The following is a 56,580-nucleotide window of genomic DNA, read 5'->3' on the forward strand; positions in this document are numbered from 1 at the left end:
ACAATTTCAACGTCAATCTCAAGCGGTGAGTCGCTCATACGCGGTACGCGATAGTCATGAAAATTGCTTTGCTGCACGCGGCCTTTATCAAAGGTAATACCGTCACTAATTGCAGTGGTAATACCGTAAATAGAGCCACCTTGGGTTTGATTTTTAACGGTGTCGGTATTTACAACCGTGCCCGCATCAATGGCAACCCACGATTTAATTACTTTTAAATCGCCAGCATCCGACACTTCTACTTCAACTACCGTCGCTACGTAAGTTAAAAAGCTTCTATGCGCTGCTATACCTAAACCTCGCCCTTTAGGAAGCTCTCGCCCCCACTTACTCATGTCAGCAACCTTTTCAATAACATGGCGTAGTCTGCCAATATCTAAAGGATAAACCGCTTTATCGCCGCCATAATTATCATATGTGGCATTTTGCTCAGTTACATCAAGGATTCGGCTTGGACCTATAGTTTCTAATAAATAGTCTTTTTGGTCGCGACCGGCTTTGTGCGCTGCTTCACCAATAAATGACTGAATAGCAAAGGCATGAAAAATATTTGATACAGAACGCATCCAACCAATTCGTGCTTTGGCTTGCGCATCACCGTTTTCTAACTTCATGTTAGGTGTGTTAATTGGGTTGTCGGTAAACCCTAAGCGCAGTTCAAAGCTCCCTGGCGTAGTTGCCCCTTCTGAAAAGGTCGAGGTGATCGGTGAAAACGCGGTGCGGTGTAAATAAGATTCTATTGCGCCATTTTTATCTAACGATGCTTCAATGTGCTGAGCCGAAACCGCATGGTAAAAACCATGCTGTATGTCGTCTTCACGCGTCCATTGCACACGAATGGGTTTGCCTACTTTCATTGAAAGGTAAGCCGCTTCTGCTGAGAAGTCAGGTTTTGACTTACGCCCAAAACCGCCTCCTAACATGGTAACGTGAACATTAATTTTGCTCTCATCCATGCCAAGCATTGCAGCCACTGTTTTCATATCGGCTTGTGGGTTTTGCGTAGCAGCCCATATATCAACACGGTCTTTGTTGTACATCGCTGTGGCACAAGGTGGCTCCATTGGTGCTTGAGCAAGATGCGGCGCGTAATAATCGGCTACAAGTTTATTGCTCGATTTAGCCAACACGCCCATGGCATCGCCTTTATCACGTATATTTGCCTGTGGAGTTTGTACTGTTTTTAATAATGACTTTTTAAATTCTTCTGAATTATAATCGCCATTTTTGCCATCATCCCACACGACTTTTAATGCTTTACGCCCTTGCCATGCAGCCCATGTGTTTTTAGCTATAATCGCAATGCCACCTTTTGGCTGAAACTGCGGTGCGCCTTTTGGTACAGGCATTTCAATTACATCTATAACGCCATTTATCGCTTTTGTAGCACTGGCATCAAACGACTTAACAACACCGCCTACTACCGGCGGGCGTTCAATTATAGCCACCAGCGCTTGTGGTTCGCGTACATCGGCTGCAAATATAGCTTTGCCTGTTACTAAATCTGCTAAATCTATGTGCGCCATGCCGGTATTAATATAACGCCATTCTTTGCGTGTTTTAAGTGTTAGTTTGTCAGCTTCTGGTGGCGTTATTGTAAGTGCTAAGTCGATTAAATCTTTATAAGTAAGCGATTTACCTGAGCTGTGTGTAACAACGTGTTGATTAGCAGTACAGGTTTGTGGATCAACTTTCCAATACTTAGCGGCAGCGTGCTGCATCATGTAACGCACACTTGCGCCCATTTCACGCAGGCGCTGCATATTGTAGCGAATACTGCGCGAGCCATCGGTATTTTGATCGCCGTATTTAGGGTCACCCTTACCCTGAATAACAATAACCTTATCCCACGCAGCTTCCATTTCATCGGCAACAATTTGTGCAATCGCGGTGCGAATTTGCTGACCCATTTCAGAGCGATGGCAGGTTATTTCAACCATGCCATCAGGGCGCAGTGCTATAAATAAGTTTGCGCGCTTTGCTTGCTCAGATGGCTGCTCTAAAACGCCAGCAAATGCCCTTGGCGCACTGCCAACAAAATAAGTACCGAGTACCAACGCACCTAGGGCACTCGTTTTTAAAAACTTACGGCGGGTTAAATCAAAGTATGTATTATTTGCTTCGCTCATACTTCTTCCCCTAGTTCATTTGGGTCAAAATACTGCACGCCCGCAATAGTTTTAGCAGCCGATTTAATCGCTTTATGAATACGCGGATAAGTGCCACAACGGCAAATATTGCCTGACATATTACTTACTATTTCATCGTCGGTTGGGTTTGGATTTGCAGCTAATAAGCTTGCTGCTTGCATCATTTGGCCGCACTGACAAAAACCACACTGCGGTACTTTATGCTCAACCCATGCTTGCTGCACTGGATGGTCGCCCTGCTCACTTAGCCCTTCAATTGTTGTAATTGAACGCCCTGCTGCTGCCGCTACCGGTAATACACACGAGCGTTGAGCTACTCCATCAATATGCACTGTACATGCACCGCACTGAGCCATACCACAGCCAAACTTAGGCCCGGTTAAATTCAATTCGTCTCGGAGATACCATAATACTGGCGTTGACGGATCGCCAGAAAACTCATGTTTATTACCATTAATGGTAAGCGTGATCATACTAAACTCCTTGGCAAAGCGCTTTTAAAGGACGGTTCCTTGTTGCGCGAGAACTATTTTAATTACTTACTACTTTTTAGCCTACCACTTAGATCTATTTTATAAAAATACTAATTATTAGAACGCTTAATTGTTAAAAACAGATCCACATTGTTTAATACACTAAAAATATACATTAATTAGCACTTACCACAGGCTCGTTTAACAACCGCTCATCGTCTTTATAAACTTCAAGCCAACCCGGTGGTGATGTATCGCAGCCAATAATGGTTACTTGTAGCACATAACTGTAACGTCCATTTTTAAACGTATAGTGATGATTCCCGCCGCTACCCTCAAATGTAATATCGCCATTTAGTAAAACCATATCAGGCTTGTCGCTTGGTTTTTTATTAATACCCCACACTGCATACCGATAATTATGACCCCCTAAATCATCAACACGAATATGGTAGTTAGCTGTTTTCCAATCGAGTACTGGTTTTTCAAAATTATTGATACTTGCGTGCAAGGATTGCTTACCTTGTTCGATTAAGCTTTTAGCAAGTGCCTGCTCTTTAGTATTTTGGGTATTTACAGCAATAATTTTACCGTCAGTATCTACCCACATAACGCCGTTATTTAGCATAATGCCGCGCCAACCAACTTTATCCCAATCGGTATTAATGTTTGAGGCGGCAATCGCTGCCACTAGCTCATCATTAAATACTTCATCAAAGCGGTTAATAAACTCAGCTTCATTTTTAATGTCAGGTATGGGGTACTGTCGTTTTAGCGGGTAATAAACAAGCGAAGCAATAGCTGCTTTATCGTTACCTTCAAAGGCAGCAATAACAGGCAAAACGCTCTCGTGATACTTTTGATCAAGCGCAAATGTGTTTGATGTAAAAAGTAAGGATAAGCACAGTAGAATGTGGCTTAGATATTTCATTTATAGTCCTTCAATTTGGGCTTTTATTATATTTCTAATACTTTGACCTAAAATCTTAGAACATACTTTTCTGCGTCGTAAGACAAGCTCGACAACTCATTTTCTAACTCGTTAACCCTTCTAGTTAATAGCATGATTTTTTCACTTTGCTCACTTTGTGCAGTAACTGTTTCGATAGGCTGAGCGTATGCCAATGATGTACTTGTAACCCATATAATAAAGCAAAGAATAAATTTCATTTTATTCCTTTAAGTTGTTTAAACTTCATTTAGTTATTAACCAAATTACGCTAATTGTGGTTGAGATAAAAAACCAGTATTTAGAGCTTCTCTTTGTTTATTAAAGCTCTTTCTTTGACTGCGGCTTGGCGAATAAAGAACATTATTACGCAGCTTGCAATATTTCCACCTATTAATAAGCTGAGTATTGCTAAAATAGTTATTTGATTAACTTTTCTCTTGGATACAGCCCATAAATGCCACAAAGCATAACTACAAAGGCCAAGCACTGCCAAAGCTAGCGCTAAGGGATGTACACTTCCTTTTTTGAGAACAATAAAAACCATCCCACCAGCAGCAACTAGTGAAAAAAGACATAGCCCGACCAGATAAAGCTTTACGAAAAAACCCAGAGTCGAAAAGCTAAATTCATGTTTAATTTTGTTTGATTGATTAATTTCTGCAGTCATAATATCCCTTATTGATAAAGTATAAAAAGCTTATCAAATATCATTTGAGGGAGGCCTCAAAATGATTTCCATTTCTTCACTCAATAATTTCATTTAATAAACTTATTGTAAACAAGTAATTACCTAAATTAAAAAAAGATATTAGATAGTGCTTTGTAATAAAAAAACGAGCCTAATTAGGCTCGTTTTTGTTTTACTGATAGCTGACAGCTAAAAACTGACCGCTTCAACCTTTGACTACTTCGCTATGATTCCGGCTCATACCCCAAGTTAGGTGATAGCCATCTTTCTGCCTCTGCGAGCGTCATATTGGTTCGCTTAGCGTAGTCTTCTACTTGATCGCGTTGTACCGCTGCTACTGCGTAGTACTTAGCCTCAGGGTGTGAAAAGTACCAACCTGAAACAGCAGCACCTGGCCACATGGCGTATGAGCTGGTGAGCTGCATGCCAATGCGTTTTTCGGTATCGAGTAACTGCCAAATTTTCTTTTTCTCGGTGTGCTCAGGGCACGCTGGGTAGCCTGGTGCTGGGCGAATACCTTGGTAGTTTTCGCGTATTAGCTCATCGTTTGCTAGGTTTTCGTCTGGTGCAAAACCCCAATACTCTTTACGTACTTTTTCGTGTAGGTATTCTGCAAACGCTTCTGCGAGTCTGTCGGCAACCGCTTTAATCATTATTTTGTTGTAGTCGTCTTGCTGTGCGTCGAACGCATTTGCCAAGTCGTCTTCTTCTAAACCGCCTGTTACAGCAAACGCGCCAAAATAGTCAGGTGTGCCTTTGGGCGCTATGTAGTCGGCTAGGCAGTAGTTAGCAAAGTCGGTTTTTTCGGTTTGCTGACGTAAATGGCATGAAGTAGTTAACAGCGTTTTGCGTGTTTCGTCTGTGTATATTTCTATGTCGTCCCCAACGCGGTTTGCAGGGAATAAACCAATTACGCCAAGTGGTTGCAAACTACCTGCTTTTTCAAGGTCGTCTAACATGTCGTTAGCGTCTTTAAATAAACTTTGGGCTTGCTCGCCTACGACTTCATCGGTCATTATGCGCGGGTACTTACCGGCAATTGACCACGTCATAAAGTATGGCGTCCAATCTATGTATTTACGCAAAGTGGCGATTGATACGTTTTTAAACTCGATCACGCCAAGCTTTTTAGGCACTGGTGGCGTGTAGTTATCCCAATCAAGTTGTGCTGCGTTATCGCGTGCGCGCTGGATTGTAACAGGCTTAGAACGTGGTTTTTTACGCGCTTGCTGCTCACGTACTTTTACATATTCCGCTTGTGTTTTAGCTAAAAAGGCAGGTTTTAGCTCTTTAGATAACAAGCTTGATACCACACCTACTGCACGGCTGGCGTTACTTACATACACTACGCCCTTGTCGTACTGTGGCTCAATTTTAACGGCAGTGTGCGCTTTAGAGGTAGTTGCCCCGCCAATCATTAATGGGAGTTCAAAGCCACGGCGTTTCATTTCTTTTGCTACATGCACCATTTCGTCAAGCGATGGAGTAATTAAGCCCGATAAACCGATAATATCGGCTTTTTCATCGATTGCGGTTTGCAGTATTTTATCGGCAGGTACCATTACGCCTAAGTCGATTACTTCGTAGTTATTACATTGCAGTACCACGCCTACAATATTTTTACCTATGTCGTGCACGTCACCTTTTACGGTCGCCATCACTATTTTACCGTTGGTTGAGCCTTCTTCTTTTTCAAGCTCAATGTAGGGGTCTAGGTAGGCTACGGCTCGCTTCATTACGCGCGCCGATTTAACCACTTGTGGTAAAAACATTTTACCTGCGCCAAATAAGTCACCTACCACGTTCATGCCGTCCATTAACGGCCCTTCAATTACGTGAATAGGTTTAGCTGCAGCGGCGCGGCATTCTTCAGTATCTTCATCTATAAAGGTAGTAATACCTTTTACTAGTGCATGCTCAAGGCGTTTTGCAACCGGCCATGTGCGCCATTCTAAATCTTCTACTCGCTCGGCTTGCGCCATACCCGAGTACTTTGGTGCAAGCTCAACTAAACGCTCACCTGCGCCGGGATCGGTATTAAGAATTACGTCTGTAACGGCTTTGCGTAACTCATCTGGTATGTCGTCGTAAACGGCAAGTTGGCCTGCGTTTACAATACCCATATCCATACCCGCTTGAATAGCGTGGTATAAAAACACCGAGTGAATAGCCTCACGTACTGGGTTATTACCTCTAAACGAAAACGATACGTTTGATACCCCGCCCGACACTTTACAGTGCGGTAAATTTTGCTTAATACGGCGTGTGCCTTCAATAAATTCTACGGCGTAGTTGTCGTGCTCTTCTATACCGGTGGCTACGGCAAATATATTTGGGTCGAAAATAATATCTTCTGGCGCAAAGCCAATGTCTTCTACCAATATTTTATAACTGCGCGCACATATTGCGAACTTACGGTCGGCAGTATCGGCTTGTCCGTCAGTATCAAACGCCATTACCACGGCGGCTGCACCAAAACGTTTTATTATTTTAGCTTGGCGAATAAACGGCTCTTCGCCCTCTTTTAGCGATATTGAGTTAACAATGGCCTTGCCTTGAATACACTTTAAGCCCGCTTCTATTACTTCCCACTTTGAGGAGTCGACCATAATGGGCACGCGAGAAATATCAGGCTCTGAGGCTATTAAGTTTAAAAACTTAACCATGGCGGCTTTTGAGTCCAACATGGCTTCGTCCATGTTTATATCAATAACCTGTGCGCCGTTTTCAACTTGTTCGCGGGCAACGGTTAGCGCGGCTTCAAAGTCTTCTTCCATGATTAGGCGTTTAAACATGGCCGAACCAGTTACGTTGGTACGCTCGCCAACATTGGTAAATACTGCTATTTGCTGTGTCATGTTGGCTCCTTAATTTAAGTTACAGGCTTCAAGGCCTGATAAACGCATACGTACTTCAAGCTCAGGTAAAGGCCGAGGTTTAACGCCTTCAAGCCCTTTTGCAAACGCGCGAATATGCGCAGGCGTTGTACCGCAGCACCCGCCTACTATATTAATAAAGCCCGATTTACCCCAATCGATAATTTCGGCTGCCATTTCAGGCGCTTCTAAATCGTATTCACCAAACTCATTAGGCAAGCCCGCATTAGGGTGTACCGATGTAAAGGTTTCGCACACGCGCGACAACTCTTCTACATATTGGCGCAGTAAATCAGGACCAAGCGCACAGTTTAGACCAATTGAAATAGGCTTAATATGGCGAATAGAATTATAAAATGCTTCGGTTGTTTGCCCCGAAAGCGTACGGCCAGAGGCGTCGGTAATAGTCCCCGAAATCATAACTGGTAATTTACGCCCTGCTTGCTCAAAGGCTTCTTCTACGCCAAACGAGGCGGCTTTTGCGTTAAGAGTGTCGAATATAGTTTCGATTAGTATTAAATCGGCGCCGCCTTCCATTAATGCAAGTGTTGATTCAATATACGCAGTAACCAGCTTATCAAAGGTGACATTTCGGTAACCCGGATCGTTTACGTCTGGCGAAATTGAACACGTTTTAGATGTCGGCCCTAAAACACCGGCTACGTAACGCGGTTTTTCTGGCGTTTTAGCACTAAATTCGTCGCACATTGCGCGTGCTAATTTAGCCGACTCTAGGTTTATTTCACGACTTAGGCTTGCCATGTCGTAATCTTCCATCGAAATAGTGGTCGAGTTAAACGTATTGGTTTCGATAATATCGGCGCCCGCTGATAAAAAACCACGATGAATATCAGTGATTAAATCGGGCTTGGTTAGGCTTAATAAATCGTTATTGCCTTTAATTAATACATGCCAGTCTTTAAAACGCTCTCCGCGATAGTCTTCTTCTTCTAGCTTATGATCTTGGATCATGGTGCCCATAGCGCCATCTAAAATTAAAATGCGTTCTTTTAATGCGGCGCTTATTTCGGCTTGCTTATTATTTGTAGGAGCGTTATTCGGCATAGTTGTTAGTCCTCACGTCTTGGCTAACTAAATTAATATCATACGGTGTGGTTTGGTACACGTAGTAATTTAACCAGTTCGAAAAAAGTAAAAAAGCATGGCTTTGCCACGTTTTTGAAGGTTGTTTGGTTGCATCATCATCCGGAAAGTAATTTTCGGGTTTTGGTGCATTAGGGCTTTTTTTACAATCGCGCTCGTATTCTGCTTTTAGCGAGTCGGCGTCGTACTCAGGATGACCGGTTATAAACACTTGGCTACCCGATTTATTTTTAAGTAAGTAAGCCCCTACTCGCTCAGAACCAGCCAGTACAACTAGCTCATCACAGGCGTTTATTTTATTTATATCAATGTGGCCGTAGCGTGAGTGCGGTACCAAAAAGGTGTCGTCGAATCCGCGAGTCAGTGCGCCGTGATCAAAGTAACATTGGTGGGTAAATACGCCACACAGTTTGTCGTCTTTTAAATCGCGCTTTAAATTGTAACGGTGATATAACGCTGCATGCGCTGCCCAGCACGAAAATAACGTAGAGGTAACGTGTTGCTCAGCCCAATCAATAATGACCTTTAGCTCATCCCAATACGCTACATCGTCGTATTCTAAATGCGCAAGTGGCGCGCCAGTTACTATTAATGCGTCGTAATTGTTGTCTTTAACCTCAGAAAAATAACGATAAAAGGTATCAAGGTGCTCTTCTGAGTTGCTACTACTGCGGTGAGTGTCGAGGCGCAGCAGCTCTACGTTTACTTGCAAAGGCGAGTTGGCAAGCAAGCGGATAAACTGAACTTCGGTTTCTACTTTATTAGGCATTAAGTTTAAAATAGCCAAACGCATTGGGCGTATTTCTTGCGTTTTTGCACGTGTTTTAGGCATTACAAATACGTTTTCTTGACGTAAACGTGCAATTGCCGGCAACTCGTCTTTTACTGTAATTGGCATACTTTACTCCTGCTCATAAAAACCGAAGCTTAATTATGAACTGAAAGTAAAAAATATCAACCTCTAGATGTATAGATGTCTAAATGAAATTTATTCATGATTTTATACTTTACTTACAAGCATGCTTTAGTGCTTTAAAACCCGCCATTCGTTGACTGTTTCACCTGTCAGCCACTACAATACAACATTGAAATTTTTATTATTATTTGAAGGCTTTCCTCCATGGTTTTACCTGATAAATTTATATTCTCGATGAGTCGAGTATCTAAGGTTGTGCCACCTAAGCGCACTATCTTAAAAGATATTTCGTTACATTTTTTTCCTGGCGCTAAAATTGGTGTGCTTGGTTTAAACGGTTCTGGTAAATCTACGTTACTACGTATTATGGCCGGTGTTGACCAAGATTTTGAAGGTGATGCACATCCTCAGCCTGGTACAAAAATTGGTTATTTACCGCAAGAGCCTGTTTTAGACGAAAGCAAAACAGTTCGTGAAATTGTTGAAGAAGCTGTTGGCGAAGTTAAACACGCACTTAAACGTCTTGACGAAGTGTATAACGAATACGCCATGGAAGACGCTGACTTTGACGCACTTGCAAAAGAGCAAGGCGAGCTTGAAGCTGTTATTCAGGCGCACGATGGTCACAACATTGATAACGTTTTAGAGCGTGCTGCTGATGCACTTCGCCTGCCAGAATGGGATGCTAAAATTGAGCACCTTTCAGGTGGTGAGCGTCGTCGTGTTGCTATATGTCGATTACTGCTTGAAAAACCAGACATGCTTATTCTCGATGAACCTACTAACCACTTGGATGCTGAGTCGGTTGCATGGTTAGAGCGCTTTTTACACGATTACGAAGGCACTGTTGTGGCGGTTACGCATGACCGTTACTTCCTTGATAATGTAGCTGGTTGGATATTAGAGCTTGACCGTGGTGAAGGTATTCCATGGGAAGGTAACTACTCTTCTTGGCTTGAACAAAAAGATGCGCGCTTACAGCAAGAACAAAAATCTGAAAAAGCACGTCAAAAATCAATTGCGCAAGAACTTGAATGGGTTCGTTCAAACCCTAAAGGTCGCCAAGCTAAGTCAAAAGCACGTATGGCTCAGTTTACTGAAATGCAGCAGTCTGATTACCAAAAACGTAACGAAACTAACGAGATGTTTATTCCACCTGGCCCGCGCTTAGGCGATCAAGTGCTTGAAGTAACGAATCTTCGTAAGAGTTTTGGCGATCGCGTTTTAATTGACGATTTAAGCTTTAGCATGCCAAAAGGTGCCATTGTGGGCATTATTGGTGCCAATGGCGCGGGTAAATCAACGCTGTTTAAAATGATCAGTGGTGAGCAAAAGCAAGACAGCGGTAGCATTACCGTTGGCGAAAGCGTACACCTTGCTACTGTTGATCAGTTCCGCGACGGTATGGACGAAAGCAAAACTGTTTTCCAAGAAATATCAGACGGCCAAGACGTACTAAAAATTGGTAACTTTGAGTTCCAAAGTCGTGCGTATGTAAGTCGCTTTAACTTTAAAGGTAACGATCAGCAAAAGTTTGTTAAAGACCTATCAGGTGGTGAGCGTAACCGTTTACACCTTGCTAAGTTATTAAAAGCTGGCGGCAATGTGTTACTACTCGATGAGCCAACCAATGACTTGGACGTTGAAACATTACGTGCGCTAGAGAACGCTATTTTAGAGTTCCCTGGTTGCGTAATGTGTATCTCGCATGACCGTTGGTTCCTTGACCGTATTGCTACGCACATTTTAGATTACCGCGACGAAGGTCAAATTAACTTCTTTGATGGTAACTATACTGAATACGAAGAGTGGCTTAAAAAGACACTAGGTGCAGCAGCAACTGAACCTAAACGTATTAAGTACAAAAAAATTGGTTAATATTTACTGTAGCTAATTTATTACAGTAAAACTAAGCCCTGCATTTATGCGGGGCTTTTTTATGCCACCAGCATTACAGGAGCATATCCTGCTAGCATGTAGAGAATTACCCGCTATGCTTAATTTATTATAAAAATAGTAAGGCTAAATTAGGTTATGCAAAATCGTCGTCAGTTTTCTCGTGTTTTATTTTCAACCGATGCACAAGTGATTTTTAATGATCACCAATACCCATGTAAATTACTTGATGTATCTTTGCATGGCGCATTAATCACTAAATGTGATGCTTTTATTGGCAACCAAAATAGCCAAGCTGTTCTGCGTTTTTCGCTGCCTCAAAGCGAAATAGAAATAAAAATGGAGGTTGTGGTGTGCCATATAGAAGCGGATCATATTGGTTTAAAGTGCCACCATATTGATATAGACAGCATTACTTATTTAAAGCGTTTAATAGAGCTAAACTTAGCTGATGACGAACTATTACATCGCGAACTCGCTATGTTGATTCACGACACACAAGAATAGACTCATTTGGATTAGTTGATTACCATAGTGCAAACTTTTTAACTTGTGCAAACATGACTTTAAATCCACATTTACCTTTGGTGTATCACCCTAACTACTCGTTTAATTTCGATCCAAAGCATCGTTTTGCAATGAGTAAGTTTGCACATTTATATCAGCATGTAGCAAAGCTTGGTTTGATTGGCGATAACCTGGTTGAGCCAATATTAGGCACGCCAGAGCCACTGGAGCTAATACACTGCGAAAATTACATACATGATTTGTGGAATAACCGCTTAGATGAAAAAGCAATGCGTCGCATTGGCCTACCTTGGTCAAAAGAGCTTATGGCACGTACCTTTACAGCACCTCAAGGTACTTTGCAAACAGCTCGTTTAGCACTTAAACATGGTATAGCCTGCCACTTAGCCGGTGGTACACACCATGCGCATACCGATTTTGGCTCAGGCTACTGCATGGTTAACGATTTAGCCTTTACCACGCAAACTTTAATTGAATCGGGTGAAGTAACTAACGTACTTATTTTTGATTTAGACGTGCACCAAGGTGATGGCACAGCCGCAATGTTACAGCATCAAGCATACGCTTATACTTGCTCTATCCATTGTGAAAAAAACTTCCCTTTCAGAAAATCCGCTAGCGATTTAGATATTGGCTTAGCCGATAATATGAAAGACGACGAATACCTTGCCGTAGTTGACGACACCTTGAGTTATTTACTTAAAGAGCTAAACCCAAGCTTGGTACTTTACGATGCTGGCGTTGATATTTGGCAAGGCGATGGCTTGGGTAAATTAGATATAAGCTGGGATGGCATAGTTAAGCGCGACCATTTAGTGCTAAAACGCTGCCTTGAACACAATACACCCGTTGCTACAGTAATAGGTGGTGGCTACGATAAAGACCATCTTCGCCTCGCTAAACGCCATGCTATTGTTGTTGAGCAAGCCGCTCGCTTTTAGTTTGAAATAAAATTGTTAAATTCTCGTTCTTATTTAATATGTAAAATAAGAACGAACATATTATGAAACAATTCTTTATTGCCATTACACTCATTTTATTAAGTTTTACAGCTTACGCACAAGATAAAAATTCAGAAGCAACATACCCTAAATTACCTACATTAAATTTACAAATGGCCGATGGATCTGCACTCAATACTCAAGATTTATTAGGTCAACCTTACGTTTTACACTTTTGGGCAACGTGGTGTCCGTACTGTAAAAAGCTTCAGCCAGCACTTCAAAAAATTGATGATATGGGCTTAAAAGTTATTGCCGTGAGCTTTAAAGAGGATGACGATGCTACTCCCGCTAAAGCGCTTAGCGATAGAGGTTATACTTTTAAAACAGCCGTAAAAGCCGATGCAACAGCACAGCAATTAGGTATACGAGGCACACCTACTACATTGTTTGTAAATAAAGAAGGTAATGTAATTTGGCTGACTAATACGTCAAACCCAGAGGACGCAAACCTACATTTAAAGGCACGAACATTGTTGCACTCCATATCTGAACAATAATATAGGTCTAAATTTAGTTTAAAAATATAAGTAATATAAACTTTATACTACAATTTAAGCTCATAAATTAATTGAGATTATAATGCGCTTACTACTTACTTTATTACTAATTACTTTAAGTGGCTTTGCCGCAGCTGAAGAAGAAAAAGCAGAACTTCCACCGGTAGACCCCGCTTACAATGCTGAGCACCCTATGGCTTTGGTTAATCAAGGCTCGTCTATTATTGCAATGAATTTACCCACCTATAATTTACCCAATGATGTGCAAGTTGTTTATAAAATAGGAAACCCCGATGTTCCATTTTTAGGCTTTGTTAGAAATGCCGAGTTAATCACCGTAAAGCCACAAGCGTTTAATATTCAGCATTTAATGCGTGGTGAAGAAATTACAATTATTGCCGATATTTACGAGGGTGATTATCAACAAGGTGGCAGTTTAATTTATTCAAAAAAAGAGTTGGTCTTGAGTAAGCAGCTGTATGCCAGAGAACTAAAAAAATTAAGTGAATCATCGCAATGGCAAGACTACGACATGATTACACTAAGCGGTACTGAGCGTATTTATATTCATAAAATTCAAAAAGCGCCGAGCTATAACCATCTTATTTTTGTCGATTTAGTTAATGCATGTATGCAAAAGCTTCGTACCTCAAAACGTGTCCCAGCTGAAAATGAGCTTACTTATAAATTTATTAATTGCGGCACCCTTAAACCACTTTATTACAATGCTGATGATTTTAAAAAGTAAAATAGCGAGTATACGAATGCTAAATAATTTCAATATTCAGGCATAAAAAAAGGCTCTTTCGAGCCTTTGGATTAACTTTGGAATGTTAAAGTTTTTAAATTAGGTAAGTGTTAATAGCTGTGGAGCAACGCTATGATAGTCAACAGCCATAGCAATACTTAACGCTGTAATATTAATGATAGAAAACGCGAACACTTTACGTGCCCAACTGGTTACATCAATATTTCGACGATACCCTCTTAGTGCCATTAGCAACCACCAAAAGCTGGTAATACAAGCAACAGCCATAAAAGCAGCACCTGTGTAGCCAGTAATTGGCAGTAACATCACAACTAACGCGTATACAGCAATATAAAGCACAATGTGGCGTTTTGCTTTGTCGATACCTTGCGCTACAGGTAATACTGGAATACCTGCAGCTTGGTAATCTTTAAAGCGAAAAATAGCGATGGCATAAGAGTGCGGCATTTGCCACAAGCTAAACATAACCAGCAGTATTAACGCGCCCATATCGAACTGGCCTGTTACGGCGCAATAACCGACTACTGGTGGTACTGCGCCCGAAAGGCTACCTACAAAAGTGCCATATACTGAGTTACGCTTCATGTAGAGGCTATAAACCCCTACATAAATTACGTAGCCAAAGGCTGCAAAAAATACCGCGGCTTGAGTGGTATAGGCGATAAGTAAACCAAAGCCCACAACACCCAATAAAATACCGTGACTAAGTGCAGCAAAGGCCGACATTTCGCCTGTTACTGTTACTCGCGTACGAGTACGCGCCATGGCTACATCTATGTCTCTATCTATAACATTATTGATAGCACAACCTGATGCAACCACTAGCGACAAACCAATTAATGTAGCAATCATTAACCATGGGTTTATATCACCGCGCGAGGCAAGTAAAAACCCGCCCGCTACGCTGATCAAATTGCCCATAATAATACCCGGCTTTGTCACTGATAAATAACGACGAAACATCTTCAACTCCTAGTACATCATCATTGCGTTAGATTCATAAATGATCCAAACAGATAACCCAACCACCATTACGATGATCAGAGCACTGAATAGGAATGAGAAAGTACTTGCACGGCCATCTTCGGTCGTAAAATTAAGGTGTAAAAAGTACTTTAAATGCACCCAAATTTGTACGATTGCTAAAGTAACAATGCTCCAAAGCGTTGTTGCCTTTGTGAAGTCGCCTTCCATTACCATCCAAAATGGAATGGCTGTCAAAATTACTGATAACACAAAGCCAATTAAGTAAGTTTTAACACTGCCATGAGATTCATCATGATGATCACTGTGCGTTTGCTTTAACGCATGCGTTTCGCTGTGGCTCATTACATTGCTCCCATTAAATAAACAACGGTAAATACACAAATCCAAACAATGTCTAAGAAGTGCCAAAATAGGCTTAAGCAACTTAAACGCGTTACGGTTGCTTTACCTAGACCGCGTTTAGCAACTTCTATCATCATTATGGTCATCCAAATTAAACCGGCTGTTACATGTAAACCATGTAAGCCAACTAATGAGAAAAACGATGTTAAAAAAGCACTATGTTGCGGACCATGCCCGTTCACTATTAGGTGATGAAATTCGTATATTTCCATACCAATAAACACAGCACCTAAACAAAACGTAATAAATAACCAAGTAAGTGTGAGCGCCTTTTTTTGCCCTTGAGCGGCAATCATGGCAAAACCAAAGGTAATACTACTAATAAGTAGTGCAGCTGTTTCTACTGCTACAAAGTCGAGTTCAAAAATATCTTTACCCGATACACCACCGGCTGTGTTCATAAATAACACGGCGTAGGTTGCAAAAAATGAGGCAAATAATAAGCAATCGGTCATTAGGTATAACCAAAAACCGAATACGGTATCGCCCGATGTATCGTGATGATCATGCTCGTGCGCATGATCATCGTGAGATACAGACTCTAAATTTGCAGATTCTAAATTTGCAGAAAGTGTACTCACGCTTTTAGCTCCTTATTCCCACTTGAATTGTATGCTGCTTCAATTCGTGCAATTTCATCAGGTTGTATATAGTAATCAACATCGCTGGCGTAACAACGTTTGATAAATAAAGCAATTGCGCCAATAAAACCAACAGCTGCTAACCACCAAATATGCCAGATCATCGCAAAACAAAATGCGGTTAAACTTGCTGCCATTAGCACGCCTGCTGATGTATTTTTAGGCATATGAATAGGGCTGTAGCTTGCCTTATCTTGGTAAGCTTGACCTTTTTCTTTCATGTCGGTCCATGCATCAATATCATCAATGTGCGGAATGGTAGCAAAGTTATACACTTGTGGAGGTGAGCTTGTTGCCCACTCAAGTGTGTGTCCGTTCCACGGATCGCCTGTTGTATCGTCAAGCGCTTCACGGTCTCTAAAGCTCACATATAATTGAACTGCTTGGCTAATAATACCAAACATAATAATGACAGCACCGCCTGCAGCAATGTATAGCCAAATGTTCCAATCAGGATTATTAGTGTGGTTTAAACGACGTGTCATACCTAAGAAACCAAGTACATACAACGGCATAAATGCAACGAAGAAACCGATAATCCAACACCAAAATGATGCCTTGCCCCATTTTTCGTTAAGCTTGAAGCCCATCGCTTTAGGGAACCAAAATACAAAACCTGCTAGGTAGCCAAATACAGCACCACCGATAATTGTATTATGAAAATGTGCAATTAAGAATAAGCTATTATGCAGTACGTAATCGGCACCAGGAATAGCAAGTAATACGCCAGTCATGCCGCCTACGGTAAAGGTAACCATAAAACCAAGTGTCCAAAGTACCGGAACGGTTATACGTAAACGACCTCGGTAAATAGTAAATAGCCAGTTAAACAACTTAACGCCTGTTGGTACGGCAATAACCATGGTCATTACCCCAAAGAACGCGTTAACGTTAGCACTTGAGCCCATTGTGAAGAAGTGATGTAACCAAACAATAAACCCTAAAATAGAGATTGCACCGCTGGCGTAAACCATCGATTTATAACCAAATAAACGCTTACCTGCAAATGTCGAAATAATCTCAGAAAAAACACCAAACGCCGGTAATACTAAAATATATACCTCAGGATGACCCCATGCCCAAAACAGGTTGATGTACATCATGGCGTTACCGCCCAATTCATTGGTAAAGAAATGGAAATCGAGATAACGGTCAAGCGTTAACATAGTAAGCATTGCGGTTAAAATTGGGAATGATGCTGCAATTAAGATGTTTGCCCACGTACATGTCCATGTGAAAATTGGCATTTTCATTAAGGTCATGCCTGGTGCACGCATTTTGATAACGGTCGCTAAAAAGTTTACTGCAGTTAAGAGTGTTCCAAGACCGGATATTTGCAAAGCCCAAATATAATAGTCGACCCCCACCCCAGGGCTAAAGGTCAGCTCCGAAAGTGGCGGATACGCCACCCAACCTGTTTTAGCAAACTCACCAAAAACCAGCGACATATTAATTAAAATAGCACCACCGGTAGTTAACCAAAAACTTAAATTGTTTAAAAATGGAAAGGCAACATCGCGAGCACCAATTTGCAGTGGTAGTACAATGTTCATTAAACCAATCATAAATGGCATCGCCATAAATATGATCATAATTACGCCGTGAGCTGTAAATATTTGGTCGTAGTGCTCTGGTGGTAAATAACCGGGCGCGCCACTAGTAGCAAGTGCTAACTGAGTACGCATCATTATTGCATCAGAAAACCCACGAAACAGCATTACTAAAGCTAAAATAATATACATTACGCCTAAGCGCTTATGATCCACAGATGTGATCCAGTCGCGCCAAAGCACGCCCCATTTTTTATGCTTTGTAATTAGCGCAGTAATAACAATTGCAGCTATTAAAATAGCTGCCATCGTAAACACAAGAATCGGCTCGTGAAACGGTATTGCATCGAGTGAAAGTTTACCTAAAAACGACATTATTATTCCTCGTCCTGGCTGTGTGATGGTTTCGCTGAATGTTTGTCCATTGCGTGATGTTGCATACCCATCTCGCCATGTTCGCTCATCGCATTGTGCTTTTTATTCATATCGCCATGCGCCTGCATATATTTCATGATAATGGTATGAAATAAGCTGTCTTCAACTTTACCGTAATAAGCAACAGGATTATTTTCGCTCGCTTTTGCAAGCTCAACATAATTTGCATGAGTCAGATTATTAGCGCTTGAATTCGCTTTTACATCACTCACCCACTTATCAAAACCAGCTTGAGTAGGGGTAGCAATGGCATTAAACTTCATACCAGTAAAACCTGCACCACTGTAATTTGCTGAGAAACCTTTAAACGTACCTGGCTCATTTGCAATTAAGTGAAGCTTGGTTTCCATCCCAGCCATTGAGTATATTTGACTACCCAATTGCGGAATAAAAAATGAATTCATTGTGCTCTCTGACGTGATTTTATATTCAACAGGTACATTTGCCGGAAACACTAATTCATTAACCGTAGCAATACCTTGCTCAGGATAAATAAATAGCCACTTCCAATTTAATGACACCACTTCAACAGTAAGATGCTTACCTTTACCTTCAATGGGTTTGTAAGGGTCTAGCTCTTGGGTAGACACCCAGGTAATAACACCTAAAATAATCACAATAACAATAGGAACAGCCCAAACTGCGGCTTCAATTTTATTTGAATGAGCCCATTTTGGAGCGTAAATTTCATGAGTTTGCGTGTCTCTATATTTCCATGCGAAATACAAAGTCATCACAATAACGGGAACGACTACAAGCAACATAAGCACGGTTGCGATGATAATTAAATTTTTCTCATCTATGCCTATCTGCCCTTTTGGATCGAGTATCCCGCCTTTACAGCCTGACAACGCCAGCACGGTACTAGCTAAAGCAATATTACAAAGGTTACGAATTAACAAGGGAGTATCCTACAAACCTAGAGTTTCAGTTTGCTGCTTTGCATAAAAACCAAAGCAACGATTTTTCAATAAAAACCCAAGTTAACTAGAATTAAATTATAAAAATAAGGGGGCTATTCAAAACCTAAAGCTCATGCCATTAATGACCTAGCAACAAACCCAGCTTTCTAAACGCATTTATATAACGTAATAAAAGTTAACTTGGGTGAGTGGTGGTTGGCTGAAGTGTGCTTAAAAAACACAGAGCTACTTTGTTTTAGCTAACCTTAATTATTTACAGCAAGAACAAATAATTAAAACCAGCAACAAGATGCAGCCTTACAGACAACCTGTAAAGCTAGGTGGAGCACGACAACCATGTGCAACATGCACTGGCTGAAGAACTTTAGCCTCGCTAAAAGCAAAGGCTGCTTTACGGAGGATAATTCCAGCACGACGCGCTGGAAAAATATGGAACAATAACCAACAAAGGCCAATAAGTAACTGACTTGAAATGATTGGATGAGCTAAAAATCCGGCAATAGTAAGTAACAGTGGCTCTACAATAAACCCATCACTTAATAGCGCCTCAAGCTTGAAGGCATCCTCTAGTGCACCGCTTAACAACATGACCGTATTAAACACTAATAAAGTTATAGCTACACACACGCCCTTACCCGCTTTATTCAAGCGTTCACACGTAACTGGCTTGCTTGGGGCGAGATCAGTATTGGTATGATGTAAAGAAAGTGTGTTCAAAGACATTAACCTACTTAAATGACTATAACAAAATTAAAGTAATACAAAGCAATGGAAAAATTTGAAAAACATTGCTGCTGTAAGCCCAAAAATCAGGTGCTGAATACGATCAAATCCGGTTAGCACAAATTCACCTTGTGAAAATTGATCCGTATCAATCAAACTTTCAAAACTTACTGAAAGTTCGAACGTGAGTATAACAAAGAGAATTTTCTGTTCAACTAAAAAACAATAAATTTGAGTTAAGCTTTAGAAGCTATTTTGTTAATAAAAAATAACAACTTAAAAAACATAGGGTTAATTTAAATTAAAAACAATTTAAAGAGGTATATTTAATAAAATTATAGGTTTTTTGGAAGGAATAATAATTGTGTCGCACAAATAAAAACAGCCCAAATTCAGTCACCACCGAAATTGAGCCGCTTTTCACACTGACAACATCTTCACACACAATATAAAGATTTTTTGTTTACACTGCGTGGCATTGTAGGGAAATAAAAACAACTCAAATACAGTCACCACCGGATTTGAGTTGCCTTTCACACTGACAACATCTTCACACACAATATAAAGATTTTTTGTTTACACTGCGTGGCATTGTAAGGAAATAAAAACAACTCAAATGCAGTCACCACCGAATTTGAGTTGCCTTTCACACTGACAACATCTTCACACACAATATAAAGATTCTTGGTTTACATTACGTGGCATTGTAGGGAAATAAAAACAACTCAAATGCAGTCACCACCGAATTTGAGTTGCCTTTCACACTGACAACATCTTCACACACAATATAAAGATTCTTGGTTTACATTACGTGGCATTGTAGGGAAATAAAAACAACTCAAATGCAGTCACCACCGAATTTGAGTTGCCTTTCACACTGACAACATCTTCACACACAATATAAAGATTTTTGGTTTACACTGCGTGACATTGTAGGGAAATAAAAACAACTCAAATGTAGTCACCACCGAATTTGAGTTGCCTTTCACACTGACAACATCTTCACACACAATATAAAGATTCTTTTAAGCGAGACCAACTTTGCCTCAAGCTTATGACTAGAGCCTTGCTCTGTGTCTATGATTAAACTTTAGAGTGTTAGCTCCAATTTGACAAACGAGAAAAATAAACCTAATAGGTGAAAAAAACTAAACTATAGACGTTTGTCTAATACATTAAGATTGGATTACTTATGAAATAAAAAAGATAAGAGGTTTTACAGACACAAAAAAAGCGCTATAAAGCGCTTTTTAATATTTAAGAGAACTTAAATAATTTGATTTTCTTTCCAGGCTTGCTCTTTAGCTAAACGGTTTTTGCGTTTATCACATGGATCATCGCAATCACAGGCTTTATCAATACCAACCGAACCTAAACCACCACAGCTACTTGCCATAGATTTTTTTTGCACGATCATACCAACGGCCATTGCCGACACTATTAAAATTAGTAAGCCAAAAGTAAGAAGAAAAAGTGACATTGCTTAGCCCCTATTGATCAGCAATTAATTAAACTCAAACATTTTTGAGCAAGTGTTATTATATACCCAAATAATCTGGAAATAAACAAGGCTGCACCATACTATAAATAAGGTTTAAATGCAGGGCTTGAATAAGTAACTAAACCCTCTTCTGATTTACCTATTAAATACACTGGCAAATCGTGCTGCTGAGCATATGCCTGAGCTTTCTCCATACCCATCACAGTAAGAGCAGTCGCTAAACCATCTGCTGTCATAGCGCTTGGATGAAGCACAGTTACCGACACTAAGTCGTGCTTAATAGGCATGCCGGTTACAGGGTCAATTAAATGAGTATAGATCTCCCCATCCATTTTATAAAAAATACGGTAATCACCTGATGTTGCGATCCCACTTGTACCTGGTGATAAAACACGGTGTACTTTACGCTCTCCAGGTTGTGCATCTGGTTGTTCTATCGCAATTTTCCAATCCTGGTTATTTGGCTTTTCACCCGCTATACGTAGCTCACCACCAATCTCAACCATGTAGTTAGTAATACTGTGGCTTTCTAATAGCTGCGCTACTTTGTCGATACCGTAGCCTTTAGCCGTTGCTGAAAACGAAAGCTCTAACCCATTAACTGTTTTAGCTAAACCCTGTCCATTTAAAATAAGCTTATCAATACCTATTTTTTCAACCATTGAAGCAAGCTCTTCATCTGTTGGGCGATTGGTTGGTTTTTTATCAGGACCAAAGCCCCATAAGTCAATGAGAGGTCCCATGGTTACATCAAGTGTTTTAGTTGATTCACCTAAGCGAATAGATTCGCTTATAACAGCCCTAAAATCTTCGCTAATTGGCATCACTTGATTTGCAGGTAATCTGTTAAATGTATTTATTTCAGAGTCTTCTATATAAGTAGACATAGACTGATTTACATCTTTTAAAACAGCGTCTATTTGCAGCTGTAATTGTGAGGCCGATAGCTGGGTTTGCTCATCATAATATTTAATATGATAAGTGGTTCCCATAGTCTTACCTTCTAAAAAGGTTTCCCTCGACTCTGGTTTTTCACCACACCCAGACAGTAATAAGGTCAGTGTGATTAGTAAAAAGGCCATTATGCCTTGTGAAGTACTTACTCGATTCATAACAGCTCTACTTAATAGATTGATAAAATTAAAGAATAAAAAAAGCCTCGTAACACAAGTGCTACGAGGCTGGTATTTTAACCAAAACTAAACTGTTTTGGTATTAGTGTTAGCCACCAAAATCATCTAATAAGATATTTTCGTCTTCAACACCTAAATCTTTAAGCATAGTAATAACTGCCGCGTTCATCATTGGAGGACCACACATGTAGTACTCACAATCTTCCGGCGCTTCGTGATCTTTAAGATAGTTCTCAAATAACACGTTATGGATAAAGCCAGTATAGCCTTCCCAGTTATCTTCAGGTTGTGGATCTGAAAGCGCTGTATGCCATACGAAGTTAGGATTTTCAGCGGCTAGGCCGTCAAAATCTTCTACGTAGAACATTTCACGTTCAGAACGTGCACCATACCAAAAGCTCATCTTACGTTTAGAGTTCAAACGTTTAAGTTGGTCAAAGATATGTGAACGCATTGGCGCCATACCAGCACCACCACCAACAAAGATCATTTCTGCATCTGTGTCTTTAGCAAAGAACTCACCAAATGGACCTGAAATAGTTACCTTGTCGCCTTTTGTAAGTGACCAAATGTACGAAGACATTTTACCACATGGCAAGCTTAGGTTTCTCGGAGGCGGAGCAGCAATACGCACGTTAAGCATAATGATGCCTTCTTCTTCTGGGTAGTTAGCCATTGAGTATGCACGAATAGTTTCTTCGTCTACTTTTGACTCCAGATCGAAGAAACCAAAATGGTTCCAGTCGCCACGATATTCTTCAGGAACATCAAAATCTGCATATTTAACATGGTGAGGTGGCGCTTCAATTTGGATGTAACCACCCGCACGGAAAGGCACTGACTCATCACCAGGGATTTGCAGTTTAAGTTCTTTAATGAACGTTGCTTTGTTATCGTTAGAGATAACTTCACAATCCCATTTTTTAACACCGAAAATTGACTCTTCAAGTTCAATTTCCATGTCGTTTTTAACATTTACCTGACACGCTAAACGACAGCCTTCACGGGCTTCACCTTTAGATATGTGATCAAGTTCAGTTGGCAAGATATCGCCGCCACCTTCTTTAATGTGAACACGACACTGACCACAAGAGCCACCGCCACCACAAGCAGATGATACGAAAATACCTGACTCAGATAATGCACTTAAAAGCTTATTACCTGCTGATGTAGTAATGGCTTTGTCTTTATCGCCATTAATACCGATGATGATGTCACCGCTTGCAACTAACTGAGATTTAGCACCAATGATCACTAAAACTAGTAGTACAACGATAGCGATGAAAACACCAACGCCTAAGAAAATCTGATAATCCATGATTTATCCTCGCTACCCTTTACAGTGAAATACCAGAGAATGACATAAAGCCAAGTCCCATTAAACCAACAGTGATGAAGGTAATACCTAAACCACGTAAGCCGTCTGGCACGTCTGAATATTTCAGTTTCTCACGGATACCTGCAAGTAATGTAATTGCAAGTGCCCAACCAACACCAGCGCCAATACCATAAACAACAGACTCGCCGAAGTCATAGTTACGCTCAACCATGAAAGATACCGCACCAAATATTGCACAGTTAACTGTGATAAGTGGCAAGAAGATACCTAATGCGTTGTATAGTGCAGGGAAAAACTTATCTAATGCCATTTCAAGAATTTGCACAAGTGCTGCAATAACACCAATGAAAGTTAAGAAACGTAAAAAGCTAAGATCCGCATCCGGGTAACCTAACCAAGTAAGTGAACCTGGTGCAAGTACCGCATGGTAAACCAAGTTGTTAACAGGTACAGAAATACCCAATACAACTATAACCGCTATACCTAGGCCAATTGATGTAGTTACTTTTTTAGATACTGCTAAAAAAGTACACATGCCTAAGAAGAATGACAACGCTAAGTTCTCAATAAAAACGGCTTTTACAAATAAACTAATATAATGTTCCACTATTTGCCCCTTACGCTTTAGCTTCTACTTGGTCTTTCTTATAAGTACGAAGTACCCATATGAATAAACCAATGATGAAGAATGCACTCGGTGGTAAGATCAATAGACCCATAGGCTGATACCAACCGCCATCTTGTACTAATGGGATAATATCAACACCGAATAGTGAACCCTTACCGAATAGCTCACGAATGAAACCAACAGTAAGTAGTACTACAGAATAGCCTAAGCCATTACCAATACCGTCAAGGAAAGACATAATTGGTGGCGACTTCATCGCATATGCTTCAGCACGACCCATTACGATACAGTTAGTAATGATTAGACCAACGAATACAGAAAGCTCTTTTGCCGTAGCGTAAGAGAATGCCTGTAATACTTGGTCAACAACGATTACCAATGATGCAATAATTGTCATTTGTACGATGATACGAACAGATGATGGGATCTGGTTACGAATAAGCGAGATAAAGAAGCTCGAAAACGCTGTTACTAGTGTCAATGCAATTGACATGATTAACGCATTTTTTAAGCTAGACGTTACCGCTAGCGCTGAACAAATACCAAGTACTTGTAGTGCGATTGGGTTGTTAGCTAAAACCGGACCAAATAGGACCGCCTTCATTTCTTTAGTATCAGCCATTATTTCAATGCTCCTTTACGTACTTTCGCAAGGAAAGGGCCAAAGCCATTTTCGCCAGTCCAAAAATCAACTGCATGATCAACACCGTTAGACGTTAATGTAGCACCTGAAAGACCATCGATCTTATGCTCATCATTGCCCGCAGTACCTTTAACAATTTGAATTGGAAGTTCTTTACCTTCCCATGTAGCCGTCCACTGTGGATTCTGAATTTCGCCACCTAGACCAGGGGTTTCATTATGCTTGTAAAAGATAATGCTCTTAACAGTTTCAGCATCGCTTTCAAGCGAGATAAAACCGTACATTAAGCCCCATAAACCGTAGCCTTGGATAGGAAGAATAATTGCATCAACTGAACCATCTTCTTTTTTAGAGATATACACCGGCGACTCTTTAGTCACACGTTGAATACCAGCAATATCTTTAACGCCTTTCTCTTTAAGAGAAACACTTAGCGCTGCATCATATTTGCTTTTTTCAAAGTCAAAGATTGTTGGGTCTGTATCTACAAACTCACCTGTAGTCATGTTTACAACGCGCGCTTCGATTTTTGCATCAAATGTTTCTAAAACATTTTCAACTTTATCGATACCCGCAGCAGCCAAGATATTACTTTGAATATCTTTTTCTTTATTAGCTTGCTGTAAAGGACGAAGCTGTACAGAAGCAAACGATACAATGATTGCACACACTAAACATAGTGCGACAACAACTGATAACGTTTTACCGATTGATTCGTTATTACTAGACATTACGTGCCAACCTCCGCTTAATATTAGCCTGCACTACAAAGTGATCGAACAGTGGAGCGAATAAGTTAGCAAATAAGATTGCTAGCATCATACCTTCTGGGAAAGCAGGATTCACAACACGTATCATAACCACCATAAAGCCAATTAATAGACCATATGCTAATTTACCTTTGTCAGTAAATGCAGCTGATACAGGGTCAGTAGCCATAAAGAACATACCGAACGCAAAGCCACCAAGTACTAAATGCCAATACCAAGGCATTGCAAATACAGGGTTAGTTTCTGAGCCAACAGCATTTAGTAAAAATGCAGTTGCTACCATACCTAGGAATACACCTAGTACGATGCGCCAAGAAGCGATACGAACGTAAATTAAGAACAAACCACCTACTAATAATGCAAGTGTAGATGTTTCACCTACAGAACCTTGAATGAAACCGTAAAACGCATTCCACCATAATTCCATGTTTGCAAAATCAAGTGTGCCAGCAAATGCTTGGCCTAGCATAGTTGCACCAGAGAACGAATCTACTGCTGTCCATACTGTGTCACCTGAGATTTGAGCTGGGTATGCAAAGAACAAAAATGCACGGCCGGCTAAAGCAGGGTTTAAGAAGTTACGGCCAGTACCACCAAAGATTTCTTTAGCGATAACTACACCAAACGTAATACCTAACGCAACTTGCCATAAAGGAATCGTTGCTGGCAAAATAAGTGCAAATAGCACTGAAGTAACGAAGAAACCTTCGTTAATTTCATGCTTACGCACAGAAGCAAATATTACTTCCCAAAAGCCACCAACTGCAAATGTTACCGCGTAGATAGGTAGGAAGAAACATGCTCCATAGAACATCTTAGCGCCCCAGCCTGCATCAGCGGTTAATTCACCACCGAATAACTGGAACAAACCAACTTGCCACGTGTTTGCTAGTTCAAAACCTTGTGCTAAAGCACCTGCGGCCTGATGGCCGATATTGAACATACCAAAAAACATAGCTGGGAACGTCGCCATCCACACTAAAATCATCATGCGTTTTAGGTCGATGTTATCGCGTACGTGTGTCGCGCCTTTATTTACGTAGCCTGGTGTATAAAAAATAGTTGCAGCTGCTTCATACAGAGCATAAAATTTTTCATATTTACCACCGGCTTCAAAATTCGGCTCGATATCTTCTAGATATTTTTTTAAACCCATCTCTCTAGCCTTCCTTCTCGATCGTAGTTAAGCAATCGCGTAGGATAGAACCATACTCGTATTTGCCAGGACAAACGAAGGTACATAACGCTAAATCTTCTTCATCAAGTTCAAGCGCGCCTAATGAAATTGCACTGTCTAAATCACGCGCAATTAAGTCACGTAATAATAGAGTAGGCAAAATATCCAGCGGCATTACGCGCTCGTAGCTACCAATTGGTACCATGGCACGTTTTGAACCACCTGTTGACGTTGTCATTTTAAATAAACGACTCGGCGCAAGGTGAGAAAGGAATGTACGCGTTACAGAGAATTTATCACTACCTGGTGCAATCCAGCCAAACAATTCTTTTTCGCGACCTTCAAGTAAAACAGATACTTGAACGTGGTAACGACCTAAGAATGCATGAACACCGTTTGAAATAGAACCTGATAGAACAGAACCAGAAATAACACGGTTATCTCCGTCTTCTAGCTCACCAGCCACTAAATCATCCAATGAAGCACCTAGTTGTGTTTTCACTAAACGTGGGTTTTTAACGCGAGGACCTGCAAGCGAAATAACACGATTTGTGTAAATTTCACCAGTAAGGAATAAGTGACCATACGCAATAACGTCTTGGTAACCAATATGCCAAACTTGTTTGCTAACAGAAACTGCATCAAGATGATGGATATGAGTGCCAACGAGGCCAGCCGGATGCACACCACCAAACTCATGTACTTCTACTTGAGCTATAGATGAGCTAGGAACTTGGCTACCTGCTTTTTTACACACAAATACTTTGCCATCGGTCAAACGCGAAATAACAGCAAGACCCGCTTCAAATGCTTGCGCATTTTCGGCAATTATTACTGCAGGATCTGCAGCTAATGGGTTTGTGTCAGTTGCGGTCACAAAAATAGAACTAGGATTTGCATCCACAGCCGCTACTTTGCTGAATGGGCGAACACGAAGTGCTGTCCATTGACCAGACTGGATAAGTACTTCTTTGGCTTTTTCACGCTCTAAGCTCGCAAGCTCGTCTGCTTTGAAAGAGTCAAAGGTGATTTGCTCACTGCCGTTAACTTCAATAACAACAGATTGCAGCACACGTTTAGCACCACGATTTATTTCTTTTACTGTGCCAGAAGCTGGAGCAGTAAATAGGACGCCTGGGTTCTTTTTATCTTCAAAAAGTACCTGGCCTTTTTTGACTTGGTCATCCACACGAACATGCATGGTTGGACGCATACCGATAAACTCTTCACCAAGCACAGCTACACGTTTGACAGCAGAACCGTCATGTATAACTTGCTGTGGCGAGCCCTCTAAGGGTAAATCCAGACCTTTTTTTATATTGATCATACGCACTTGCATTACATTAAAGGAAAGAAACTGAAAAATCGTATCAACCACGTCGCCATTTGAGTTATTCCAAGTTATATCAAGGTACAAAAGAGCAGCTTGCTAGAAATATCAAACAAGCAACGTAGTAAAACTCATCACATATTGTCGAGATTTTAACATCATTTTAGATGACTATGCGAGTGTATTTATAAAAATTATACGACAGAAACACTTATTTGGTTTTGTTAAGTGACTTTAATTAAAATCAAGTTAGACCAAAGTGGTAGCCTAAGCAATTATTGTTCCTGATTTCATCGTAAATTAAACAAATCGCATAATATAAAAAAGCCGCTATAGCGGCTTTAATACCTAGGACCTGTTGACCTTTCAGGATTAAAATTTGTTCAATCTAGGGGCTATTTAATCGCGGCGTGAGGTTTGTAACCTAGTGGGCTAAGTAAAAACCGAGCAACAAAGAGTAAATAGCCCCTAGGCAGAACCCTTTGGGCAGCGCATGTTTGGCATTTATTCCACGTTATCGCCCATTTATGGGGAATAACCACACTACGTAGGCTCTGCCTTGCCTAAATACCAAACAGACTGCTGCAAATTTAACCTCGAAAGATAAACAGGCCCTAAGCTCTGTTAGTCAATCATATTAGCAATTGGCTTAACTGAACCTATGTCTTGCTCGTAGTCAACACCGTCTATACCAAAACCAAATAAGCGTAAAAACTCATTATGGTAACCAACATAGTCTGTTAGCTCATCAAGGCTGCTTGTATCAACACTATCCCATACAGCTTGAACGCGTGCTTGCACATCGTCCTCTAGCTCTTTGTAGTTTTGGAATAAATGCCCGCCGTCGTCAAAACGAGGCGATTCACCATACAAGTTTTCACTAAATAATGCGTGAATTTGCTCAATAGTGCCTTCGTATGTGCCATCTGCTTTCATAACTTTAAATAAAGCAGAAATATATAACGGCATTATAGGAATAGCAGAACTTGCTTGGGTTACTACTGCATTAAGTGATGAAACATACGCCTCACCCTTTAAATTTTTTGTTGATTCTTTAATAGCAGCCGTTGCACGGTCTAAGTCTTCTTTAGCCTTACCAATAGTCGCGTGTCCGTATATTGGCCATGTTAACTCTTTACCAATATAAGTGTACGCAGTCGTTTTAAAGTTATCGGCTAATACATCTGCTTCTTTTAATGCGTCTATCCACATTTCCCAATCTTCACCACCCATTACTTTAATGGTATTGTCGATATCGTCTTGATTTGCAGCTTCAACCGTAATTTCATCAATTTCACGCTTTGATGTATTTAAGTTTTTTGTTGTTACGGCATTACCAATTGGCTTAAGTGTAGAAGAAAACACTTCACCGGTATTTGGATCAGTACGACGAGGAGACGCTAAGCTGTAAATAATACAATCTACTTTGCCCAAGTCAGCTTTAATAGTGTCGATTGCTTTTTGCTTGATTTCGTTAGAAAACGCATCGCCATTAATATTTTTAGACCAAAGGCCCGCTTCGTCTGCTGCATCTTGAAAAGCAGCGGTATTGTACCAACCAGCAGAACCTGTTTTACGCTCTGTACCCTCTTTTTCAAAGAAAATACCTAATGTTTTAGCACCACCACCAAACGCAGCAGTAATGCGCGATGCCAAGCCGTAGCCTGTTGATGCGCCAATAACTAGTACATTTTTTGGTGCACTTTTTAATGCGCCTTGTTCTTTTACATAGTTAATTTGTTCTTGAACATGCTCTGCACAACCAGCTGGGTGTGCGTTTGTGCAGATAAATCCACGAATTTTAGGCTTAATGACCATTGATCATCCTATATCTTTTACAATAAAAATTAGCGCTAGTTTAAAGGCTAATACTAAAAACACTGATCTGATCAGTTAAACACCGACCAAATTCCCTATTTATTTTAGTTAAGCTTTGAGCCGCCCATACAATTAGGAGAATCAGGCGCTTCACCGCCCTGCTCTGTATATTCGTCTGGTGTATATGTATGAATAGCGAGTGCATGAATATGATTTGCTAATTCATCTTTTAAAATTTCGTTAATTTCACGATGGCGTTGTAATAAGCGCTTACCCGCGAACTCTTCGCTAACCACTATAACTTTAAAATGCGACTCAGTACCGGCACTGTGCATATGACTTTCATTGATTACGTTTAAATGTTTACACGCAATGGCGCTGCTTATTTTTTCTTGGATCTGTTGCTGCATTGACATAAAAGACCATTTTAATTAGCTAATTAATAGGCTTACTATAACAATTTAACGCAGCGATTGGCTAACTAAATTGCTTTTGCTTAATGTGCTTTATAAATCGGTAAGTTAAACTTATGCGCGGATGCGCAAGCGTGGTTTGCTTAGGTATTGCATGTTGATAATCTCGTTGGCTATGTCCATTCATTATTAAACAGCTGCCACTTTGTAATTTTAAGTCGGTTACTTTATTGCTCGCCTTGTGCTTTAACTTTAAAACCCGATCAGCTCCTAGAGAGACACACACAATTGTTGGTTTATCACCAAGCTCTATTTCATCATCACTGTGCCATCCCATCGTATCATTACCATCTCGGTAATAATTAACGAGCAATGAGTTTAGAGGCTGGTTTAAATGTGCTTCTAAACGCTTTCGCATATTAAGTAACAATTCATCCCATGGTTCTACTATTTGCTTACTACTTGAATAGCCGTATTCAATATTTAAATCACTCATGAAACATTGCAGTCGTGGAATAGGCCCCGTTTTGCCATAAACGGTTACATCGGGTTGCTGCCAACGTAGGTTTTTTTGCAAATAATAAAATAGATCGAGGCTTTTTTGTGCACTAAGTGCCCTACTTTGATAAGAAAAGCCATTTGGTAACTGTTGGGGGTTGGCGTTTTGCCGTTGCATGTTAGAATTTACCTACATTAGATTACTGATCAACGAACCATTATGACGACGCAAGCCCAGCTAGGCGATAAAACCTTTACTCTTGAACGCTTTCCATTGGATCAAAAAAACCGCAGCTTACAAGCGTGGGATTCGGCAGATGAGTACCTTATCAATTATGTTAACGAACATCACCCAGATTGTCGCTCATTGCTTATTTTAAACGATAGCTTTGGTGCACTTGCTTGTTATTTTAATAAGTTAACGGTTTGTTCAGTTAATGATTCTTATATTAGCCACCAAGCTGCGGCTTATAACTTACATGAAAACAAGCTGCCTACAGCAGAGTTTACGCAAGTAGATAGTTTGTCGGCATTACCAGAGGATGTAGATTTAGTACTTATTAAAATCCCTCGTAATGTAGGTTTTTTACAGTTCCAATTAAGTGAACTTAGTGAAGTACTTGCACCTGGTACACCAGTAATTGCCGCAGGTAAAACAAAAGAAATTCATAATTCAACAATAAAATCATTTGAGCAATTTATTGGTGAAACAACAACAAGCCTAGCAGTTAAAAAGTCTCGCCTTATATTAAGCACAGCTAAAGGCGGATATAAAGCAGCAGACTTCCCTATAACATGGGAGCTTGAAGGTACTGAGTTTAATATAACAAATCATGCAAATGTGTTTTCGCGTGATTCGTTAGATATTGGTGCGCGCTTCTTTTTTAACTACTTACCAGAAACACCTAAAGCTAAAAGCATTATTGATTTAGGCTGTGGTAACGGCGTTGTTGGATTAATGACGCTTGCTCGTTGCCCTAATGCATCAATTACCTTTGTTGATGAGTCTTACATGGCAGTAGAGTCAGCCCGGTTAAATGTAGAAATTAACCTAGGCGATAAGTTTGATAACTGTGAGTTCATCGAAAACGATTGTTTAACAGGCTTTGAAAGAGACAGTGTGGATATGGTGCTTTGTAATCCTCCATTTCACCAAGCTCAAGCTGTTACCGATCACATTGCTTGGCAAATGTTTAAACAAGCAAAAGATACTTTAAAAGAAGGCGGCGAGCTGCGTATTATTGGTAATCGTCATTTAGATTATCACGATAAATTAAACCGTATGTTCGGAAACTGTAAGTTGTTAGGCTCAAACAAAAAGTTTGTCGTTCTAAGTGCAACTAAAAATAGTGGAATGCTATAAATGAAATTAACAAACATTATAATTGGGTGTTGTGTATTGCTACTACTTGGTGGCTGCGCTAATCAGCCTAGCCAAGTAATACTCAATCCTGTTTATAAAAGTGGTCAAATAAGCACTATAAATAGTAGCTTAAGCACCAGTGTAATTGATTTACGTGGCGATTCGTCAACACTTAAACTTATTGAATCAGACAAAACTAAAACCTTTGCAAGCCAAGGCCTTACTGAATCAGTTAAAAGTGTTTTAGACAGCGCCCTTAGCCGCAATGGTGCCAGTATTTCTAATTTAGCGTCTGTACGCTTTGAAGTAGATATTCATGCACTACAAGCGGTGGTAACCGAAAAACTAGTGAGCCATACCAGCGAAGCCCATATAAAGCTTGGCGTGCGCGTTATTCGCGCCTCAAGTAATTTTAGTAAAGTGTATAGAGGCAGTGCTAATTTAGAAGGTCCGTTTAGTCACGAGCGAGTAAAAATAGAAGGTCAGCTCAATAAGTTGACTGAGCAAATTATTACCCGCATTGTATCTGACCCTGAATTAATAGAATTTTTAGAAGGTTAACTATGAAACGACTTTTTTTAATCTGCTTAGGCCTATTTTTTAGTGTAAGTAGCTTGGCAGCCCAAGAAGGCCGCTTTGTGCAAAAAGACAATATTTTTCCACGCGTCGAAATCGTAACAACGATGGGCAGTATTGTTGTTGAACTGGACCGTTCAAAAGCCCCCATTACGGTCAATAACTTTTTAACTTACGTGTCAGATAAGAGCTATCAAGGCAGTGTTTTTCATCGTATTGAGCGCGATGTGGAAAATGACCGCGACTTTGTTATTCAAGGTGGTGGCTACGATAAAGATTACGACGGCTTACACGAAAATGACCCTATTTTTAATGAAAGCGGCAATGGTTTAAAAAATGATATGTACAGCATTGCTATGGCGTATCAAGACCGTGAACCGCACTCAGGAACACGCCAATTCTTTTTTAATATGGATAACAACGATCACTTAAATCCAGGGAAAGATTGGGGTTTTGCAGTATTTGGTAATGTAATGGATGGCTACGATACCCTTGATAAGATCATGGCTGTTGAAACAGGGTTTAATGAAAAGATTGGTTACGATTTTGTTCCTAAAAAACCGGTGATCATCTTAAATATTAAAATGCTTGAACAAGTTCCACTGTAATTTATTTAAGAGCAGCTTAGCTGCTCTGCATCAAAGCCAATGAAGGCCCTATGAGCAAATCTCTCTCTATTAGCGAATATTTTTCTTACTTTAAAGACAAACGCTTAATCCATATTTTTATATTTGGTATGAGTAGCGGTTTTCCGTGGGTATTAATTGGCTCTGTTATGTCGGCTTGGCTAAAGGATGAAGGGCTAAGCCGCAGCATGATTGGCCTATTCGGCATTGTATTTGGCGCTTACAGTATAAATTTTTTATGGTCGCCTTTAATCGATCGTACAAAACTCCCTATTTTATATAAATGGCTAGGCCAACGTCGTAGTTGGATACTATTTTGCCAGAGCTTTATTTTTATTGGCACCTTATTATTAGCTGGGCTTGATTTAAAAGCTAATTTAGCAATTGTTGCTGCAATTTGTTTGTTAATCGCCATTGCTTCTGCAACGCAAGACATTGCTATTGATGCATTCAGAATAGACACACTTAAAGCAAACGAATCTCACAAAGCAACAGCGGCAGCCGCTATGGCAACGTCTGGTTGGTGGACAGGTTATGCGCTTTTAGGTGCAATTCCATTTTATATGGCTGATATCCCCTCGCTCGACTGGCCACAAATTTATTACTTTTTAGCTGCTGTAATGCTGCTGCTAATGAGTGGAGCATTGTTTGCAAAAGAACCTGAATCAAATAGAGAAGCGGTACATGCAGAGCTTGAACGTGTGTACCTTGAAAAACTGTCCTCTACAAAACAAACCCCTCTTACAAAAACTGTTGCGTGGCTCGCGGTAACCGTTATTGATCCCTTTAGAGCTTTTTTTACTAAAAATGGCGTTAAAACGGCACTGGCATTACTTGCGTTTATTTTCTTATTTAAAATAGGCGAAGCGTTTTTAGGGCGAATGTCGATTGTTTTTTATAAAGAAATTGGTTTTAGCAATAGCGATATAGCTACATTTTCAAAGGTAGGTACTGCCGTACTTACAATCATATTTACCTTTGTTGGCAGTTTATTTAATCAAAAATATGGCATTGTTAAGGGTTTATTTGTTAGTGGCATTGCGATGGCGGCCTCAAACTTAGCCTTTTCGTGGATTGCTTTAGTTGGCCCTGATTTAAGACTGTATGCCTTTGCTATTGTTATTGACGGGTTTACGCAAGCATGGTCGCTGGTCGCTATGGTGGCCTTTATATCGATGTTATGCGATAGAGCATTTAGTGCAACACACTATGCATTACTGGCGTCATTAGGGAATTTAGGACGAACATTACTTTCGAGCTACAGTGGTGTAGTAATTGATGATTGGTTAATGGGAAATTGGTCGCTGTTCTTTGTTTTAACAGCCTTGATGGTTATACCTTCGCTGATATTTTTATACCTGATTAGGCATAAATTATATGAGCTTGAGAAAAATTATCATAAAAATATTTAATGCATCCCTGCATTAACATATTACTTAGCACTATCAAGTGCCCCTTAAAGTGTACTAAGCAATGTTTGAGTTAATCTACTTTTAGCAAGCTAAGTGCTTCATGTGGATCAACTTCTAGAGCTGTACAATAACGAACAAACTCAATCACATCTAAACGGCGTTCTTGATTTTCAATCTTGCCGATAAACGAATGAGGCGTTCCCAGCACTTGTGCTAGGCTTCGCATTGTATGACCCTTTTCGTGGCGCTTACTTTTAAGCCACTTTGTTAGCTTTGCATTTTCTTCAGAAGAAACTGTTTTGCCCATCATTTTACATCTCCTACTAGATGATTTGACGTACCTATTAAAGCAGTAGTCTCTATCAATAGCTGTAGGCAAGTAAGCAGTCATACCATATTTTCAATAGCAAGCTATTGCTTAACAAAGCATGTGTTGCTACTCACTCCACCAATATAGCTAAAAAACTACGCTAATAATGTGGTAAAGATTTGTTTTTATTGAGAATGAAATTTTGCCCGTCTCATTCTTGGATACATTATATACTATTAACACTTTGGTTAAATAACTAATTACATACTCGGTACAAATATGAACACGAGTGAATATTTATAAACGCTGAATATTGACCTAAGTACTCAAAAAGTATTAATAAATTAATTTCTAGTTATAAAATATTTAAATGAATTTTTATAACAATTTTGTTCCAATTTATCGTCACATGTTTATGATTAAGCAATAATTAGCACCAAAAAGGCCGAATAATGTTCAGACTTCTTTTTTTATTACCGATTGTGTTGTGCTTGGGTTGGTACTTTTTTTTGCGCCACAACGGCGTACCAATTAAGCAAGGCAAAAAAGGCTTCATATACATTTTAGCGTTTTCTACTTTTGTACTTGGCTTTTTTGTATTGATAATGCAAATAACTGAATACGCCCCAACCGATTTGTAGGCATTAAAAAAGCCGCAAAGCGGCTTCATTCTATTTAGCGTTTGGCTGTTAAACGCTAAAGCTTGCACCACAACCACAGGTTGTTGTTGCATTAGGATTAGATACAAAAAAGCGTGCGCCTTCTAATCCTTCAGTGTAATCAACTTCACCGTCAACCAAATATTGAATGCTCATTGGATCGATCACGAGTGTTACACCATTTTTTACAATTTCTAAATCGCCAGGATTCGCTTTTTCATCAAAAGTAAAACCATATTGAAAACCAGAACAACCACCACCTGTTACATAAACACGCAGTTTTAAATCTGGATTTTCTTCTTCGTCGATTAACTGTTTAACGCGAACAGCAGCTGCATCGCTGAACTTAATTGGTAATTCTTCAGACATTTTAAAACCCTCAATATCGCAATGGCGTGATTATCTAATACCCGAGTGTTTTAATCAAGTATAGTAAAACAACTCTTTACTCTAAGTTATACCTATAAATTAGTAAAAAAGTGGCTAAACATTAGCTCACTAAAATAATACTTAAGCAAACTAAAAGCGACCCTTGTAAACTATAAATTCATTAAAAATTTTAGTTATAAAAAATAGGTCTTAATCTTTACTGCAAATTGTTAATATAAGTTACGAAAAATTCAAAATCACAAGGACTTAACTAAACTCTTTTGCTAAAATGCTGCTGAAAAATGCGGCGAGGAAATAATGCATGTGGCTTGAGCAACTCAGGCGTCGACTGGCAAAACCTAAAACATCTGTACAATTATGCTTATTAGGCGTAGTTGCCGGATTAATTGCTGCATTTTTTATTATTTTATTTCGCTTAACTATTTTGTTTTTTCAAAGCTTATTTTTGGAAACACCTGACGACTTTACTACCCTACCCACTCTTGAACGCGTTTTAATGCCATTAATAGCCGCATTTTTAATTGCGTGCTTTGCTGCATTTACTGGCTTTAAACATTACCGTTTAGGCATTCCTTTTGTTATTCATCGTATTAAACGCCATTACGGGCAAATGCCTTTATACAATACGGTTAATCAATTTGTTGGTGGCGCACTTGCACTCATTAGCGGTTTTTCGGTTGGCCGAGAAGGGCCTTCCGTACATATGGGCGCAACAGGTGCGAGTATTTTAGCGGATAAACTACATTTACCGCATAACGCCATGCGTACTTTAAGTGGTTGCGGCGTTGCAGCAGGTATAGCCGCTTCGTTTAATACCCCACTTGCAGCCGTTATTTTTGTAATGGAAGTGGTACTTCGAGAATATAAAGTACACATATTTGTGCCAATCATGCTTGCTGCTGTTACTGGTGCACTCGCTACGCAGTTTGTTTTTGGTGAAGGCTCTGAACTTGCACTCATTACAATAGCGCCATTAAGTGGTTGGCATTACCCTTATTTAATATTATGCGGTATGGCGCTGGGCGCTATAGCATTTAGCTTTAATCAAAACTTAATGCTAATTATTAAAACATTTAAACCTTTAAGTATGTTTCCTCGTTTACTAATCGCAGGCTGTATTGCCAGCTTGATAGCTTACGCGGTGCCTCATGCTATGGGTTCTGGTATGAGTGCGATTACTATCGCGGTTGAATCGCCTGATAACGTAAAGCTGCTTACTACCATTTTAATAGCTAAACTACTTGCCACATTGTTTGCTATTGGTTTGGGTATTCCTGGTGGTTTAATTGGTCCGGTAATTGGGCTTGGTGTATTAATTGGGACATTAATGGCCTTTTTTGCTCAATATATTAGCCCGGGTACTGATATTGCGGGTACGTATGGGGTTTTAGGTATGGCTGGATTATTAGCGGCTACACTGCATGCACCACTTGCTGCATTAACAACAGTAATGGAGCTTACATCATCACCTGAAATAATCGTTCCTGCGATGATAGTTATAACCACTGCATATGTAACTGCATTACAATTTTTTGGAAATCGCTCCATATTTTTGCAACAATTAGATTTTCAGGGATTGCCGTACCATGTATCTCCCGCTACCGAAGCATTACAAAAAGTGGGAATAATGGATGATATGGATGAAGACTTTAAATTGCTTTACTCAGACGATAAAGAGCAAATAAAAAATACGCTTGATGCCATGGATAGCCAAACACCCTTGATTGTTTTTGACGAAGAAAATGGCTATCGCCTCGCTGAATACGATTTAACGCTAATGTCTGATGAAGCAATAAATATAAATTACATTAGCTTGCAGGGCATCAGCAGCCAAGCCACCCTAGCCGATGCATTCGATATACTAAAAGATAAAAGAAGTGGCGCGCTTTACGTTTATAACCTTTTAGATAATCAACAAATTATGGGGCTATTACGCTGGGATCAAATTCATCATATTTTAACCATTCGTAACAGCTTACTTTAAGCAATAAGGACTATTATGAGCGCATTATTGATTTATAAAACACTCCACATATTTTTTATGATTGCGTGGTTTGCCGGTATTTTTTACTTGCCTCGATTATTTGTATATCACGCAATGAGCGAAGAAAGATCATGTAACTCTATGCTTAAAGTTATGGAGCGCAGGTTACTTTATTTCGTAACCCCATTTGCTGTTTTAACGGCTGTATTTGGTGTGTTAACCATTGTTGAATATGGTCGTGATTGGTTTAAATACAGTATGTGGCTACATTACAAACTTGTACTGGTAATTATTTTATACCTATACCACGGCTACTGTTTTAAGTTATTAAGTGACTTTAAACATGACCGAAACACTAAAACAGACCGCTTTTACCGTATTTTTAATGAGCTCCCTGTTATTGCGCTGCTCATCATAGTGGCACTTGCGGTAATAAAACCTAATTTATAAGCGTTTCGGTGCATGTTAAACTGCGCTGCAATTTACAATACTTGCTATAACACGCGCGATTGCGTGCTCCATTTATGGATTATCGCGCCCATTTGATTGATTAGGAATTACCCCATGTTAAGTTTCCAAGGCGAACATATACTGTCTGTAAATCAGCTAGACAGAGACTGCATTGAACGTATTTTTGCAGTAGCTAAAAAAATGGAGCCTTATGCTAAAAAACAAAAGCAAACAACGGTGCTTAAAGGCGCTATTTTAGCTAATTTGTTTTTTGAACCAAGTACTCGCACGCGAGTTAGCTTTGGTACCGCCTTTAACTTACTAGGCGGTGGTGTACGTGAAACTACAGGTATGCAAAGCTCAGCGCTTGCAAAAGGTGAATCACTTTACGATACCGCGCGCGTTATTTCAGCTTACGCCGATGCTGTTGCTATGCGCCACCCCGATGCAGGCTCAGTAAGTGAATTTGCTGATGGCTGTACTGTGCCAGTTATTAATGGCGGCGACGGCCCAAATGAGCACCCGACTCAAGCATTACTTGATTTATTAACCATTGAGCGTGAATTACACCGTTTTGATCAAAATATTGATGGCATGCATATAGCGCTTGTGGGTGATTTAAAATATGGTCGCACAGTGCATTCTCTATCAAAGCTATTGTGCCATTATAAAAACGTAAAGTTTTCGATGGTCGCGCCTGATGGCCTACAAATGCCAACGAGCATTTTAGATGCCGTAGAAAATGCAGGACACAAAATTGAGCTAGTAAACAAGATGGAAGGTAATTTAGCCGCCGATATTGTCTACCAAACACGTATTCAAGAAGAGCGCTTTCCTTCACAAGAAGAAGCAAATAAATACCGTGGCGGTTTTAGAATTAGCCAATCTATTTACAGCGCTCATTGCAAACCTAACTCTGTGTTAATGCATCCGTTACCACGTGATAGTCGCTTAGAAGCCAACGAGCTTGATAACGACTTAAACAGTAACGACAATTTAGCAATATTCCGCCAAGTACAAAATGGCGTATTAATTCGTATGGCACTGTTTGCTTTAACACTCGGCGTAGAAAATAAAGTCGATAAGTATGAAGTGGACGTACCTTGGTTTAGCCGCAAACGCGACAGCTAAACCCTCTTTAAGTGACAATTTATAGGATTTTTCATGACAATTAGCCAAGACTTATTTGAACGCGCTCAAGCCTCTATTCCAGGTGGCGTAAACTCGCCAGTTCGTGCTTTTAACGGTGTAGGCGGTACGCCGCTATTTATTACAAAAGCAGAAGGCGCGTTTACATTTGATGCCGACGGTAATCGTTACATTGATTATGTTGGCTCTTGGGGGCCTATGATCATGGGCCATAACCACCCTGCAATTAAACAAGCCGTGCACGAAGCAGTAGAAAATGGCCTTAGCTATGGCGCGCCAACTGAAGCCGAAATACTAATGGCTGAAAAAGTAAAAGAGCTGGTTCCATCAATCGAAAAAGTACGCATGGTTAGCTCAGGCACTGAAGCAACTATGAGTGCAATTCGTTTAGCGCGTGGCTTTACCGGCCGCGATAAAATATTAAAATTTGAAGGTTGTTACCACGGCCATGCTGACTCGTTATTAGTTAAGGCTGGCTCTGGTGCACTAACAATGGGCGTACCTAATTCTCCTGGTATTCCTGAGGACTTTGCTAAGCATACACTTACTGTGTCGTTTAATAACCTAGATGAAGTAAAAGCTATTTTTGCAAAATACGCTGACGAAATTGCCTGTATTATTGTAGAGCCAGTAGCCGGTAACATGAACTGCATTCCACCAGTACCTGGCTTTTTAGAAGGTTTGCGTGATGTGTGTGACGAATATAAATCAGTACTTATTTTTGATGAAGTAATGACGGGTTTTCGTGTTGCACTTGGCGGCGCTCAAGCGTATTACAACATTAAACCAGACCTTACGTGTTTAGGTAAAGTCATTGGCGGCGGCATGCCCGTTGGCGCGTTTGGTGGTAAAACCGAAATAATGGATTACATTGCGCCTGTGGGCCCTGTTTACCAAGCGGGTACTCTTTCTGGTAACCCTATTGCGATGGCTGCAGGTTTAAAATCACTTGAGCTATTATGTGAGCCAGGTCTACACGATAAGTTAGAAGCAACGTCTAAAGCAATTTGTGAAGGCTTTGAAGCTGGCGCTAAAAAAGCAGACATTGCATTAACAACTAATTATGCTGGCGGCATGTATGGATTCTTTTTTACTGATGCTGAAAAAGTAACGACATACAAACAAGCTACTGAATGCGACCTAGAGCGCTTCAAACGTTTTTTCCACCTTATGCTTGAAGAAGGTGTGTACCTTGCTCCATCAGCATTTGAAGCTGGTTTTGTATGTGCTGCGCATACTGAGCAAGAAGTAAAAGAAACAATAGCGGCAGCAGAACGCTCGTTTGCTAAACTTTAAGTTAAAATTACTTTTTATATTTTATAAGCGCTTGTTTTTACAGTGTGTAATTAAGACTAAAGATTGAAAAAAGCCCGAAAGGGCTTTTTTTATTTGTAAAGTACTATAAATGAATGATAATTAAGCATAACAAGGTCTATTCACCTTTACCCTAATTACAAAAATACAAGAGAGCCTTATGTCAGGATTACGCCAATTTTCTTTTCCCGCTATCCAGCTAATGGCAAATTTAAAATACAAAACTAAAATCAGCTTAATGTTTGGAATTTTACTCGTTCCTCTCGCACTTAGCTTGTTTTTTTTAGTCTCATTATTAAGTGAAAGTATCGCTGTTTCAAAAATGCAGCAACAAGGTTTAAAAGGCTACAGGTCAATACTCTCAAATCAAATGCAGGGGGAAGCAAATCAAAATATAAAAATAGCTCGCTCACTCGGTTTTGATATAAAAGACGATCAAGCAAATGATGTACTTGAACTTGTTTCTATTCAGTCTAACTTAGCATTAGATAGCCAGTTAGCTAGTGCTTACGTAAACCGCTCTTTAGTCACGCCAATTCCTGCACTTATAATGCAAATAAACTCGACAGCGCAAAGCGCAAATACTGTTTTGGCAAGTAATCGTTTTACGCCAGATACGTTTATAGCACTTTCAAATTTTAGTAAGTCACTTCCTTTATACGAAAAACAACTCGATAAAATACTCAATGTAGCCACCAATGCAGACAAATCAGTAAATAAAGCGCTCATGCCCTCGTTAGATAATTTACACAGTGCTGTTGGCGCATTTAAAAAAGCGATAGATGAAAAACTACTTGAGCCAGACGATATTTTATTAACTCAATCAGAATTTACTAAACTAACAAACAATGTTCACAGCAGTATTAATCAACTTGTTAGTAAGAGTATTCCAACGCTTGAGAGCCTTATTGAAGCAAAACTGCAAACTCAACAGTGGACTCGAAATCTTGTTTTAGCCGCTTCATTGATTAGTTTGTTATTTGCATTTTATTTAATGATTGGTTTTTATTTTGCAGTTGTTGATACCATTAATCGCTTTGCTGATGCAGCGAATAGAGCCGCGAATGGCGACTTAAATGCCACTATCGATTCGAGCACTAATGATGAAATGGGAATTATTGCATCGCGCTACAACGCATTACTTAATGCATTTTCACATTTATTAATTGATGTTAAAGCAAGTACAGAAGAGCTATGCGGCGCAACTAAATCGCTATCACATGCGAGTAGCCAAACAAGCAATGATGTTTCAAAACAGCAAATCCGAGTAAATGCCATTTATAATGCACTCAGCGAAATGGCTCAAAACGCACTTGCAGTTGAAGAGTCAGCCCATCAAGCAACGCTTACCGCGCAAGATGCTGCTGCGCATGTAAAACAAGGTTCAGACAATACAATGGAGCTTGCTAAATATATGCAAGATCTACAAATTGAATTTGCAGAGAGCCAACAAGCGCTCGATAAGCTAGCACAAGATAGCCAAGAAATTAGCAAAGTAAGTAAAGGTATTAGTGAGATAGCCGATCAGACAAACTTGCTTGCACTAAATGCCGCTATTGAAGCTGCACGAGCTGGCGAGCATGGTCGAGGCTTTGCCGTTGTAGCTGATGAAGTAAGAACTCTTGCTCAGCGTACACAAACACAAACACAAGAAATTCATCAAATTATTAGCTCCTTACAACAAGCATCTGACGACACTCAGCAAAAAATGCGTTCAAGTGTTGAAAAAATGGAGCAATCGGTAAAAGCAGCCAATCAAACCAATGAAGTATTGCAAAGCGCAGAGCAAAGTATGGGCGACATTAAACATCAAGGTGAAGTTATTGCAGAGCGTGTTAAACAGCAGTCAAATGCGACAACACAAGCATTAAATGATTCGCAAGAGGTGAGTAATTTAGCAGATCAAACGCTAACATCAGCTCAATCAACGCTGCAAGATGCACAGCAGCTAAGTCGCTTATCTAATGATTTAACCAAATCAATGCAGTTTTTTAAATCTTAAGCGTTAACTACAACTCACAAAAAAGCCGCTAAATAAGCGGCTTCGTTGTTTAAAGTAGTCTTAGATTAACGAATACATTGTGGTCTTGGCTCAAACTCACTCGCTCTAAGTGGTAGCTGAATCACCTTGCCACATCCTGGTGGTGCCTGCTTACCCGTTTGCTCATTTACAAATGCCCAGCGTATTGATGGCGGACGCGTATCGGCTATTGCTTGTGGATTAAGTGGCTTTAAGTAACGAATATACGCTTCTAATGCACCTACGCTGCCCGTTAAACCCGTGCTTTTGTTGTCGTCTCGACCAAGCCAAGCTACCGTCACTGTATTTTGATCAAAGCCTGCAAACCAACTATCACGTAAATCGTTACTAGTGCCAGTTTTGCCTGCAAGTTGGATTGATGGGAAGTGTAAATTTAAGCGTTTAGCAGTGCCGTCTTTCGTTACGCGTTTCATCGCGTATTTAGTCATATACATTGCAGATTTATCAAAACGAGGCTCTGCATTTACTTTATGCTTATAAAGTACTTTACCAACCGAGTCGGTTAATGCCGAAATTGCAGTAAGCTTTTTATATTCGCCATCTGCAGCAATTGTCGTATAAAGCTGAGCAACTTCAAAACTCGACATTTCAACAGCCCCTAAAAGCAACGATGGGTATTCGTTTATCGCCCCTTTAGCGCCTAATCCTTTTAGTGTATTCGCGACTTTATCAACACCTACATCGAGGCCTAAATTAACCGCTGGAATATTAATACTGTTACTAAATGCTTTATAAAGAGGTATTGCACCACGGTATTGATGATCAAAATTTTCTGGTTGCCACACTTTTCCCTGCTCATTTGTAACCTGTACTGGCGAGTCATCAAGCAAAGTAGCTAAATTATAATGTGGTAATTGCAGTGCGGTTAAATACACAGCAGGTTTTACCAGCGAGCCAATATTACGTTTTGTATCTAAAACACGGTTAAATCCTGAATAACGAACATCGCGCCCTGCAACAAGTGCAGATACACCGCCCTTTTCTACATTAACAGAGATCATGGCTGCTTCTAGTTTTTCGGTTCTAGGACGATTTTCCAGGTACGGTAAGCTCTTTTCAATAGACTCTTCCATTGCTGTTTGCTTTTGCAAATCAAAATAAGTAAATACTCTTACACCTGCATCAAGTGTTTGCTGATCTGGCAATAATTCATTTAATTCTCTGTTTACTAACTCTAAATAGCCTGGATATGATTTTTGTAAACTCGCTTTCATTGGCGCAATATCAATTGGGCGATTAAGCGATGCACGGTACTCTTTTGTGCTAAGTAGCTTGTTTTCAACCATAAGGCGAAGCACTAAGTCTCGGCGCTCCATTGTGCGCTCTTTATAGCGACGTGGGTTGTAATAAGATGGACCTTTAACCATTGCTACCAGCAAAGCAATTTGATCGTACTCAAGCTCATCTACCGGCTTTGAAAAGTAAAAGTCAGCAGCAAGCCCCATACCGTGCACACCTTGGTTGTATGACTGCCCTAGGTATACTTCATTTAAGTAAGCTTCCAATATTTGATCTTTTGAATAACGATAATCTAAAATAAGGGCAATAAAGGCCTCATTTATTTTTCGTACTAAAGAACGCTCACGTGTTAGGTAAATATTTTTAGCTAACTGTTGAGTAAGCGTACTGCCACCTTGAACGGTGCGCCCCGCTTTAATATTAGAATAAAGCGCGCGTAAAATAGAAAACACTGATACACCATGATGTTCGTAAAAATCACGGTCTTCAACCACCAATAGCGTATCTTTTAGCATTGCTGGAAACTTATCTAGTGGTACAAATTCTCTATCTTGTTTAGAGTCATTACCAATACGCGCTATTTGCACAGGCTCTAGACGAGCTGAATTTAAACGCCTACCAAACTTATCTTTAATGGTCGCAACTTTTTGCCCTGCAAAGCGAAGTTCAATAATATGTGATTCTTCAAGGCCATCATAAAATTCAAAATCACGACGATAAATCTTGATGCTATCTGCTGTTTTAACAAACTGTCCTGTGCGGCTTAATCTATTAACCGATGAATAATTTAAACGCTCTAGCTCAAACACTACTTCCTGGCTTGATAAAAATTGCCCCGGATAAAACTCCATAGAACGAGCATACACTTGCGCTGGAAGTTGCCATTTATTACCTTCAAATATACGCGTTGTTTTTGAATCTAAATAAATGAAGTACATTGCCATTGCAATAAAAACAGCCAAGCTTAGTTTCCAAAACACTGACCATGTTTTTCTCATAAAAGAGCGTTTAACAGTGGTTTCCACTGTTTTTTTACTGCCCTTTGAGGTGCTTTTCTTTGTCTTGCTTGACGATTTACTTGCACGTTTAACTGCAGGTTTACTGGTAGGTGTTTTTTTATTATCGGCCATTTAAGTGTAATTTATTCCAAGGGTTATTCACGAGTGTGAGCTTAGCATATTGGATATATCCTAACATCCGAAAAGTTAACCCCCCCTGAAACAAAAAAAGCCCTACCGAAGTAGGGCTTTGTGTAAACACACTATTATTTAAATAAACTATTAGCTATTTCGAACAGAAACAAACTCTGGGTAGGCTTCAATACCACAATCGTGTTGATCCATACCGTTTAGTTCTTCTTCTTCGGTTACTCGTATACCCATTGTTTTGTTAAGCACAGTCCAAACAATAAATGATGCTACAAATACAAAGGCAAGAATACATACTAGACCCGTTAACTGATTAACAAAGCTTGCGTCACCATTGGTTAGCGGTACTAACATAATACCTAATGCGCCACACGTACCATGAACAGAGATAGCACCCACTGGATCGTCAATCTTAACTTTATCAAGTGCTATGATACTAAATATAACAAGTGCACCACCAAGTAGACCAAGTAGACATGCCATTAATGGTGATGGAGATAGAGGGTCTGCTGTTATAACAACTAAGCCAGCTAATGCACCATTTAAGACCATTGTTAAATCTGATTTACCCCAAAGTACTTTACATACAAACAGTGCTGCAATAGCACCCATTGCAGCTGCTGCATTGGTGTTAAGTAATATTTGGCCTACTGCAGTTGCGTTTTCTTTATCCGAAAGTAGTAATTGAGAACCACCGTTAAAGCCAAACCAACCCATCCATAAAATAAATGTACCTAGTGTAGCAAGTGGTAAGTTTGAACCTGGAATTGGGTATATTTCACCATTCTTACCATATTTACCTTTACGAGCACCTAGGATTAATACACCAGCTAGTGCAGCTGCTGCACCTGCGCCATGCACAATTGCAGAACCTGCAAAATCAACAAAGCCCATTTCAGATAAGAAACCACCACCCCATGTCCAGTAACCTTCAATAGGGTAAATAAAACCAGTTAGTACTACAGCAAAACCTAGGAAAGCCCACAGTTTCATACGCTCAGCAACAGCACCCGATACAATCGACATAGCGGTTGCAACAAATACTACTTGGAAGAAAAAGTCAGATTCTAAAGAATGGTCAGCATCGGCAGCTTGTGTACCAATTAAAGCGCCTATTGAAGGAATAAAACCACCTTCGGCATTGTCTACATACATAATGTTGTAGCCAACTAATAAAAACATCGTACATGCAATTGAATATAGCGCGACATTTTTAGTTAAAATTTCAGCTGTGTTTTTAGAGCGAACTAAGCCCGCCTCTAACATGGCAAAACCTGCTGCCATCCACATTACTAATATACCTGATATTAAAAAATAGAAGGTATCGAGTGAAAACTTTAGTTCTATTATTGTATTTTCCATGAGACCCCCTTAAATTGCTTCTTCGTCAAGTTCGCCAGTACGGATACGAACAATTTGATCCAAGTCGTACACGAAAATTTTACCGTCACCAATTTTACCTGTTGATGCAATTTTAGTGATTGCTTCAACAACGCGTTGACAATTTTCAGTACGCGTTGCAATTTCAAGTTTGATCTTAGGAATAAAATCTACTTGGTATTCTGCACCACGATATAACTCAGTATGACCTCGTTGACGTCCAAAACCTTTAACATCAACTACTGTCATCCCCTCAATTCCTAAATCAGCGAGTGCTTCACGCACGTCGTCTAATTTAAATGGTTTTATGATTGCACTAATCATTTTCATAGCGGCCCCCTCGGACTCTTTATTGTTATCCTATTGGGTTAAACAATCCAACCTTTGTGCCACTATTTTATATCAATTAAAAACAGCCACTTAGTAAAAAACACAAACTCAAGATCAAAAAAAACGCACCAATTAGGTGCGTTAATTTAACAAGTCAGCTACATTGGTGCGTGCTATATCTCTATATATTTATCACGTACCTAGTTTTGTTTAAGAAGGGTTATACCACGCAGTTTCTGCCTTGGTTTTTAGCTTCGTATAATGCTTTGTCAGCAACACGCATAGCCTGCGTTAGACTAGTGTCTTGAAAGTCAGCCAAGCCTATACTAGTGGTAATTTTAATTGATTTATCGCTAATAGAAAAATCGTAACTAGCCATCTTTTTCCTAAATGCTTCAAAGTATTCACGACCGCGTTCTAGCTCTATTTCAGGTAATATTATGGCAAACTCTTCTCCGCCAACCCGTGCAACCGTAAACTTTGAAAACGTAGATCGTATTAATGAACCAACCTGCTTTAAAGCCTGATCGCCGCCTTCATGGCCTAATGTATCGTTAATGTTTTTGAAAAAATCGATATCAAGCAATGCCAAAGTATTTTTCTGGTTTTTACTTTTAAGGAGCTTTTCTGCATATTGATAAAAGTAGCGTCGGTTATGAAGCCCTGTTAAGTGATCCCTATGTGCGCTTTCTTTAATATCTGAAATTAACGACAGTTGCTCCATTGTTTGAAGTACTCGACAATGAAACTCTTCATTCATAAATGGCTTTGTTAAAAAGTCATTGGCGCCGTATTTAATAAATCGTGCTGATAGGCCATGCTTTCCCGCGCCCGATAAGCCAATAATTGCTAAGTCGTCTCGGCCTCTAAAATTACGTACCGCTTTGACAAGTTCAAAGCCATCCATAGAGGGCATAGCGTAGTCGGTCATAAGTAGCTTTATATCAGGATTAGCTTTTAATATTTCGAGTGCTTGTTGTCCATCGTGGGCATCTGTTACATCAAACAATTGCTTTTCTAGCATTTGCTTCATTAACGAGCGACTTAGTAATGAGTCATCTGCTATTAGTGCTTTACAGCCTTGATTTCTGAGTAATTGCGCAACGAGCTTAACGGCATAATGGTAAGAATCGCGATTATCTTTAATAACATAATCAACTACGCCCAATTCAAGCATTTGTTGGCGCTTGTACTCATCTATTTTTGAGGTTAAAACAACCGTAGGAATTTTTTTAGATAAAGTATATTTTGCAACTTCACCGTGCGGAGCATCTGGCAAAGTTAAATCAACTAACGCAAGCGTATAATCGTGCTTTTCTACGAACGTAGCGCATTCTGCTAAAGACCAAGCAAAATCAATTACTACATCAAGGTATTGTGCAGTTAAGTGGCGAAGCACCTGCTGCACTACTTTACTGTCTTCAACCACTAATACTCTTTGCATAAAGCTTCTCTTTACCTTTAATTAATTTTGTAACAAAACGACAAATACAACGCTATTACTGCAATAGCATTAGTCATAAACATCCGGTGTAGAGTGCACTTATGTGCTTGAAAGCGTAATCCATTAGATTTTTTTGGTGATAGCTTGTATATAAAATCAATACAAGTAGGCCCGCAATATACCTGAATTCTGTGATTAACTAAATAAAGAAACCAAATCCTAAATAACTATAAAAGTGGTTAGCACGCGTCTCTAAGCGCATTAATACCTTACTTAACTAGTATTATCGGCCACTAGTCTCAATACTTTTGTTATTTAACTCATTAATGTCTTTAATGGTGTATCAACAATAATAAGGACACCTAATGAAGCTTAGTCGTATTATCAGTTTACCGATAACCGTTATTGCATTAATAATCAGTACAAGCACGCTTGCCGATAACCAACGTCGTATTGATGTAGACAGCAAAGTTGTTACTCAACATAAAGCTAAAATCAACGGTCAACGCTTTAATTACACCGTTGCCACAGGCACACAACCTGTATGGGATGATAAAGGCGACGCGGTTGCGACATTGCAATACACCTACTACACACGCGACAAAGTTGACGACAGGACAACTCGCCCATTACTTATTTCATTTAATGGCGGGCCAGGCTCGGCTTCTGTATGGATGCACCTTGCTTATACTGGTCCTCGCGTATTAAAAATTGATGACGAAGGCTATCCAATTCAACCTTATGGCGTAAAAGACAACCCATATTCTGTACTTGATATTGCCGATATTGTTTACGTAAACCCTGTAAATACAGGCTACTCTCGCGTACTTGAAAACGAAAAAGGCGAACTTCCTTCTAAAGCAAAACAAAAAGAGCTATTTTTTGGTGTTAATGCCGATATTAAGTACCTTGCTGAGTGGTTAAATACTTTTGTAAATAGGGCTGAGCGCTGGCGATCGCCTAAATTTTTAATTGGTGAAAGCTACGGTACAACACGTGTATCGGGCCTAGCTCATGAGCTTCAAAATAGTCAATGGATGTACATAAACGGTGTTGTTCTCGTATCACCTACTGATATTGGTATTAAGCGCGACGGCCCGATTAAAGCAGCTAACCGCCTACCTTACTTTGCAGCAACTGCTTGGTATCACAAAGCACTTAAAGCCGATTTACAAGCTAAAGATCTAGATGAGTTATTACCTGAAGTTGAAGAGTTTACTGTAAACGAATTAATCCCAGCGCTTGCCAAGGGTGGCTTTATTAATGCTGAAGAAAAACGTCGAATTATTACAAAAATGGCACACTACGCTGGCTTATCAGAAAAGTTTGTTGAACAAAATAACTTGGATATTCCAACTCAATTTTTCTGGAAAGAGCTACTACGTGAGCGTGGTCAAACTGTGGGTCGCTTAGATTCTCGTTATTTAGGAATAGATAAACGAGGCGCGGGTGAATCCCCAGACTACTGGGCTGAACTTACCTCTTGGTTACACTCTTTCACTCCTGCAATTAATCACTACTTACGTGAAGAGCTAAACTATAAAACAGATGTAAAATATAATTTATTTGGTAATGTTCACCCATGGGATAGAACCGGTAATAATACGGGCGAAAATCTACGTTTAGCAATGGCGCAAAACCCTTACTTAAACGTGATGATTCAATCAGGATACTTTGATGGTGCAACCAATTACTTTGACGCTAAATATACGTTATGGCAATTAGACCCAAGCGGTAAAATGAAAGACCGTTTGAGCTTTAAAGGCTACAGAAGTGGGCATATGATGTACCTTCGCCACGCTGACTTAGAAAGCTCTAATAACGATTTACGTGACTTTATACAGGACGCTTTACCTAAGAAAGGGGAAGCGGCTAAATACTAAAATATTTTAAACATAAAATGGCTCTTTATGAGCCATTTTTTATGTGCGTTTTTCATATCGTAAACAATAGCTTTTAAGTTTCGTTACTACATCGTTGAAGCAGGTCTCGAGACTTTGCATTTCATTGTTATCAATAGATTCATTTTCTGCATACGTTTCGATCTGCTGGCATATATCAGCCAGTTTAATAGCCCCTACCGATTTTGACGACGACTTTAAGGCATGGGCCTGAAAAGCCAAATCAACATAATTTTTACTCTTAGCATACGCATTAGCTAATTTAATTTGCTCCCCTGCCGTTTGTAAAAACGCATTAAACACCATGCAGTGCACAGTAGGATCATCACCAAGCATTGCTTTTAATAACGTGATATCTAGTTGATCAAAACTATCTGAAGCTATATTTTCACCATCAGATTTTTCTGATCGCGTGTTGACCACTGTTTGAGAGTGCTCCATCAATAACGACTTTAATTTAACAAGCTCAATGGGCTTGGTTAAAAAGCCGTTCATTCCACAATCATAACAATTATCTATATTGTTTTTGGTAATGTTGGCCGTAATTGCAATTATAATAAGTTTATCAAAATGAGTGTTTTCGCGTATTTTTTTGGCTAACCCTAACCCATCGAGTAAAGGCATTTGAATGTCGGTTAGTAAAATATCGAAGTGTTTATTTTGCAGAGTTTCCCAGGCTTGCTCCCCATTACTTACAAAAGTAGAACACACTCCAAGCATGGTTAATTGCTGCCTTAATACTTGCTGATTTGTAACCTGATCCTCTGCTACTAAAACCTCAAGCGTAGGAAGAGTTACTGTATCTAAACTTTGAAGTGTTATTTGAGGAGATTGCACTTGTGCTGGCAAATCAGTTTGATCAAAGCTGTTAAAGTTTAGTGTAAAACAAGAACCTTTGTGCTGCTCACTTTGCGCGCTTAAAGAACCCTGCATACGCTCTACCAGCTGCTTAGTTATCACTAAACCAATACCGGTTCCATTTACTTTACTGGTTTCAGCTCCTAAGCGGTCAAAAGGTTTAAATAAGCGAGAAATGTCATCAGGAGCAAATCCACATCCGGTATCTATTACATCTATTTCGCATTGTTTATTACTTAACACCCGGCAATTTATATTAATGCTGCCATTTGGTTTGTTGTATTTAATCGCATTTGAAAGCAAGTTAAGCATCACTTGTTTAAAGCGGCGCTGATCAATGTAAATACTCAACCCTTCTAAGGAATCGAAACCTTGGGTATACAGTGTTATTGATTGCCCTTTAATAAGCTCAGTGACGAGCTCTACTGACTCCTCTAATATGCTTTTAATAGGCACATAAGAAAAACTAAACTGCATATTACCCGACTCAATAGCCGTTAAATCAAGTACATCGTCTATAAGTAATAGTAAATGTTCTCCAGCTTGATAAATGCTTTTCGCGTTTTCTTTTTGTACTTTATTAGCACTCTCATCATATCCATACAGCTGGGCTAAGCCTAAAATTGCATTTAATGGGGTTCTCAATTCGTGGCTCATACTGGCCATAAAATCTGACTTTGCTTTACTTGCAGACTCGGCTTGAATTCGTAATACATTTAATTTTTGATGGTTATTAGCAACCTCATCAACCATGTTATTAAATGCACTTATTACACTGCCTACTTCATTTTGTTGTTGTTTATCTATATGGCAATCAAAGTCACCTTTGGCTAAACGTGAAAACCCCTGCTTTAAAGTCCTTAAAGGCGACGTAACCCTGTAATCCACCAGCCAAGCTAAACCTATAAAAACGATAACTAAAATAATAAATTGTATATATATTAAGGTGTAATGAAGTTTTGAAGATTCGTTTATTTCATTCGTAAAATTAACAACCAAGCTAATATTAGCCAGCGGTTTATCTAAAAACACCACCTGCTGAGATAACAACATGTCGCCGTTTTCATTTGCTCCAACCCAGTTTTCAAGCGGGTATAATTGGTTATTTGAATCCACATCAACAATTTTAATACTTTTCCAATTAGGGCGAGTTTGGAGTTGGCTGTCTATTTCTTCATACAGCTCTGCATACTGCCTAGTTAACAACGGAGTCGTTATAGAAGTCGATAACTGCGCTAAAGAACGCTGAGCAGCCTTTGAAAGCCCATCGTTTACCCAACGCGCTTGCTCAGGTAAGGCGTAAAACATAAAAAGACAGGCCATAAGCAAGCCACAAAGCAATACAACAATAAAGCTTTGCGCCCTTAGACTACGAAACCCTCTAATTTTCAACATAAAATGAGCGCAAGCCCCACTGAGTTAACTGCTGATACTCTGCTAAAGTTGCAATACTAGGTTTAATAATTGGGATACCTGCAAGTAAATGTTTATGCTCTGGGCTTTGCCCAATATCTAAAATAGCTTGTTGCACTTTTAACTGTATTGCAGGGTCAACCCTTAGGTGGACTACAATTGGATGGCGACTAATTTCACGCGTTTTATAAAGAATTTTAAGCTTATTTTGCAAGCTTTCTGGTTGTTGTTTAAATGTGCCCATTACACCACCGCCCGCCATTGTTGAATGCAGTGCTACATTTAAATATACCGAAGGGTGGGTTTGAACATATACAGGCTTTATTGTTAGCCCATATAACAATGCTAAGTCGGCTCTCATTAATAATGACGCACCTAATGCATTAGGTGCAGGGAATGCTATTTCGGCGCCCTCTAGTTGGCTTAAATTATCAATATTACTGTCTTTGTTTACGAGCAAAATACCTTGCAGCTTTCGCCCTGCATCTTTTATTAGTGGCAAATATCCCTGCTTTTCATATGCTACAACACTGTGCCATGGATTCATGTATGCAAAGTCGTATTCGCCATTAGCAAAGGCTTTTTCAAATACCGGAATAGACTCAACTGTAATTAGCTTTATTGATACCCCTGTTTGCTTACTTACTTGCTTTAACAAAGGTTGCCAAATAGCATTTAGCTTTTGCGGCTCATATTGCGGCACTACACCAAAAGTATATTCTTGAGCCAATAAGAGTGAGCTGTGCATCAAACATAATATAGCCACTAAATACTTCATCAATTCTCCAAATAATAGCGTGTCATTATTGCTTAAGCGTAGTTAAAGACTACTCAACACACCATAAAATTATTATATATTCGATATTTAGCACTGACCTACTTTGATTACAGGTAGTTTTGGAGTGTATTTTTATGTGTGAGCATATGATGTAAATTAATAAAGATGTCGTAAGTACTTTTTAGGCCGGCTTTATTGATTACAGGTAGTTTTGGAGTATATTTTTATGTGTGAGCATATGATGTAAATTAATAAAGATGTCGTAAGTACTTTTTAGGCCGGCTTTATTGATTAGCCAAGTAGGGATTGATCCATGAGGCAAAGCTGGTTGGTATTTCGCTCATCTGCGCTTTTACTTCAAAAATATTATCACTGTGGCTTTGATAATACACACTTACGCCATTTTTGTTTTTATACAAATGCCATGTTGGCTCAGCGTAAGTGTTAAAAATAACGAGTTAAAAAATAACGGATAAGCACTTTTGTAACTGAATTTCATTACAAAAGTGCATCATTTATTTTTGCCAGTAAGGTTCTATGTCAAATGAAGCAAGGCGACTTTGCTCCATCGCACTCACCAAATATTCAGACTTTTGTTCAAGCCATGACTGGATTTTAGCAAGCTGTTCGTCTTCTTGCCCAGCACATAACTGCTTTAAATACTCAAGCGTACTTAACTCATAAATACCATGAGAAATATCAAGCCAAGGCAATCTAAACTCTAGGCGTTCCTCTTTATCAAATAACGATCCTAAGCAGTTACCGCTCAGTAAACTATTTTCAAGTTGAGTGCGCAGGTTTAAATACGAAGCGACATCGAGTGTTTGTTCTTTAGGGAGTAATTCGTGCAGATTTTTCCAGTCTTTATTAAAAAGCCTACTCGCAATGGACGACACGTTTTGCTCAGCCGCTTGAAGCTCTATTTGCCCCCAATCTTTACGCCACTGTTTATCAATTAACCACGTAGTTAACGACAGTAATAAACGATTATAACGCGCGCTATGAAACAGTGCATTTATATCGTCAATGCTTGGCTGTAACTCTTTTAAATCACCAATGACTTGAGTAAGTGCTGGAGCAGCATTAATTTTTTTATAAAAAGCATGGCGTTTAGACGTGTACGTTTTTAATTGAATCGCGTTTTCTACCCACGCTAATTCGCTTAATAACCATTTAAGCTCTGTACGTAAATGTTCTGTACTTTCTTTGGATACTATATCGTCGTACAGCCAAAAAGTATGGCGTATTAGGCTAATGCCGTCAGTTACGCGTTTAAGCGTTTTTAAACTTGGCTTATCGAAATAGCATTGCTCATGCTTTTGCACAAAGCGAATGCCAAAGTTCATGGCTTCAACTAAAGCACGCTCTTGGGTAGTCGACTTTGGTAATTGAACAAAACCAATAGATTTGCTTGGTATTAAAGGTTTTTCATCTGCAAGGCGATAACCACGCGCGGCCTTAGAGTATAATCCTAAACGGATACAGTTCTGGCTAACCAGTACATCTGCAAACGCAAACAACTCATTACGACTGCCCTCAACAAGCTCAATTTCAAGCTCGCTAATAATTTCAATTTTACCCGAAGCCGCAATTTCACCTTTATCGAGTACAACTTCAATTTTAGCGCCACTTTCGGTTTCAATTAACCAAGTACGACGAATAAAGTTAGTACTAAATATTGGATACAAGTTTTTTGAGATTGCGCTTATTTGCATGCCATGAGGCCAAATATCAGCATCAAACGCCATTAAATTAGGGCGACTTGATTCAATTGGTAAATTGTACTCTGGACGTTGGTGTAAACCACCTACAACTTCACCTGCAAGCTTTATAGTTTGCTCGCATTCGCTGTCAGAACAGCGAGTTCTAAAGCCTATGTCAAGCGCTCTAAGCTCTCGGCTTGGCGTGTCGTAGTATGCATTTTGTAAGCTGCGTGACGGTTTATTCTTCACCGTTTTTGCAAATTGAGTAATTAACGAGGGGATCAGTGGAATAACGGCATCTGATACCAAAAATTTCAGTTCTATCTCAGTATCCATTCGGTTTGCGGATTACCTTTAAAATAAATAAGTGCTCAAAATAAACAAAGCACACTAACAATGCAAATTTTTTAGCCTTATTTTAGTGCCTGTTGACCTTTGTGGATTAAAATTCGTTCTATCTAGAGGCAATTTAATCGCGGGGCGAGGTTTGTAACCTAGTGGGCTAGGTAACTGCTACTGGGTTACAATATCAGTCTTGCTATTGAGCTATTTAATCCATACTATCTAACTACTTATGTGAAATGAAAATCACGTTCATAACGGACGCAGTTAGATCAACAAGGTAGATAAATGCTAAAACATTGTTTATTAGGGCTACTTTTAACAGCCACCACATTTATGAGTTATGCAGAAGAAGCAAAACCTGCAAATTCAACTAATGCAAACACCGCTTATATTATCGATAATTTATATACTTTTATGCGCTCTGGTGCGAGTAAGAATTATCGACTACTCGGCTCTGTAGATGCTGGAACAAAGTTAACCTTGTTATCTGCTGAAGAAAACGGCTTTATAAAAATTAAAGATGATAAAGACCGCGAAGGTTGGATAGAAACTAAGTTTGTTACCAAAACGGCAGGCTTACACCAACAGTACAAAACACTAAGTAGCGAAATGAGTACTATGCAAGAAAACCTGCGCCAAGCTCAAATAGAACTTCCGCAGCTACAAGAGCAAAACCAAACTTTAACTGATCAAAACCTGCAGTTATCGGCCCAAATTACTAAGCTTAAAACAACGCTAGAGCAAGAGCGCACCCAAAAAGAAGCTGCTAGCTCAAAAGAGAAACGTCAGCTACTTACTTACGGTGGTGCTATTGCGTTTTTAGGCCTGTTTTTAGGTATTATATTAACGATAGTGTTGTCACGTCGTAAACGCTATGAAGGTTGGGCATAACCCTCCTTTCTATTGAATACAAAAAAGCCGCTTTATAGCTGTCTCTTGATCACAAGTCTGGCTCAAGAGATTTTGCTAAATCGTAGCCTTCCAGGATGGCTTGTAACTTAAG

51 protein-coding genes (1 of these 51 cut by a window edge) are annotated in these 56,580 nt (G+C 39.7%); 17 read left to right on the forward strand and 34 right to left on the reverse strand.

Going from position 1 to position 56,580, the window contains the following annotated elements; translation table 11 throughout:
- From I6F50_RS10410 to metA, 8 genes are all read right to left on the reverse strand, one after another.
- Positions 1 to 2,129, reverse strand: partial view of a xanthine dehydrogenase family protein molybdopterin-binding subunit gene (locus tag I6F50_RS10410; RefSeq protein ID WP_197176197.1) — the 5' portion only. Its footprint begins 136 nt before the window's first position; 2,129 of the gene's 2,265 nt are visible here — the first part of the coding sequence; it begins with the start codon at positions 2,127 to 2,129; the stop codon falls past the left edge of the window.
- Positions 2,126 to 2,623, reverse strand: coding sequence for a (2Fe-2S)-binding protein (locus I6F50_RS10415; protein WP_197176198.1), 498 nt, complete (start codon positions 2,621 to 2,623; stop codon positions 2,126 to 2,128). Before I6F50_RS10415 ends, I6F50_RS10410 begins: the two co-directional genes overlap by 4 nt.
- Positions 2,624 to 2,798: 175 nt before the next feature.
- Complete coding sequence (locus I6F50_RS10420) at positions 2,799 to 3,554, reverse strand: hypothetical protein (RefSeq protein WP_197176200.1); 756 nt, start codon at positions 3,552 to 3,554, stop codon at positions 2,799 to 2,801.
- 47 nt (positions 3,555 to 3,601) lie between these two features.
- Entirely contained in the window at positions 3,602 to 3,793 is a 192-nt protein-coding gene (locus tag I6F50_RS10425; RefSeq protein ID WP_197176203.1) for a hypothetical protein, read from the reverse strand.
- 80 nt (positions 3,794 to 3,873) lie between these two features.
- Entirely contained in the window at positions 3,874 to 4,242 is a 369-nt protein-coding gene (locus tag I6F50_RS10430; protein WP_039487230.1) for a hypothetical protein, read from the reverse strand.
- 245 nt (positions 4,243 to 4,487) lie between these two features.
- Positions 4,488 to 7,121 (reverse strand): methionine synthase, encoded by a 2,634-nt coding sequence (metH, locus tag I6F50_RS10435; protein ID WP_197176207.1) that lies wholly within the window; start codon positions 7,119 to 7,121, stop codon positions 4,488 to 4,490.
- 9 nt (positions 7,122 to 7,130) lie between these two features.
- A complete protein-coding gene (locus tag I6F50_RS10440; protein ID WP_197176209.1) occupies positions 7,131 to 8,204 on the reverse strand; it encodes a homocysteine S-methyltransferase family protein in 1,074 nt (357 codons plus the stop codon).
- Positions 8,194 to 9,141, reverse strand: a complete 948-nt coding sequence (gene metA / locus I6F50_RS10445; RefSeq protein ID WP_007376156.1) for a homoserine O-succinyltransferase — start codon at positions 9,139 to 9,141, stop codon at positions 8,194 to 8,196. The genes I6F50_RS10440 and metA overlap by 11 nt, the downstream gene beginning before the upstream one ends.
- Positions 9,142 to 9,363: 222 nt before the next feature.
- Between metA and ettA the strand changes: the two genes are divergently transcribed.
- The 5 genes from ettA (at position 9,364) to I6F50_RS10470 (ending at position 13,832) form a co-directional block, all read left to right on the forward strand.
- On the forward strand, positions 9,364 to 11,037 hold the full coding sequence (gene ettA, locus I6F50_RS10450) for an energy-dependent translational throttle protein EttA (RefSeq protein ID WP_007581203.1): 1,674 nt from the start codon (positions 9,364 to 9,366) through the stop codon (positions 11,035 to 11,037).
- 156 nt (positions 11,038 to 11,193) lie between these two features.
- On the forward strand, positions 11,194 to 11,562 hold the full coding sequence (locus I6F50_RS10455) for a PilZ domain-containing protein (RefSeq protein ID WP_007581201.1): 369 nt from the start codon (positions 11,194 to 11,196) through the stop codon (positions 11,560 to 11,562).
- A gap of 53 nt (positions 11,563 to 11,615) precedes the next feature.
- Positions 11,616 to 12,524 (forward strand): histone deacetylase, encoded by a 909-nt coding sequence (locus tag I6F50_RS10460; RefSeq protein WP_021032146.1) that lies wholly within the window; start codon positions 11,616 to 11,618, stop codon positions 12,522 to 12,524.
- A gap of 62 nt (positions 12,525 to 12,586) precedes the next feature.
- Positions 12,587 to 13,084 (forward strand): TlpA disulfide reductase family protein, encoded by a 498-nt coding sequence (locus I6F50_RS10465; protein WP_197141199.1) that lies wholly within the window; start codon positions 12,587 to 12,589, stop codon positions 13,082 to 13,084.
- 82 nt (positions 13,085 to 13,166) lie between these two features.
- Complete coding sequence (locus I6F50_RS10470) at positions 13,167 to 13,832, forward strand: hypothetical protein (protein WP_165740402.1); 666 nt, start codon at positions 13,167 to 13,169, stop codon at positions 13,830 to 13,832.
- A 99-nt stretch (positions 13,833 to 13,931) separates the two neighbouring features.
- On the opposite strand, the gene cyoE is transcribed toward I6F50_RS10470, so the two are convergent.
- The 17 genes from cyoE to I6F50_RS10555 all read right to left on the reverse strand — a co-directional run bounded on the left by cyoE (position 13,932) and on the right by I6F50_RS10555 (position 30,942).
- Positions 13,932 to 14,816: a heme o synthase gene (gene cyoE / locus I6F50_RS10475; RefSeq protein ID WP_197119093.1), complete on the reverse strand. Its 885-nt coding sequence runs from the start codon at positions 14,814 to 14,816 to the stop codon at positions 13,932 to 13,934.
- 9 nt (positions 14,817 to 14,825) lie between these two features.
- On the reverse strand, positions 14,826 to 15,182 hold the full coding sequence (gene cyoD / locus I6F50_RS10480) for a cytochrome o ubiquinol oxidase subunit IV (protein ID WP_197141201.1): 357 nt from the start codon (positions 15,180 to 15,182) through the stop codon (positions 14,826 to 14,828).
- Entirely contained in the window at positions 15,182 to 15,823 is a 642-nt protein-coding gene (gene cyoC / locus I6F50_RS10485) for a cytochrome o ubiquinol oxidase subunit III (protein WP_165728488.1), read from the reverse strand. The genes cyoD and cyoC overlap by 1 nt, the downstream gene beginning before the upstream one ends.
- On the reverse strand, positions 15,820 to 17,808 hold the full coding sequence (gene cyoB, locus I6F50_RS10490) for a cytochrome o ubiquinol oxidase subunit I (RefSeq protein WP_165728487.1): 1,989 nt from the start codon (positions 17,806 to 17,808) through the stop codon (positions 15,820 to 15,822). The genes cyoC and cyoB overlap by 4 nt, the downstream gene beginning before the upstream one ends.
- Positions 17,809 to 17,810: 2 nt before the next feature.
- A complete protein-coding gene (gene cyoA / locus I6F50_RS10495; protein ID WP_165728486.1) occupies positions 17,811 to 18,770 on the reverse strand; it encodes a ubiquinol oxidase subunit II in 960 nt (319 codons plus the stop codon).
- Positions 18,771 to 19,088: 318 nt separating this feature from the next.
- On the reverse strand, positions 19,089 to 19,508 hold the full coding sequence (locus tag I6F50_RS10500) for a hypothetical protein (protein WP_197176214.1): 420 nt from the start codon (positions 19,506 to 19,508) through the stop codon (positions 19,089 to 19,091).
- A gap of 1,273 nt (positions 19,509 to 20,781) precedes the next feature.
- Positions 20,782 to 20,994, reverse strand: a complete 213-nt coding sequence (gene nqrM / locus I6F50_RS10505; RefSeq protein ID WP_007376137.1) for a (Na+)-NQR maturation NqrM — start codon at positions 20,992 to 20,994, stop codon at positions 20,782 to 20,784.
- Positions 20,995 to 21,095: 101 nt separating this feature from the next.
- Complete coding sequence (locus I6F50_RS10510; protein WP_197119090.1) at positions 21,096 to 22,127, reverse strand: FAD:protein FMN transferase; 1,032 nt, start codon at positions 22,125 to 22,127, stop codon at positions 21,096 to 21,098.
- A 109-nt stretch (positions 22,128 to 22,236) separates the two neighbouring features.
- Positions 22,237 to 23,466 (reverse strand): NADH:ubiquinone reductase (Na(+)-transporting) subunit F, encoded by a 1,230-nt coding sequence (gene nqrF / locus I6F50_RS10515; protein WP_007584893.1) that lies wholly within the window; start codon positions 23,464 to 23,466, stop codon positions 22,237 to 22,239.
- Positions 23,467 to 23,485: 19 nt separating this feature from the next.
- Positions 23,486 to 24,094, reverse strand: a complete 609-nt coding sequence (gene nqrE, locus I6F50_RS10520; protein ID WP_007584892.1) for an NADH:ubiquinone reductase (Na(+)-transporting) subunit E — start codon at positions 24,092 to 24,094, stop codon at positions 23,486 to 23,488.
- Between the two features lie 10 nt (positions 24,095 to 24,104).
- The gene (locus I6F50_RS10525) at positions 24,105 to 24,737 is read right to left on the reverse strand and encodes an NADH:ubiquinone reductase (Na(+)-transporting) subunit D (RefSeq protein WP_007584891.1); all 633 of its coding nucleotides are present in this window, start codon (positions 24,735 to 24,737) and stop codon (positions 24,105 to 24,107) included.
- Complete coding sequence (locus tag I6F50_RS10530) at positions 24,737 to 25,489, reverse strand: Na(+)-translocating NADH-quinone reductase subunit C (protein WP_165728484.1); 753 nt, start codon at positions 25,487 to 25,489, stop codon at positions 24,737 to 24,739. Before I6F50_RS10530 ends, I6F50_RS10525 begins: the two co-directional genes overlap by 1 nt.
- Entirely contained in the window at positions 25,482 to 26,684 is a 1,203-nt protein-coding gene (locus tag I6F50_RS10535; RefSeq protein WP_010555189.1) for an NADH:ubiquinone reductase (Na(+)-transporting) subunit B, read from the reverse strand. The genes I6F50_RS10530 and I6F50_RS10535 overlap by 8 nt, the downstream gene beginning before the upstream one ends.
- Positions 26,685 to 26,688: 4 nt before the next feature.
- The gene (locus I6F50_RS10540) at positions 26,689 to 28,032 is read right to left on the reverse strand and encodes a Na(+)-translocating NADH-quinone reductase subunit A (RefSeq protein ID WP_197141202.1); all 1,344 of its coding nucleotides are present in this window, start codon (positions 28,030 to 28,032) and stop codon (positions 26,689 to 26,691) included.
- Positions 28,033 to 28,659: 627 nt separating this feature from the next.
- Positions 28,660 to 29,853: an enoyl-ACP reductase FabV gene (gene fabV, locus I6F50_RS10545; RefSeq protein ID WP_197176211.1), complete on the reverse strand. Its 1,194-nt coding sequence runs from the start codon at positions 29,851 to 29,853 to the stop codon at positions 28,660 to 28,662.
- Positions 29,854 to 29,957: 104 nt separating this feature from the next.
- Positions 29,958 to 30,269, reverse strand: a complete 312-nt coding sequence (locus I6F50_RS10550) for a BolA family transcriptional regulator (protein WP_165728481.1) — start codon at positions 30,267 to 30,269, stop codon at positions 29,958 to 29,960.
- A 61-nt stretch (positions 30,270 to 30,330) separates the two neighbouring features.
- Entirely contained in the window at positions 30,331 to 30,942 is a 612-nt protein-coding gene (locus tag I6F50_RS10555; protein WP_024589283.1) for an alpha-ketoglutarate-dependent dioxygenase AlkB, read from the reverse strand.
- A 42-nt stretch (positions 30,943 to 30,984) separates the two neighbouring features.
- Here I6F50_RS10555 and I6F50_RS10560 point away from each other — a divergent pair, with 42 nt between their 5' ends.
- From I6F50_RS10560 to I6F50_RS10575, 4 genes are read left to right on the forward strand one after another with little or no spacing between them, the layout of a single operon-like run.
- Positions 30,985 to 32,127: a methyltransferase gene (locus I6F50_RS10560; RefSeq protein WP_007584883.1), complete on the forward strand. Its 1,143-nt coding sequence runs from the start codon at positions 30,985 to 30,987 to the stop codon at positions 32,125 to 32,127.
- A complete protein-coding gene (locus I6F50_RS10565) occupies positions 32,128 to 32,688 on the forward strand; it encodes a YajG family lipoprotein (protein ID WP_197160785.1) in 561 nt (186 codons plus the stop codon).
- A gap of 2 nt (positions 32,689 to 32,690) precedes the next feature.
- On the forward strand, positions 32,691 to 33,311 hold the full coding sequence (locus I6F50_RS10570) for a peptidylprolyl isomerase (RefSeq protein WP_010555196.1): 621 nt from the start codon (positions 32,691 to 32,693) through the stop codon (positions 33,309 to 33,311).
- 50 nt (positions 33,312 to 33,361) lie between these two features.
- Positions 33,362 to 34,741: an MFS transporter gene (locus I6F50_RS10575; RefSeq protein WP_007584875.1), complete on the forward strand. Its 1,380-nt coding sequence runs from the start codon at positions 33,362 to 33,364 to the stop codon at positions 34,739 to 34,741.
- Positions 34,742 to 34,811: 70 nt separating this feature from the next.
- On the opposite strand, the gene I6F50_RS10580 is transcribed toward I6F50_RS10575, so the two are convergent.
- A complete protein-coding gene (locus I6F50_RS10580) occupies positions 34,812 to 35,051 on the reverse strand; it encodes a helix-turn-helix domain-containing protein (protein WP_007584874.1) in 240 nt (79 codons plus the stop codon).
- Positions 35,052 to 35,503: 452 nt separating this feature from the next.
- On the opposite strand from I6F50_RS10580, the gene I6F50_RS10585 reads away from it, so the two are divergent.
- The gene (locus tag I6F50_RS10585) at positions 35,504 to 35,692 is read left to right on the forward strand and encodes a hypothetical protein (RefSeq protein WP_165728476.1); all 189 of its coding nucleotides are present in this window, start codon (positions 35,504 to 35,506) and stop codon (positions 35,690 to 35,692) included.
- A gap of 48 nt (positions 35,693 to 35,740) precedes the next feature.
- Here the strand turns inward: I6F50_RS10585 and erpA are convergent, their stop codons facing one another.
- A complete protein-coding gene (gene erpA, locus I6F50_RS10590) occupies positions 35,741 to 36,079 on the reverse strand; it encodes an iron-sulfur cluster insertion protein ErpA (RefSeq protein WP_002958911.1) in 339 nt (112 codons plus the stop codon).
- Between the two features lie 322 nt (positions 36,080 to 36,401).
- Here erpA and I6F50_RS10595 point away from each other — a divergent pair, with 322 nt between their 5' ends.
- The 5 genes from I6F50_RS10595 to I6F50_RS10615 all read left to right on the forward strand — a co-directional run bounded on the left by I6F50_RS10595 (position 36,402) and on the right by I6F50_RS10615 (position 42,999).
- Complete coding sequence (locus I6F50_RS10595; protein ID WP_007584866.1) at positions 36,402 to 38,084, forward strand: chloride channel protein; 1,683 nt, start codon at positions 36,402 to 36,404, stop codon at positions 38,082 to 38,084.
- Between the two features lie 15 nt (positions 38,085 to 38,099).
- On the forward strand, positions 38,100 to 38,534 hold the full coding sequence (locus I6F50_RS10600) for a CopD family protein (protein ID WP_007584864.1): 435 nt from the start codon (positions 38,100 to 38,102) through the stop codon (positions 38,532 to 38,534).
- 114 nt (positions 38,535 to 38,648) lie between these two features.
- Positions 38,649 to 39,665, forward strand: coding sequence for an aspartate carbamoyltransferase (locus I6F50_RS10605; protein WP_007584862.1), 1,017 nt, complete (start codon positions 38,649 to 38,651; stop codon positions 39,663 to 39,665).
- 33 nt (positions 39,666 to 39,698) lie between these two features.
- Complete coding sequence (hemL, locus tag I6F50_RS10610; protein WP_165741544.1) at positions 39,699 to 40,979, forward strand: glutamate-1-semialdehyde 2,1-aminomutase; 1,281 nt, start codon at positions 39,699 to 39,701, stop codon at positions 40,977 to 40,979.
- Positions 40,980 to 41,157: 178 nt separating this feature from the next.
- Complete coding sequence (locus I6F50_RS10615; protein ID WP_024608758.1) at positions 41,158 to 42,999, forward strand: methyl-accepting chemotaxis protein; 1,842 nt, start codon at positions 41,158 to 41,160, stop codon at positions 42,997 to 42,999.
- Positions 43,000 to 43,064: 65 nt separating this feature from the next.
- Here the strand turns inward: I6F50_RS10615 and mrcB are convergent, their stop codons facing one another.
- From mrcB to I6F50_RS10635, 4 genes are all read right to left on the reverse strand, one after another.
- On the reverse strand, positions 43,065 to 45,407 hold the full coding sequence (gene mrcB / locus I6F50_RS10620) for a penicillin-binding protein 1B (RefSeq protein ID WP_165728474.1): 2,343 nt from the start codon (positions 45,405 to 45,407) through the stop codon (positions 43,065 to 43,067).
- A 150-nt stretch (positions 45,408 to 45,557) separates the two neighbouring features.
- A complete protein-coding gene (locus tag I6F50_RS10625) occupies positions 45,558 to 46,787 on the reverse strand; it encodes an ammonium transporter (RefSeq protein WP_010555509.1) in 1,230 nt (409 codons plus the stop codon).
- Between the two features lie 9 nt (positions 46,788 to 46,796).
- Positions 46,797 to 47,135 (reverse strand): P-II family nitrogen regulator, encoded by a 339-nt coding sequence (locus tag I6F50_RS10630; RefSeq protein ID WP_004587162.1) that lies wholly within the window; start codon positions 47,133 to 47,135, stop codon positions 46,797 to 46,799.
- 220 nt (positions 47,136 to 47,355) lie between these two features.
- Complete coding sequence (locus I6F50_RS10635) at positions 47,356 to 48,579, reverse strand: diguanylate cyclase (RefSeq protein ID WP_165728473.1); 1,224 nt, start codon at positions 48,577 to 48,579, stop codon at positions 47,356 to 47,358.
- Between the two features lie 365 nt (positions 48,580 to 48,944).
- On the opposite strand from I6F50_RS10635, the gene I6F50_RS10640 reads away from it, so the two are divergent.
- A complete protein-coding gene (locus I6F50_RS10640) occupies positions 48,945 to 50,462 on the forward strand; it encodes a S10 family peptidase (protein WP_165728472.1) in 1,518 nt (505 codons plus the stop codon).
- 39 nt (positions 50,463 to 50,501) lie between these two features.
- Here I6F50_RS10640 and I6F50_RS10645 read toward each other — a convergent pair whose 3' ends face one another.
- The 3 genes from I6F50_RS10645 to I6F50_RS10655 form a co-directional block, all read right to left on the reverse strand.
- On the reverse strand, positions 50,502 to 52,733 hold the full coding sequence (locus I6F50_RS10645) for an ATP-binding protein (protein WP_197176212.1): 2,232 nt from the start codon (positions 52,731 to 52,733) through the stop codon (positions 50,502 to 50,504).
- Positions 52,720 to 53,529, reverse strand: coding sequence for a phosphate/phosphite/phosphonate ABC transporter substrate-binding protein (locus I6F50_RS10650; RefSeq protein WP_197176213.1), 810 nt, complete (start codon positions 53,527 to 53,529; stop codon positions 52,720 to 52,722). Before I6F50_RS10650 ends, I6F50_RS10645 begins: the two co-directional genes overlap by 14 nt.
- Before the next feature lie 515 nt (positions 53,530 to 54,044).
- Positions 54,045 to 55,568, reverse strand: a complete 1,524-nt coding sequence (locus I6F50_RS10655; RefSeq protein ID WP_165728469.1) for a CYTH and CHAD domain-containing protein — start codon at positions 55,566 to 55,568, stop codon at positions 54,045 to 54,047.
- Positions 55,569 to 55,862: 294 nt separating this feature from the next.
- Between I6F50_RS10655 and I6F50_RS10660 the strand changes: the two genes are divergently transcribed.
- Complete coding sequence (locus I6F50_RS10660) at positions 55,863 to 56,468, forward strand: TIGR04211 family SH3 domain-containing protein (RefSeq protein ID WP_007584830.1); 606 nt, start codon at positions 55,863 to 55,865, stop codon at positions 56,466 to 56,468.
- Positions 56,469 to 56,580: the final 112 nt, after the last annotated feature.

This window comes from Pseudoalteromonas sp. NZS127_1 (genome assembly GCF_015864295.1).
Classification (GTDB): Bacteria; Pseudomonadota; Gammaproteobacteria; order Enterobacterales; family Alteromonadaceae; genus Pseudoalteromonas; species Pseudoalteromonas arctica.

Coding starts and splice junctions, on each gene's coding strand:
- I6F50_RS10630 (WP_004587162.1), bottom strand. CDS start 47,135: ATGAAAATGATTAGTGCAATCATAAAACCATTTAAATTAGACGACGTG.
- I6F50_RS10525 (WP_007584891.1), bottom strand. CDS start 24,737: ATGGCTGATACTAAAGAAATGAAGGCGGTCCTATTTGGTCCGGTTTTA.
- I6F50_RS10460 (WP_021032146.1), top strand. CDS start 11,616: ATGACTTTAAATCCACATTTACCTTTGGTGTATCACCCTAACTACTCG.
- I6F50_RS10635 (WP_165728473.1), bottom strand. CDS start 48,579: ATGCAAAGAGTATTAGTGGTTGAAGACAGTAAAGTAGTGCAGCAGGTG.
- fabV (WP_197176211.1), bottom strand. CDS start 29,853: ATGGTCATTAAGCCTAAAATTCGTGGATTTATCTGCACAAACGCACAC.
- I6F50_RS10605 (WP_007584862.1), top strand. CDS start 38,649: ATGTTAAGTTTCCAAGGCGAACATATACTGTCTGTAAATCAGCTAGAC.
- cyoB (WP_165728487.1), bottom strand. CDS start 17,808: ATGTCGTTTTTAGGTAAACTTTCACTCGATGCAATACCGTTTCACGAG.
- I6F50_RS10535 (WP_010555189.1), bottom strand. CDS start 26,684: ATGGGTTTAAAAAAATATCTAGAAGATATCGAGCCGAATTTTGAAGCC.
- I6F50_RS10600 (WP_007584864.1), top strand. CDS start 38,100: ATGAGCGCATTATTGATTTATAAAACACTCCACATATTTTTTATGATT.
- I6F50_RS10465 (WP_197141199.1), top strand. CDS start 12,587: ATGAAACAATTCTTTATTGCCATTACACTCATTTTATTAAGTTTTACA.
- I6F50_RS10575 (WP_007584875.1), top strand. CDS start 33,362: ATGAGCAAATCTCTCTCTATTAGCGAATATTTTTCTTACTTTAAAGAC.
- I6F50_RS10510 (WP_197119090.1), bottom strand. CDS start 22,127: ATGAATCGAGTAAGTACTTCACAAGGCATAATGGCCTTTTTACTAATC.
- mrcB (WP_165728474.1), bottom strand. CDS start 45,407: ATGGCCGATAATAAAAAAACACCTACCAGTAAACCTGCAGTTAAACGT.
- ettA (WP_007581203.1), top strand. CDS start 9,364: ATGGTTTTACCTGATAAATTTATATTCTCGATGAGTCGAGTATCTAAG.
- I6F50_RS10585 (WP_165728476.1), top strand. CDS start 35,504: ATGTTCAGACTTCTTTTTTTATTACCGATTGTGTTGTGCTTGGGTTGG.
- I6F50_RS10440 (WP_197176209.1), bottom strand. CDS start 8,204: ATGCCGAATAACGCTCCTACAAATAATAAGCAAGCCGAAATAAGCGCC.
- metA (WP_007376156.1), bottom strand. CDS start 9,141: ATGCCAATTACAGTAAAAGACGAGTTGCCGGCAATTGCACGTTTACGT.
- I6F50_RS10660 (WP_007584830.1), top strand. CDS start 55,863: ATGCTAAAACATTGTTTATTAGGGCTACTTTTAACAGCCACCACATTT.
- I6F50_RS10430 (WP_039487230.1), bottom strand. CDS start 4,242: ATGACTGCAGAAATTAATCAATCAAACAAAATTAAACATGAATTTAGC.
- I6F50_RS10645 (WP_197176212.1), bottom strand. CDS start 52,733: ATGTTGAAAATTAGAGGGTTTCGTAGTCTAAGGGCGCAAAGCTTTATT.
- cyoD (WP_197141201.1), bottom strand. CDS start 15,182: ATGAGCCACAGCGAAACGCATGCGTTAAAGCAAACGCACAGTGATCAT.
- I6F50_RS10530 (WP_165728484.1), bottom strand. CDS start 25,489: ATGTCTAGTAATAACGAATCAATCGGTAAAACGTTATCAGTTGTTGTC.
- I6F50_RS10565 (WP_197160785.1), top strand. CDS start 32,128: ATGAAATTAACAAACATTATAATTGGGTGTTGTGTATTGCTACTACTT.
- I6F50_RS10555 (WP_024589283.1), bottom strand. CDS start 30,942: ATGCAACGGCAAAACGCCAACCCCCAACAGTTACCAAATGGCTTTTCT.
- I6F50_RS10625 (WP_010555509.1), bottom strand. CDS start 46,787: ATGGAAAATACAATAATAGAACTAAAGTTTTCACTCGATACCTTCTAT.
- erpA (WP_002958911.1), bottom strand. CDS start 36,079: ATGTCTGAAGAATTACCAATTAAGTTCAGCGATGCAGCTGCTGTTCGC.
- I6F50_RS10420 (WP_197176200.1), bottom strand. CDS start 3,554: ATGAAATATCTAAGCCACATTCTACTGTGCTTATCCTTACTTTTTACA.
- I6F50_RS10650 (WP_197176213.1), bottom strand. CDS start 53,529: ATGAAGTATTTAGTGGCTATATTATGTTTGATGCACAGCTCACTCTTA.
- I6F50_RS10570 (WP_010555196.1), top strand. CDS start 32,691: ATGAAACGACTTTTTTTAATCTGCTTAGGCCTATTTTTTAGTGTAAGT.
- I6F50_RS10615 (WP_024608758.1), top strand. CDS start 41,158: ATGTCAGGATTACGCCAATTTTCTTTTCCCGCTATCCAGCTAATGGCA.
- nqrM (WP_007376137.1), bottom strand. CDS start 20,994: ATGTCACTTTTTCTTCTTACTTTTGGCTTACTAATTTTAATAGTGTCG.
- I6F50_RS10540 (WP_197141202.1), bottom strand. CDS start 28,032: ATGATCAATATAAAAAAAGGTCTGGATTTACCCTTAGAGGGCTCGCCA.
- hemL (WP_165741544.1), top strand. CDS start 39,699: ATGACAATTAGCCAAGACTTATTTGAACGCGCTCAAGCCTCTATTCCA.
- I6F50_RS10550 (WP_165728481.1), bottom strand. CDS start 30,269: ATGTCAATGCAGCAACAGATCCAAGAAAAAATAAGCAGCGCCATTGCG.
- I6F50_RS10595 (WP_007584866.1), top strand. CDS start 36,402: ATGTGGCTTGAGCAACTCAGGCGTCGACTGGCAAAACCTAAAACATCT.
- I6F50_RS10415 (WP_197176198.1), bottom strand. CDS start 2,623: ATGATCACGCTTACCATTAATGGTAATAAACATGAGTTTTCTGGCGAT.
- metH (WP_197176207.1), bottom strand. CDS start 7,121: ATGACACAGCAAATAGCAGTATTTACCAATGTTGGCGAGCGTACCAAC.
- I6F50_RS10640 (WP_165728472.1), top strand. CDS start 48,945: ATGAAGCTTAGTCGTATTATCAGTTTACCGATAACCGTTATTGCATTA.
- cyoE (WP_197119093.1), bottom strand. CDS start 14,816: ATGTTTCGTCGTTATTTATCAGTGACAAAGCCGGGTATTATTATGGGC.
- nqrF (WP_007584893.1), bottom strand. CDS start 23,466: ATGGATTATCAGATTTTCTTAGGCGTTGGTGTTTTCATCGCTATCGTT.
- I6F50_RS10425 (WP_197176203.1), bottom strand. CDS start 3,793: ATGAAATTTATTCTTTGCTTTATTATATGGGTTACAAGTACATCATTG.
- I6F50_RS10560 (WP_007584883.1), top strand. CDS start 30,985: ATGACGACGCAAGCCCAGCTAGGCGATAAAACCTTTACTCTTGAACGC.
- I6F50_RS10655 (WP_165728469.1), bottom strand. CDS start 55,568: ATGGATACTGAGATAGAACTGAAATTTTTGGTATCAGATGCCGTTATT.
- I6F50_RS10455 (WP_007581201.1), top strand. CDS start 11,194: ATGCAAAATCGTCGTCAGTTTTCTCGTGTTTTATTTTCAACCGATGCA.
- I6F50_RS10470 (WP_165740402.1), top strand. CDS start 13,167: ATGCGCTTACTACTTACTTTATTACTAATTACTTTAAGTGGCTTTGCC.
- I6F50_RS10580 (WP_007584874.1), bottom strand. CDS start 35,051: ATGATGGGCAAAACAGTTTCTTCTGAAGAAAATGCAAAGCTAACAAAG.